Below are 57,671 nucleotides of genomic sequence, written 5' to 3'. Positions count from 1 at the left end.
TGGGTCGCAACTTCAATGGATCCACCATCCAGGGCGTAGGCTTCGACGAGGAGACGCTGGAGAAGGCGGGCGTCGACGAATGCGACGTCGTGGCGGCGGTGACGCAGTTGGACAACACCAACCTCATGTGCTGCGAGGTAGCAAGCCGCTTGTTCGGCGTTCCCCACGTCATCGCGCGCCTGTACAATCCCGACCATGAGCGTGCGTATATGCAGCTGGGCATCGATTACGTGTGCGGCACGTCGCTGGTGGCTGAAGACGTGTTCAGCAAGGTGGTTTCCGGGCACGGTGCGCATCTGGACACGTTCGGCGAGTTCGAGGTGCTGCGCTTCTCCCTTGACTTGAGCTGGTCCGAGCGAAACACCATCCGTGTGGCGGAGATGGAACGCGATCACGACATCCGCATCGTGGCGTTCGAGCGCGGCGACGGCAGCGCTAGCTCCATTCCTACGCGCGAGTCCATCCTGTACAACGGGGACTCGGTGCTGGCGTGCGTGCGTCATGAGCTCATCGAGCAATTCAGCAAGTACATTCAAGATTAAGGCGGTTTCCGCTTGCCCGATGGCGAAGCGGGGGAGGTTTGGCTGATGTACGTAGTGATCGCCGGCGGCGGCAAAATCGGCGAATATCTGGCGAACGTGCTGCTTGAGAGCGGCAACGACGTGACCATCATCGAGGAGGACCTGGAAACGGCCGATCGCTTGTCGGTGGTTTTGCAGGGTCGTTATCTGGTCATTCACGGCGACGGCTGCGATTCGAAGTACCAGGAGGATGCGGGAATCCGCCGCGCGGACGTGTTCGTGGCCACCACGGGCCAGGACGACGACAACCTGGTCTCGTGCGAGATCGCCCAGCGCGTGTTCAACGTGCCGCGCTGCATCGCCCGCGTGAACAGCCCGAAGAACCTGCGCATCTTCCACGAGGTGGGCATCGAGTGCGTGTCGTCTACCACGCTCATCGCCAACCTCATCGAGGAGGAGACGCTGCTGGGCAGCGTGAGCGTCGTGTCGTCGCTGACGCATGGCAACGTCATGCTGACCGAGGTGGTCGTCCCGCGCATGCGCCATCATTCCAACGATGCCGGCGTGCTGGCGAGCGCCATCCCTCTGCCCCCCGACAGCATCATCGCGGCGGTCGCGTCCAGCGACAACGTGGAGGTGGTAAATGAGGACACCGTGCTGTTCCCCGGTGATAAGGCCATCGTGGTGGCGGATAACCAAGTCATCGACGCCGTGCGCGCCGCATTCAAAGGTTTGTAGCAACGAAGCGGGGGCTTGCGCGAAACGAGCCCCCTGACGAAAGGCCCCGAAATGGATTTCATTTCGGGGCCTTTCGCGTTACGAGGATAGATTGAAGCGCAGGGGTGGAGCCGGCGAAGCCGCCGTGCTCGGTGCAGGCGCGCATCTGCATGCGTGCGGATAGGCTGGCTGGCGGGTTGGCTCGCGGGCGGTCTGGCTGTTGGCGGGCGCCCACCCGGCGGTTGGCGCCCGCGGCTTTAGCGCGGCGTGTTCGCCAGCTCGTCCAAGGCCTCCTGCGGCGTGTATTCGCACGTGCCGTTGCCCAGCTTCACCACGTCGATGCTGTCGCCGGCCTTGACCTTGCCGTCGGTGAGGGCGACGAAGAAGATTCCCTCGCGCGGGAAGATACAGTCACCGGCCAGGTAGAAGATCGCGCACTTCTTGTGGCACACCTTGCCCTGCTGCGACAGCTCCAGCAGCACGTCATCGCCGATCTTGAGCTGCGTGCCAAGCGGCAGCGCCATGAGGTTGATGCCCTCGGTGGTGATATTCTCGGCGAAATCGCCTTCCTTCACATCTAAGCCGCGCGCCCGGGCCTTCTCGATGGATTCCCAGGCCAGAAGCGAAACTTGGCGATGCCAGTCTCCGGCGTGCGCATCCTCGGCGACGCCGTGGTGCGCCTCGATGGTCACCGGGCCGTCCACCACGGTCTTGCGCGTGCCCTTGCGCTTGGACACGCATACGGCGCGCACGGTGCCGTGCGTGGTGCTGTCGGCGTCGGGTCCTTCCATGCGGCCCTTGTCGAACACGTTGAGCTCCTCGCCCGTCTTATGCGCGGCGGCTTCGGCGTTGCTTGCTTCAAGGGCGCCGTCTTGCCGGCCCTCTTCTTTCTCGATCGTCATGATCCCCCCAATAAACCTAGTAAATAGCTAGGCGCATCTTATCATATCTGAGGATGATTCGGTGAACGAACACGTTGAATCCGCGAAAGGCGGGGTGGGGCGCGGGCATACGTAAACCATCTGCAGAAACGCGTGCGGTGCCGGCGCGTCGCTTTCGCGCACGGTATCATGGGGCCATCAACTATCAACCGCGAAAGGGGTCGTTGTGATCAACCGCTACACGCGTCCTGCCATGGGCGCCATCTGGGAGCTTCAGAACAAGTTTTCCATCTGGAAGGAAATCGAGGTGCTGGCGTGCGAGGCTCAGGCCGAGCTCGGTCAAGCCGGCATCACGAAGGAGGAGGCGCAGTGGATCCGCGACCACGCCGACTTCACGGTTGAGCGCATCGACGAGATCGAGAAGGTCACGAACCACGACGTCATCGCCTTCACCACGTGCATGGCCGAGTACATCGATGCCGACGTCCCCGAGGGCCAGGAAAAGCCCAGCCGTTGGGTGCATTACGGCATGACCTCCTCCGACCTGGGCGACACCGCGCTGTCGTACCAGATCGTGCAGGCTATCGACATCATCCTGGATGACGTCAAGCAGCTGGGCGAGACGTGCAAGCGTCGCGCGTTCGAGTTCCAGAACACCCTGTGCGTCGGCCGCACGCACGGCATCCACGCCGAGCCCATGACGTTCGGCATGAAGTTCGGCAGCTGGGCTTGGGCGCTCAAGCGCGCGCAGACTCGCCTGGAGCAGGCTCGCGAGGTCGCCGCAACCGGCGCCATCTCCGGCGCGGTAGGCACGTACTCCAGCATCGACCCCTACGTCGAGAAGTACGTGTGCGAGAAGCTGGGCCTGACGCCCGACCCGCTGTCCACCCAGGTGCTGGCGCGCGACCGCCACGCCCAGGTCATGTGCGCGCTGGCTTGCGCCGCCGCAACGCTGGAGTCCATCGCCATGCAGGTGCGCCTGCTGCAGCAGACCGACGTCATCGAGGCGGAGGAGCCGTTCAAGAAGGGCCAGAAGGGCTCGTCGGCCATGCCTCACAAGCGCAACCCCATCACGGCAGAGCGCGTGTGCGGCCTTGCCCGCTGCGTGAAGGCGAACGCCCAGGTGGCGCTCGATAACGTGGCGCTGTGGTTCGAGCGCGACATCAGCCACTCCGGTACCGAGCGCGTGGCGCTGGCCGACAGCTTCACCGCTCTGGACTACATGTTCGGCAAGATGCAGTGGATCATGGACGGCCTGCAAACCTATCCGGCGAAGATGGAGCACAACGTGTGGCGCACCAAGGGCCTCATCTTCTCCAGCAAGGTGCTGCTGGCCCTGGTGAACACGGGCATCACCCGCGAGGAGGCGTACGTCATCGTGCAGCGCAACGCCATGGCCGTGTGGGAGGATATCCAGAACGCGGTGGATGGCCCCACGTATCGCGAGCGCCTGGAGAACGACCCCGAGGCCAAGCTGTCCAAGGAAACGCTCGACGAGATCTTCGATCCGTGGGACTTCCTGACCCGCAAGGACGAGGTGTTCAAGCGCCTGGAGGGCCTCGAGTTCTAAACGGCACCGTATGCGTTTCGGCGACCATCTTGCCGCCTGTCGGCGAAGGCGAGTTACCGTGTGGGTGCATCGTTGCTGTTGGAAGCTTGCATCATAGCCGGCAGGCTGCTTGAGCGTTTCCGACGGCGATGGGCGCGCGGGGTGCGTATGCAGCTTGCGACAAGCTAGCGAACAAAGAAGCGCCGCGACTTCAAGTCGCGGCGCTTCTTGCTGTTTATCGACTGTTTTCCGAGGTTGCGTGTGGTGGAAATCGCTTCCGCTTCCCGTTGCCCGTTATGCGCGCAGGAACGCCTCGTATCCGCGTTCGGCCTCGTAGATGTCGGCTTTGCTGGTGGCCTCCCAGGGGCTGTGCATGGAGAGGACCGCCACGCCGGAGTCGATGACGTCCATACCGTACTTGGCGGGAATGTACGCGATGGTCCCGCCGCCGCCGGCGTCGACCTTGCCCAGCTCGCAGGTTTGGAACTGCACGCCGGCGTCGTCCATGATCTTGCGGATGCGCGCCATGTACTCGGCGCGGGCATCGTTGCTGCCCGACTTGCCGCGAGCGCCCGTGTACTTGTTGAACACCAGGCCGTGGCCCAGATATGCGCTGTTCTTCGCCTCGAAGACGCCGGCGTAGGCGGGATCGAAGCCTGCGGAGACGTCGGAGGAGAGCATGGCGGAAGCGGCCAGCGCGCGGCGCAGCGGCAACATGCCGCCTTCGCCGGCAAGCTCCATGATCTCGGCGATAGTGTTCTCGAAGAACTGCGAGGCCATGCCCGTGGCACCCACGCTGCCGATCTCCTCCTTGTCCACGAGCACGCACACGGCGGCGCGGTCGAGCTCCTCGCCGGCAACGGCTAGCTGCGCCACCAGCGAGGTGTAGGCGCACACGCTGTCGTCTTGGCCGTAGCCCAGCACCATGCTGCGGTCGAAGCCCAGGTCGCGGGCGCGGCCGGCGGGCACGACCTCAAGCTCGGCGGACAGGAAGTCCTCTTCCTCGATGCCGTACTTGTCGGCAAGCAGCTTCAGGGCGAAGGCCTTCACGGGGTCCTTCTGCTCCTTTGCCTCGCCGTCCTCGTCGCGCACCACCAGGGGGCGGTTGCCGACCAGGATGTCGAGCGCCTCGCCTTCGACCACTTCGTTGGCCTTCTTGCCCATCTGCTGGTTCGCCAGGTGGATGAGCAGGTCGGAAATGCAGAAGACGGGATCGTCGGCGTCCTCGCCGATCTTCACGTCCACCACGCTGCCGTCCTTCTTGGCGATCACGCCGTGCAGCGCCAGCGGGACGGTGACCCATTGGTAGTGCTTGATGCCGCCGTAGTAGTGGGTGTCCATGAAGGCCAGCTCGCTGGATTCATACAGCGGGTTCTGCTTGACGTCCAGGCGCGGGCTGTCGATGTGCGCGCCAAGGATGTTCATGCCGTCGGTCAACGGGCGGGCACCCAGCTGCATCAGGATGACGGCCTTGTTGCGCATGGTCGCCCACACCTTGTCGCCGGGGACAAGCTTGCGGCCTGCGGAAATGGCGGCGTCAAGGCTCTCGTAGCCGGCGGCTTCTGCGCTGCGGATGGCGGCGGCGGAAAACTCGCGCTCGGTCTTGTTCTCGGAGATGAAGTCGATGTAGCCTGCGGCAAGCTGCTCGAGCTCGGCCAGCTGGTCCTCATCGTAGCGCTTCCACGCGGATTCGCGTTCCATATACGCTCCTTGCGTTCGGGGATCGTTGCTCGCTGACGATAGTACGCCAACCGGGGCGGGCACGCTAGGCGGGGAAGGGGCGCAACCGGGAGAGCCGACAACTGCGTCGGTGGCGTTCGCGGTTTGCGAAGAAGGTAACGGATTCCACGCAAACCGCGAAAACGGGGCGGATGGGGCGTGCGATAGCACAAACGGAAATCATCGAATATCGCTAACGATAGGCCTGGCGGCTCTATCAACAGCGAAAAGGTCAGATTGGGATTTCGGATGAGTCGCTGCGAGGACGCTATGAAATAAGCGGGATCCACTCGATGGAGCTGTCGGCAGGGTATTGCTGCTCGATGGCTTGATTCTCGGTTTGGAATTGCTCGGCGGTGATAGCCGTCTTGTTGCCTTGCGCATCAATCTTCACGTAGGTCCCGCTCTCCATACCGAGCTTCTCGACTACGTTGAGGTTGTCGGTGCGACCTTTGAAACCGTTCGTGTAGTCCGTCCAGGCGTCGCCGACGCCGGTCGGGTAGGCGCTCAGCGTGCTCACGGTGATCATCCAGTCTTGGAAGCCGCCGCTTCCGCGTTCGTAAAGATAGCCGCCGGCGCAGACACGCATGATCGAACGTTCCCATGAATAGGCAGCGCGAACGGGAGCGTTGTTGACGTAGGACCATATGTCGAACGCCTGCGTGTTCGCCTGCGCATCTTTGCAGCCGATGATCAGCTCGGGGACGTCATCGCCGTTCAAATCGGAAAAGGCGTAGCAAACGTTCGAGAAGCCGCTGTCCGCCCAATCCATAAGATAATTGGGAATGGCCATCGAATTCACGTAAGGATGTCTGGAAGCTAGGTCGTCCTTGCTGAGCTTGGCGGAATCGTCCGCAAGCGAGCGATAGTCGTCGATGACCGCTTGCAGGGCGGTTTGCGCCTCTGCGGCGGGATTGACGGGTGCGGGCGTGGGCTCTGGCTCGGGTGCGGCTTCGGGTGCCTGCTCTTGCTCTGGCGCTGCAGCAGCCGATGGCTGTTCCGGTTGCTTTATTTCCGGAGTCTCTTGCTCGGCTGACGTCTGTTCGTTTGCGGGTTTTGCCGGGCTGTTGATGGAGAGAGCGCCGAAAGCGACTCCGCCGACGATAAGCGCGAACGTCACGGCCGAAGCCGCGATCACGACGGGCTTCCCGATGGCTTTCCTGGGCGCATCCGCTTGGGAGCAGGATGTTGTGCCGGATGCGTTTGCCGAAACTTGGCTATCGGCGGCGGATTGTTCGCTGGCTGCGCTTCCGCAGGTTGGGCAAAACCGTGCATTTTCGGAAAGCTTCGCTCCGCAATGCTCGCAGCACATCGACGCCTCCTTCGCGGTTGCAGTTATGCCTGCAACCGATACCTGATGCTAAAGACTACGGCAATCCGTTCAGAGTGGTTGCCTTGCTTGTGGATTGAGTCAATTTGTGATGGCTTATAAGCTACGGCCGGGGGTGTCCGCATTTGGGGCAAAACGATCCGGCGTTGCCCGTCTTTCCGCATGGGCAGTCCCATGTGCTCGTTACGACGGGGTTGATGGGCACCGTCGGCTGTGCGGGCTGGGAGGGTTGGGCAACCGTCTGCTCGGCCTTGCTCGTCGGGGTATCGCTGGAACGACGTTTTGCAGCGAATATCCCGCTCAAGTCGATTGAATCATTGAATGCCGAATCGGTCGATCCGAGCATTTTGTTGCGGATGTCGTGCAGATCGACTGCGCCGCGGATGAACATCATGCTCCATTCGAAAAGCAGGCGGTTGACGACTTCGAGAATCACGAATGCGAAGACGGCAATGACGAGGCCTTTGAAGAAGGCTCCCGCTGCCATGATTCCTGATTCCGATGTGATAGACGTAGATGCGGCGGACATAAAGGGGTAGATGAGACAAAATGCCGCTATCCAGGTTGTTGAGAACGCGTACAGGAACTTCGTGATGCTTTCGATGAACAAGTGGTCGAAGCTGAAGAACTTGGTGAGCGGCTTTGTCTTATCCGCTTTCTTGCTTGCGAACTTGACGAACAGCACGATCGCCGCCGCAATGGCTCCAGCCCCTAATGCGGGCGCGATGATGCCCATGACCGCAGTCATTCCAAGAAACCCAGTTGAACCGTACATAACGATCCCTCCTTTTCGAACCCCTAAAGCGGCCTTCCCGCCGCAATGAAGATAGTATACCGGCAACGGCGCCCCGTGGCATTCATCGCAATCGCCTTGGCGGGAATCGTCCCGGAGGACGAGTTGCGGAGCCGGACGGAGGAGCGCCAGACGCTGATTCGCCTGTTATCTTTGCTTGTTGTTCGGCTACTATGGAGCCATCATGTTGCTGTCGTGGCAGATGCTGTTTGGTGGCTAGCGGTAGGGGGTGCGCTATGTTCTGCGCGAATTGCGGAAAGCCAATTGAGGATGATGCCAGGTTCTGCGAGTTCTGCGGGGCCCCGGTTCTTGATGAAGAGCCTGCGTCGAATGCTGGCGATGTCTCGGACTGGCAAGCGGGGGATACCGTCTCCGTGCAGGCATCGCCGTCGCAGGATGTTGGGGGGGGCAATCAGGGGTTTCGTCCGGCGATGGCGCAAGGAGCCGCCTCTCGGAGTAAAGGCATCTCCCCGCAGGTTGCGACCGTTGCGGCGGTATGCGCGGTTCTTGTCATCGCGGTAGCCGTGCTCGCCGTCCCTCGCATCATCGAAGCGACTGGTGGCTCGTCTAGTGAGACGGCAAGCCGGCAGCAGGCCGATCAACAGGCCCAGCAGCAATCCGACGGGGCGCAGGGATCAGCCACGGAAAACGCCGTCTCCCAGCAAGTGCAGGTGAAAAGCGGCATCTCCGAGTATTCGTGGGCTGACCTTTCGAATATCGCTGCCGAAATAGAGCGCACGGCGAAAAATCGCGACGATGCTGTGAAGATGGCGGCAAGCTACAACCTTGTGAAGCCGGACGGCTCGTTTACCGGCGAAGCGAAGACGTTGCAGACGTCCATGGGGAACGTGGACGTGTTCATCGTCGATGTGTTTAAAGACAAGGGCTCGAGCGGGCGAAACGCAGCGTTCACGTTCATGACTTCGGGGATTTTCGCCGAGCATCCTATGAATCCCACGGCTTCGAACTCCGGTGGCTGGAAGTCGTCGGGTATGCGCGCTTGGTTGAACGGGGAAGTGCTGCAGTCGTTTCCCGATGAAATGCGTTCTGGCGTGGTGGCGGTGAGCAAGCTGTCGAACAATGCCGGTAAGACCACTTCGCCCGCAAGCGTTACCGAGACGCAGGACAGCGTATGGCTGTTCTCTTGGGTGGAATGCCTTGGTCCCATTGCGTGGAACAAGGGATCGAATCAAAGCTATATCGATACGGTGGATAATAAGGAAGGGTCGCAATACGCTTGGTTCAAGCAGCAGGGCGTTGCCGGCGAGCAGGGCCATGTCTCGCTTGACCGCAGCGTTGCTGGATCGAGCAATCCCGGCGTTTGGTGGATGCGCTCGTCGGCTCCCAATGTCGCAACGTCGTTCGGGGATATGGGGCCGGAAGTAGATAACGGCGGCTATGCCTCCACCGCGGAGGGCGTCGTGTTCGGGTTCTGTTTGTGATGGGCGCGCCAGTGCGGGCGGCAGGCGCCTGGGCGGCGGCAATGGCGGTGTTGATCGTGCCGTGTTTGCTTGCCGGGTGTGCTTCCGGCCAGGAGAAACAAGGAGAGGCGACTGGTACCTCCGATGTTGAGGCACTTGTCGACTGCGTCAATGACGTTCAGGGCAGCGAAGCTTCGGTGTCTGCTTCGGCGCCCGAGGGCTTGCGGGATGCGCTGGAGCAGGCCGCAGGAGCCCATGCGGGGACTTATGCCGTCGCATGCGCATCGGCTGATGGATCGTGGTCGGTTGACGTGAACGGTGACAAACCCTTCGTTTCCGCCAGCATCATCAAACTGGCGATATTGGGGACTTTGCTCGATCAGGCTCAATCCGGGGTGCTGTCGCTTGATGATTCGACAACCGTGGGCCCGTCGGACATAGTGGGAGGCACGGGCGTTATCCAGGCGTCGGGCGCTGGGGGGTCGTATACGTATCGCCAGCTTGCCGCTTACATGATTCAAGATAGCGACAATGTCGCCACTAATCTGATTATCGACGCGGTCGGCATGCCGGCCGTGAACGAGTATGCGAGCGAAATCGGCCTCACGCAGACCACTCTCAACCGCCGTATGATGGATTTTGCTGCGGGTGATGAGAACTACACATCGGCGAACGATGTTGCGCATATGCTGCAGCTGATCTACCAAGGGAAGCTGGTGAGCCCGGATGCGAGCGAGTTCGCCCTTGACTTGCTGAAAGGTCAGCACGATGACGCTGGGCTGCTCGAAGGGTTGCCGGCGGGCAGCGTTTTCGCTCACAAGACGGGTACGCTCGATGGTGTATTCAACGATGGGGGCATTGTGCTCGACCGGAATCCCTATGTGATGGTGGTGCTTTCCGGCGATGCCGAAAAGTCGCAGGCTCAGGCTTGCATGGTCGATGTCGCACAAGCGGCAGACGCCGCGATCGAATAAATCGCGCGCCCGAAGGTAACGGATTCCACGCATTTCGCGAAAGCGGGGCGAACAGGGCGCGTGACGGGGGATAATCATAACGATTGTCTTCAAATTCGAAAGGCGGCTGCATGCTGCAACTGATAAACGTGTGCAAGTCCTACACCACTGCGGACTTCACGCAAACCGCGCTCGATCGTGTGTCGGTGGCCTTCCGCGACAACGAGTTCGTGGCGGTGCTGGGGCCTTCGGGCTCGGGCAAGACCACCATGCTCAACATCATCGGCGGCCTTGACCATTACGACGACGGAAACCTGCTCATCGACGGTGTGTCCACAAGCGAGTACAAGGACCGCGATTGGGACGCGTACCGCAACAACCGCATCGGCTTTGTGTTCCAGGCCTACAACCTTATCCCGCACCAGACCATTCTGGAAAACGTCGAGCTGGCCCTCACGCTTTCCGGCGTGTCTCGCGCCGAGCGTCGCCAGCGCGCCGTCGAGGCGCTCGGCCGCGTGGGGCTTGCCGAGCACGTGGGCAAAAAGCCCAGCCAGCTCTCCGGCGGCCAGATGCAGCGCGTCGCCATCGCTCGTGCGCTTATCAACGACCCCGAGATCTTGCTGGCCGACGAACCCACGGGCGCGCTCGACTCCAAGACCAGCGTGCAGATCATGGACCTGCTCACCGAGATCGCCGATGACCGCCTGGTCATCATGGTCACGCACAACCCCGAGCTGGCGCAGCGCTACGCCACGCGCATCGTCACCCTGGCCGACGGCGTCATCCGCGACGACACCCGCCCGTTCGACCCGGCGGCCGAGAACAGCCCGCGCCGCGCCGCCAAGCAGGCACGTCGCACCAGCATGTCGTTCCTCACGGCGCTCTCCCTGTCGTTTAAGAACCTGCTCACGAAGAAGGGCCGCACGCTCATGACGGCGTTCGCGGGCAGCATCGGCATCATCGGCATCGCCGCCATCTTGTCGCTGGCCAACGGCGTGAACAGCTATATCGCCAACGTGGAGGAGGAGACGCTTTCCGAATATCCGCTGCAAATCCAGGACCAGGGGTTCGACATGACCAGCATGATGGGGCTGGGCAGCGGCACGGAGGGTTCATCGGCGGAGAAAGCTCAGGACGACTCCTCCGATGGCGATTCGGACAAGCCCGTGCACGAATCGAAGATGATCGCGAGCACGTTCGACAGCATCGGCAGCAACGACCTGGCGTCGCTGAAGGAGTTTTTCGACTCGGGCGAATCGGGCGTGGAGCCGTACGTGAGCTCCATCGAGTACAGCTACAACGTCACGCCGCAGATCTTCAGCTCCGATACATCCGGCACCGTGCATCAGGTGAACCCGGACAAGTCGTTCGCCAGCATCGGTCTGGGCTCCTCTACAGCTTCGAACGGCATCATGTCGTCGATGATGAGCACCAACATCTTCTACAAGCTGCCCGACAATATGGGCATGGTCGAGGGTCAATACGACGTTATGGCAGGTCATTGGCCTGAAAGCTACAACGAGGTCGTGCTGGTGCTCACTCCGGGCGGCAGCGTGAGCGATTTCATGCTCTACTCCATGGGTCTGCGCGATCATGCCGAGCTCGAGAGCATGGTGCGCGCCTTCGCCAACGAGGAAGCCGTCAATGCGCCGAGCGATAGCCTGTCGTTTTCCTACGACGACCTGATGGGCGTCACTTTCAAGCTGGTGAACGCCGCCGATTTCTATCAGCGTGATGACGAGTACGGCGTGTGGAAGGACAAGTCCGGCGACGATGCCTACATGAGGAACCTGGTGGACAACGGGGAAACGCTGAGGATCGCGGGCGTCGTGAAGCCGAAGGAGGGCGCGAAGATCACCTCCTTGCAAACGGGGCTGTACTACCCCTCTAGCCTGGTGAACCATCTGATCGACCAGGCGGGGAACACCCAGATCGTGCAGGATCAGAAGGCGAACCCGGCAACGAACGTGATCACGGGCAAATCGTTCGCCGATGAGGAAAGCGACCAGAAAAACGGCAACGGCTTCGACATGTCCAGCCTGTTCACCATCGACGGGCAGAAGCTGCAGAGCGCCTTCACGTTCGATCAGAGCGCGCTGACCGCGGGACTGCAGGGCGCCGATCTGGGTGCTAGCATGGATTTATCGGGCATGAATCTGGATCTTTCCAGCTTGCCCGCCTTCGATGCGTCTTCTATCAGCATCGACCCGAGCGCCATCGATATGAGCAAGCTGAACCTCGACTTCAGCGGGTTGGACATCAGCTTCGACGGCGTGCAGCCCACCATCAAAACCGACGCGCTCACCGCCGGCGTCATGGGCATCGTGCAGGGATACCCCGCGTGGCTGGCGGCGCATCCGGAATATGCGGGCGGCGGCATCGATGCGGCGGTAGCGGCGTATCTGGCCGATCCCGCCACGCAAGCCGCCATGCAGCAAGTCATCGCCGGCTCTATCGATTTCAGCGGCATGTCGGGCCAGATCGAGCAGCAGCTGCGCGATCAGCTTTCGCAGCAGATCGGTCAGCAGATTCAGCAACAGCTGCTCCCGGCGTTGACGCAGGCGATCTCCTCGCAGCTGCAAACGCAGCTCGGCGCCGCTATGCAAACGTATATGCAAAGCGCTATGTCGCAGGTGATGACCCAGTTCGCAGGTGCGATGCAACAGCAGGTGTCCGCCGCGATGAACTCGTATATGACCAGGCTCGCCGGTAACATGTCAAGCGCTATGGGCATCGACCAGTCCGCGTTCGCCGACGCCTTCCAGATGAACATGGACGAGAACGAGCTTGCCGAGCTCATGGCAAGCCTCATGTCCACCGAGCAGTCCAGCTACGACAACAACATGAAGAAGCTGGGCTGGGCCGATTACGCCAAACCTGCCAGCATCGACATCTATCCGAAGGATTTCCCCAGCAAGCAAAACGTCATCGACATCCTCGACAGCTACAACGACCGCATGGAGTCGAACGGCGAAGAGGGCAAGGTTGTCAGCTACACCGATATCGTGGGCGCGCTGATGAGCTCGGTCACCACCATTGTGAACATGATCAGCTACGTGCTGGTGGCGTTCGTGGCCATCTCGTTGGTGGTCAGCTCCATCATGATCGGGGTGATCACCTATATCAGCGTGCTCGAGCGCAAGAAGGAGATCGGCATCCTGCGCTCCATCGGCGCCAGCAAGGGCGACATCAGCCGCGTGTTCAACGCCGAGACCATCATCGTGGGATTCACGGCCGGCGTCATCGGCATCGGACTGACCGCGCTTGCCTGCATACCTGCCAACGCCATCGTGTACTCGCTGTTCGACGTCCGCAATGTGGCCATCCTGCCCTGGCAGGCGGCGGTGGTGCTCGTGGGCATCAGCGTGCTCCTTACGTTCCTGGCGGGCCTGATCCCCTCAAGCGCCGCCAGCCGAAAGGACCCGGTCGAGGCCCTGCGGTCGGAATAAGGCGACCGCGTTCGGTAACGTTTCTGGCGGCAGACCCCTCTTTCCGCTACACTGCAAGGGTTGATTGTGAGCGCCCGGCGTATCGCTATGCCGGGCGCTTTCTGCGTTACGCGCGCCACGGCGCGCGGTTTGGAGGACGAATGGAACGCGAGAAGTTCGGAACCCGCCTTGGGTTCATCCTGGTGAGCGCGGGCTGCGCCATCGGCCTGGGCAACGTGTGGCGATTCCCCTATATCACGGGCGAGTACGGCGGCGCGGCGTTTGTGATCATGTACCTGGTGTTCCTGGCCATCTTCGCCCTTCCGGCCCTCATTATGGAGTTCGCCGCCGGTCGCGCAAGCCAGCGCTCCATTGCGCGTAGCTACGACGAGCTTGAGCCGGCGGGCACGAAATGGCATGCGTTCAAGTGGCTGGCGCTTGCCGGCAACTATCTGCTCATGATGTTCTACACCACCGTGGGCGGCTGGATGCTCGCCTTTGTGGTGAAAAGCGCCACGGGCGAGTTCGTGGGGCTGGAAAGTTCCCAGGTGGCGGACGTCTTCAACGGCCTGCTCGCCGATCCGGTGCAGCTTACCGTGTACATGCTCATCATCGTCGGCGTGGGCGTGGGCGTCACGCGCGCCGGCGTGCAGAAGGGCGTGGAACGCGTGACGAAGGTCATGATGATGGCCCTGTTCGTGGTGCTCGTGGCCCTGTGCGTGCGCGCGGTCACGCTGCCGGGCGCGGCCGAGGGCCTGCGTTTCTACCTGATGCCCGATTTCGGCAAGATGTTCGCCGGCGCTACGCTGGCCGAGCAGCTGGCAACCTTCGGCGATGCCGTGTACGCCGCCATGGGACAGGCGTTCTTCACCGTCTCGGTCGGCATGGGCGGCATGTCCATCTTCGGAAGCTACATCGGCAAGGACCACACGCTCACGGGCGAGGCGGTGCGCGTGGCCGGCCTTGATACGCTCGTGGCGCTGATGGCGGGCCTCGTCATCTTCCCGTCCTGCTTCGCGTTCGGCGTGGAGCCGGGTTCGGGCCCGGGCCTGGTGTTCATCACGCTGCCCAGCGTGTTCAACGAGATGCCGTTCGGTCAGCTGTGGGCGGTGCTATTCTTCGTGTTCATGACGTTCGCCGCGCTGTCAACCGTCATCGCCGTGTTCGAGAACATCATGAGCTTCACCATGGACCAGTGGGGGACGCCGCGCAAGAAGGCATGCCTGGTCAACGGCGTGTTGCTGGCGGTGCTCAGCATGCCCTGCGTCCTGGGCTTCAGCGTGCTGGCGGGCCTCACGGTCCCGGGCATCGGCGACATCCAGGCCATCGAGGACTTCCTGGTGTCGAACAACATTCTGCCGTGGGGCGGCCTGCTGCTGGTGCTGTTCTGCACGCGCAAAAACGGCTGGGGCTGGGAAGGCTTCCTGGCGGAGGCCGACACGGGCAGCGGCCTGAAGTTCCCGCGATGGGCGCGCGGCTACGTGACCTACGTCATCCCCGTGGGCATGCTCATTGTGTTCGCCATGGGTTACGCCCCCATCATCGCGAAATGGGCGGGGCTGGGCTGATAAGGCTGCAAAACCGCATATCGCACCTGGTAGGGCCGCTGGGGAACCGGCGGTCCTTTTCGTTGCCCGGGCGTTGTTCTCCGTGCGTTTCTCCACATTCTCCGCTATTTGCCGGCCCGCCCTCGCAATCGGGCCGTCGGCGTGACTATAATGGCTAGCAACGAAAATCCCGTTGCGAGAGAAGGAGCCGTCTCCCATGGCTTATTATTACGACGAGCCGTCACGTACGTTCAACGAGTATCTTCTGGTACCTGGTCATACGCCTGCTACGTGCGTTCCGGCGTCGGTGAGCCTGAAAACCCCGTTGGTCAAGTACCGCAAGGGCCAGGAAGAGTGCCCGCTTTCGCTCAACATCCCCATGGTCAGCGCCATCATGGCCGCCGTGTCCGACGACAACATGGCCGTCGCCTTGGCAACCGAGGGCGGTCTGAGCTTCATCTACGGCAACCAGACCATCGAGCAGGAAGCCGCCATGGTCGCCCGTGTGAAGAACTACAAGGCCGGCTTCGTCGAGTCCGACGCCAACCTTTCCCCTGATATGACGCTCAACCAGGTCGTGGCTCTGAAGGAGCAGACGGGCCACTCCACCATGCCCGTCACCGACGACGGCTCTGCCCATGGCAAGCTGCTCGGTGTCGTCACCGAGCGCGACTACCGCCTGTCCCGTATGACCGGCGAGGAGAAGGTCTCCGAGTTCATGACCCCGCTCGAGAAGCTGGTCACCGCCTCCGAGGACACCTCCCTCAAGGTTGCCAACGACATCATCTGGGACCACAAGCTGAACTCCCTGCCGCTGGTGGATGCCGAGGGTAATCTGGTCTACATGGTGTTCCGCAAGGACTACGACAGCCACAAGTCCAACCCCAACGAAATGCTGGACAGCCACAAGCGCTACATCGTGGGCGCGGGCATCAACTCCCGCGACTACGCCGAGCGCGTCCCCGCGCTGGTCGAGGCAGGCGCCGACGTGCTGTGCATCGACAGCTCCGAGGGCTATTCCGACTGGCAGAAGATGACCATCGAGTGGGTGCGCGAGCACTACGGCGACTCCGTGAAGATCGGTGCCGGCAACGTGGTCGACGGCGAGGGCTTCCGCTTCCTGGCAGAGGCTGGCGCCGACTTCGTCAAGATCGGCATCGGCGGCGGTTCCATCTGCATCACCCGTGAGACCAAGGGCATCGGCCGCGGCCAGGCCACGGCAACCATCGAGGTGGCCAAGGCCCGCGACGAGTACTTCAAGGAGACCGGCATCTACGTGCCCATCTGCTCCGACGGCGGCATCGTCTACGACCACCACATCTCCCTGGCCCTGGCCATGGGCGCCGACTTTGTCATGCTGGGCCGTTACTTCGCCCGCTTCGACGAGTCCCCGTCGGCCAAGGTCATGGTCAACGGCACCTACATGAAGGAATACTGGGGCGAGGGTTCTGCCCGCGCCCGCAACTGGGGTCGTTACGACCTGGGCGGCAAGAAGAGCCTGTCCTTCGAGGAAGGCGTCGACTCCTACGTGCCGTATGCCGGCCCGCTTAAGGACAACATCGCGGTCACGCTGCTGAAGATCAAGTCCACCATGTGCAACTGCGGTGCGCTCACCATCCCTGAGTTCCAGGATAAGGCCAAGCTCACCGTCATCAGCTCCACCTCCATCGTCGAGGGCGGCGCACACGACGTCGTGCTGAAGGACAAGGCTCCTTACGCCTCCAACGTGCGCTAAGCTTATCGCCTAGCTAAACGAAAGCCTCGCTCGGTTCGTGCCGGGCGAGGCTTTTTTGCTTGCGTGGCGTTTTGCGCACGCAGTTCCTGTGCGAGGCGAGGCTCTTGCGGGGCAGCTATCGAGCGGTCACGCCCTCGCTTTCCCCGATGATGCGGTGCAGCTCCTCGATGTAGCGGTCCAAAAGTTCCGAGGGCTTGCGTTCGTTGTGCATGATGTACCCCACGGTCATGCGCTCATCGGTGTCAAGCGGGATGCTGACGATGCCCGTATGCATCTCGCTTGAAAGCACCCCTGTGGAAAGCGTATAGCCGTTGTAGCTGGTCAGCAGGTTGGAAAGCGTGCCGCGGTCGGAGATGCGGATGTTGCGCGAGTGCTCGACGTAGCTGAGCGGCTCCTCGGAGTAATAGAACGAGTTCGCGGTGCCCTGTTCGAAGCTGTAGCGGGGCCATACGGTCAACTCCTCGGGCTTGATGATGTCTCGTCCGGCCAGCGGGTGGTTCTCGCCCACGAACACGTGCACGCCCGCGTCGAACAGCGGGTAGAACGACACGTCGGCATCGTCGAAGGCCTTCTGCATGACGCGCTGGTTGAACGCGTCCAGGTACAATATGCCCACTTCGCTGCGAAACGATCGCACGTCGTCGATGATCTCGGCGGTGGTGGTTTCCCGAAGGATGAAATCGAAGAAATCGCCCTCGCATTGCTCGACCACGTTCACGAAGGCCTCCACGCTGAAGGCGTAATGCTGGGTGGATACCGCCAGGCGCGCCTGGGGCTTTTCCTTATTGGCGTAGCGCGATTCAAGCATGTTCGCCTGCTCGATGACCTGGCGTGCGTAGCCGAGCAGCTCGGTGCCATCGTTGGTCAGCGTCACGCCGCGGTTGCTGCGCGTGAAGATGGAGATGCCGAGCTCCTGCTCAAGCTCCTTGATGGCCGTGGACAGGTTCGACTGCGACGCGTAAAGGTTCTGAGCGGCGGCGTTGATCGACCCGTATTCGGCAATAGCGATAAGGTAACGAAGCTGTTGAAGCGTCATGGTTGCGTCCTTCGCGAAAGATAGCGTTGCAACGAATTGTAAGGCTCGGAGGTTGCAATTGCGGCGGCAAGATGAATTCACCATTTTCTCGTTGACCGTTTCGTAGGGCACCGGTAAAATGAAAAGCCGCGCATATGCGAAGTGGGCCTTTAGCTCAGTCGGTAGAGCAGGGGACTTTTAATCCCAAGGTCGTGGGTTCGATCCCCACAGGGCCCACCACTTTTTGCGCAGGGCCGCCATGGCGGTTTGCATGCACTGGGCCATCGTCCAACGGCAGGACTCTGGTTTTTGGTACCAGCTACCTAGGTTCGAATCCTAGTGGCCCAGCCATTTAACGTTTCAGCCTCCCGATTGGGAGGTTTTTTATTGCCTGAGAAAAGTCGGAACGCATGATTTCTCCCGCGATACCCTTGACGCGTCGCGGTAAAAGGGTATAGTTGCAAGAATCTGAACGCGAATCTCATCTCAATCATTCTCACGCGTTAAGCCGACAAGGCGGCTGCGCAATGCGCGAATACCTGGCGGCCTCGCCCAATCTCAGCGGCGAAGGCTGCGCGGCATCTAGACCGCACGCCTGACATGCAGGTACCGAAAAGCCACGAGCTCCTCTGGTCTTGTGTGCTTTGTGTATTTTCCCCACACAACTCAATAAGTTTGGTATCATTCCGGATTGCTGCGAAAAGACGAGATTAGTTTGAAGGAGCACCGTTGACCAAGCAAGATGTTATCGAACTGGGTGGTAAGGTTCTCGAAGCCCTGCCGAACGCCATGTTCAAGGTGGAGCTGGAAAACGGCCACCAAATCCTGGCCCACATTTCCGGCAAGATGCGTATGCATTACATCAAGATCTTGCCCGGCGACAAGGTGACGGTCGAACTGTCCGTCTACGACTTGAACCGCGGGCGCATCACGTACCGTTTCAAGTAGTCTCAGCCCGCGCGCAAGCCGGCGCGCCAGTGTCCCCGAGAATAATCACCTGCGGCTGGGTGTGTACATATAGGACCGCATTAACCGAAAGGAAATTGAAATGAAGGTACGTCCTTCGGTCAAGAAAATGTGCGACAAGTGCAAGATCATTCGACGCCATGGCAAGGTCCTCGTCATCTGCGAGAACCCCCGTCATAAGCAGCGTCAAGGCTAGGAAGAAAGAGGAGATAAACCTATGGCACGTCTTGTTGGTGTCGACCTTCCTCGCGACAAGCGCATTGAAGTCGGCTTGACCTACATCTACGGCATTGGCCTGACCACGTCCAAGAAGATCTTGGCTGAGACGGGCATCAATCCGGACACGCGCACGAACGACCTCACCGAAGAGGATCTCGTCAAGCTGCGCGACTACATCCAGAACAACATCAAGGTGGAGGGCGACCTGCACCGCGAGGTGTCTCAGAACATCAAGCGCCTTATGGAAATCGGCTGCTACCGTGGCCTGCGTCATCGCAAGGGCCTGCCCGTTCGCGGTCAGCGCACCCACACGAATGCCCGTACCCGCAAGGGTCCCCGCAAGCAAATCGGCGGCAAGAAGAAGTAAGTAAGGGAGCTAAGAAGTGGCAACTAAGAAAAACGTGCGCACGCGCATCAAGCGCTCCGAGCGCAAGAACATTGCCGTTGGCGCTGCGCATATCAAGTCTACGTTCAACAACACCATCGTCAGCATCACCGATCCTCAGGGCAACGTGATCTCTTGGCAGTCCGCCGGTACCGTCGGCTTCAAGGGTTCCCGTAAGTCCACGCCGTTTGCCGCGCAGATGGCTGCTGAGGCTGCTGCCAAGACGGCTATGGAGCACGGCCTGAAGAAGGTCGCCGTGTACGTGAAGGGCCCCGGCTCTGGTCGCGAGACGGCTATCCGTTCGCTGCAGGCTACCGGTCTGGAAGTCGCCAGCATTCAGGACTGCACCCCCATTCCGCACAACGGCTGCCGCCCCAAGAAGCGTCGTCGCGTGTAACTGAAAGGATCTATTTACTATGGCTATCAATAGAACTCCGGTTCTTAAGCGCTGCCGCCAGCTGGGCCTGGATCCCGTCGTGCTGGGTTACAGCAGCTCCAAGACTTCCAAGCGCGAGCCCAAGCGTCGTCGTAAGGAATCCGAGTACGCGATGCAGCTTCGCGAGAAGCAGAAGGTCAAGTTCATCTACGGCGTGCTGGAGAAGCAGTTCCATGGCTACTTCAACAAGGCCAAGTCCATGCCGGGCATCACGGGTGACAACCTCATGATCATCCTGGAGTCCCGTCTGGACAGCGTGATCTTCCGTCTGGGCTTTGCCCGCACCCGTAAGGAAGCTCGTCAGATCGTGACCCACGGCCACATCACCGTCAACGGCCGCCGCGTGGACATCCCGTCCTACCGCGTCAAGGCCGGCGACAAGATCGCCGTTGCCGACAAGTCCAAGGAACTGCTGGTCATCAAGAGCGCTCTGGTTTCCAACGCCCGCTTCCAGGTTCCGGCTTGGCTTGAGGTTGACATCGAGAAGCTGCAGGGCAGCGTTCTGGCTCTTCCGACCCGCGATCAGATCGATCTCGACATCCGCGAACAGCTCATCGTCGAGCTCTACTCCAAGTAATCGCGCTAGTAAGGAGGCTTACCCAACATGACAGAGTTCATGAGGCCGACGGTAACAACGGAAGAAGTCAACGATACTGTTGCGCGTTTCATCGTGGAACCGCTGGAGCGTGGCTACGGCTATACGCTGGGTAACAGCATGCGTCGCGTTCTGCTGTCGTCTCTCGACGGCGCCAAGGCGACGGCCATCCAAATCGACGGTGTGCAGCACGAGTTCACCACGGCCGAAGGCGTTATCGAGGATATCACCGATATCGTCCTGAACGTCAAGGGCCTGGTCTTCTCGGCTCTCAATGACGACGTGGAAGAGGCCACGGCTCATGTTTCTGCCGAGGGCCCCTGCGTTGTGACCGGTGCGGACCTGCAGGTTCCCACCGAGTTCACGCTGATCAACCCCGAGCATGTTATCGCCACGGTTGCCGACGGCGGCCAGCTTGACATGACGGTGCGCATCGGTGTGGGCCGCGGTTACGTTTCCGCCGAGCGCAACAAGCGCACGGAGGATCCTATCGGCGTCATCCATGTCGACTCGCTGTTCTCCCCGGTTCGCCGTTGCACGATGAACGTGACCGACACCCGCGTGGGCCAGCGTACCGACTACGATAAGTTGGTTTTGGAGGTTGAGACGGACGGCTCCATCGAGCCTATCGATGCGGTCACCCGTGCTGCCAACATCATCAACCAGTACATGGGCGCGTTCCTCAGCCTGACCAGCACCCCCGAAGAGGAAGAGGGCGAAGTGCCGTCCATCTTCGCTCCGGAGGGTCAGGAGTCGAACGCCGAGCTGGACAAGCAGATCGAGGACCTGGACCTGTCCGTCCGCTCGTACAACTGCCTGAAGCGTGCCGGCATCCATTCGGTGCGCCAGCTGGTCGAGTTCTCCGAGAACGACCTGCTGAACATCAGGAACTTTGGTGCGAAGTCCATTGAGGAAGTGAAGGACAAGCTCATTTCCATGGACCTCAATTTGAAGCAATAGGAGAAACCTACCATGAGGCATAACTACAAGGGCCGCAAGCTGGGCACCGACTTTGCCCATACCAAGGCCATGAAGCGTAGTCTGGTGCAGGCGCTGTTCCTCAACGACCGCATCAAGACCATCGAGTCCCGCGCTAAGGAAATCCGCCCCGATGTCGACAAGATCATCACCTGGGCGAAGAAGGGCGACCTGCATAGCCGTCGTCTGGCCATCGCCGCGCTGGGCAACGACAAGGAACTGGTCCGCGAGATCTTCGAGAAGGTCGAGCAGGGCATGTTCGCCGATCGTCAGGGTGGCTACACCCGCATCATGAAGCTTGGCAACCGCAAGGGCGACAACGCTCCCATGGTCATCATGGAGCTCGTCACCGAGCCGGTGGCTAAGAAGGCTGAGAAGCCGGCTGCCAAGAAGGCTGCTCCGAAGAAGGTCGAGGCTGTCGAGGAGCCCAAGGCCGAGGAAGCTGCTGAGGCTGTCGAGGCTGCTGAGGAGAAGGCTGAATAAGCTTTTTGTCCCACATGCTATTTTGAAAGGACCCTTCGGGGTCCTTTCTTTTTGGGGCGATTTGCTTGTGGGCATGCGTTTGGCTTCATCTTCGACATGCTTTGCAACCTAAGCATTCTTGAATGCTGCGCTATACTTCACGCATGCAATTACGAATTAACACGTATATCGACGGCGATTCCTTTGTTCACACCTGCGATGCTCGTGTAAAGGTGCTGTTGCTGTGCGCATATACTGCAACCGTTTTCTGGGTTGAAACGTGGGCCGGGCAGTTCTTGCTCGTACTCCTGTGCCTGGTGCTTACTCTATCGGCCCGTGTCCCGCTTGGCCGTATGCTGGCCATGGGAATTCCCGTGTACATGATGGCGGCTCTCACCGTCTTGTTCGCGTCAATCAACGGCCAGGTGGGTTTTGCGTTGGGCTGCTTCTACGGCGTTCGGATGATCTTGCTTGTCCTTGGAAGCTTCATCGTGGTGCTCACCACCACGTCGACGGCGCTTACCGATGCGCTGCGGTCGTTCGTGTCCCCGTTGCGGGCCCTGCATGTGCCCGCAGATGACATCGCCATGGTGTTCAGCATGGCTATCCGCTTCATCCCCTTGATGGCTCAAGAGCTCTGCGCGATCCACGATGCTCAATTCTCGCGCGGCGCTTCGTTTCGCCGCGGCGGTCTGTGGCAACGCGTGTCGGCTTGGCCACCTGTGTTCATCCCGTTGTTTGTGGGCATGTTTCGAAGAGCCGATAAGCTGTCGGTTGCCATGGACGCCCGCTGCTATGGCATTCGGGGTGGCAGGCGAACCTCGCTGCGCGGATACCGTATGACACCCGCTTCGGTAGCCGCCCTAGCAGTCGGTCTAGGCCTTCTTGCTGTCATAGCGCTTTTGCTCTAGTCGTAGCGACGCTTCTCCAGCCGCCGCCTTTGCGCACAGACACGAATTCGGCCACGCTAAAGGCCGCTGCCATCGCCATTCTCCAGCCGCTGCCTTCGCACGTTATGCATATTCGGCCATGGGGAGCGTGGCGCCATCGCTGGTCTCTAGCGATCGCCTCCGCGCACAGACCCATTTCGCCGTCCGCCCGCTGGTTCGCACATGTCTGGGCGGGCATGGTATCATTTGCCCGTATGGCCTGGTGCAAGGCGCCGGGCGCAAAAGGAAACATCCTACGAGGAGGCATTCAATGAGCGTCATCATCGATGTGTTCGGGCGTGAAATCCTGGACTCTCGCGGCAACCCCACGGTCGAGGTGGAAGTTGTGCTGGAGGATGGTTCCTTCGGTCGTGCGGCCGTTCCCTCCGGCGCGTCCACGGGCGCGTTCGAGGCTGTTGAGCTGCGCGATTGCGACAAGGAGCGTTATCTGGGCAAGGGCACGCTGGATGCCGTTGGCCATGTGAACGATGAGATCGCCGACGCGCTCGTCAGCTTCGAGGCTGACGACCAGCGCGCAATCGACGACGTGATGCTGGAGCTGGACGGCACGGACAACAAGGGCGCTCTGGGCGCTAACGCCATTTTGGGCGTGTCCCTGGCTTGCGCCAAGGCTGCTGCCGAGTCCGCCGGTCTTCCGCTGTACAAGTACGTGGGCGGCGTGAACGGCCATATCCTGCCCACGCCCATGATGAACATCCTCAACGGCGGCGTGCATGCCGACAACAACGTCGACTTCCAGGAGTTCATGATCATGCCGGTGGGCGCCGAGTCGTTCGCCGAGGCGCTGCGCTGGTGCGCCGAGATCTATCACACCCTGAAGAAGGTCCTGCACGAGGCCGGCCTGGGCGGCGGCGTCGGCGACGAGGGCGGCTTCGCTCCCAACTTCACCACCAACGAAGAGCCCCTGCAGTACATCGTGAAGGCTTGCGAGGCGGCAGGTTACAAGCCCGGCGACGACATCATGTTCGCCATGGACCCGGCTTCCACCGAGTTCTACAACGCCGAAACCGGCAAATACGAGCTGAAGGGCGAGGGTCGCGAACTGACCAGCGCCGAGATGGTCGACTACTGGGCCGCGCTGGTCGAGAAGTACCCAATCATCTCCATCGAGGATGGCATGGCCGAGGAGGACTGGGACGGCTGGAAGCAGCTGACCGACCGCATCGGCGATAAGGTGCAGCTGGTGGGCGACGACCTGTTCGTCACGAACTCCAAGCGCCTGGCGAAGGGCATCGAGCTTGGTTGCGCCAACGCCATCCTCATCAAGGTCAACCAGATCGGCAGCCTGTCCGAGACGCTGGATGCCATCGAGATGGCCAAGCAGGCGGGCTACGCATGCGTTATGAGCCATCGCTCCGGCGAGACCGAGGACACCACCATCGCCGACCTGTCCGTGGCCTTGAACACCGGCCAGATCAAGACCGGCGCTCCGTGCCGTAGCGACCGCGTTGCCAAGTACAACCAGCTGCTGCGCATCGAGGAGGAACTCGACTCCCAGGCTCAGTACGCCGGCAAGAACGCTTTCTACAACATCAAGCGTTAACCGGGGCATCGCCGGTTCGACATCGGCAAACGCCGTAGAACATGCAAGCCGCTCAGGCGCGTCGTCCCGCTGTGGTTTGCGCGATCAGGGGTAAACCTTGGTCGCGCGCTGCAAGCGGGTTCGGGCTGCCTGGGCGGCTTGTTGTTTTCCGACATCGGGCACGCGATACCGGCGCAAAAACCGGATGAGGTTTCCCCAGGAGCCCGCTCGGCTTTCCTTGCCTGGGATGTTGCCGCTTTTTCCCCTCGTGAAAACGCGAGGCTGCTACAATGAACCCTATGTGTATTACCGCGTCAGCCAAGGAAGATGGACGATGAAACAGTACAACCCTCACGAGATCGAACCTCGTTGGCAGAAGGCTTGGGAAGATTCCGACCTGTACAAGGTCACGGAAGATCATGCCAAGCCCAAGAAGTACGTGCTCGAGATGTTCCCGTACCCGTCGGGCGACATCCATATGGGGCATGTGCGCAATTACACGATCGGCGACGTCATCGCCCGCTATTCCAAGATGCGCGGCTTCGACGTGCTGCATCCCATGGGTTGGGACGCGTTCGGCCTGCCGGCTGAGAATGCGGCCATCAAGCATCACAGCCATCCGGCGAAGTGGACCTACGCCAACATCGAGACGCAGAAGGCCAGCTTCAAGCGCATGGGCCTTTCCTACGATTGGGACCGCACCGTCGTGGCATGCGACCCCGAGTATTACCGCTGGGGTCAGTGGATCTTCCTGCAGTTCTGGAAGCGCGGCCTGGTCGAGCGCCGCAACTCGCCGGTGAACTGGTGCCCGAAGTGCCAGACGGTGCTTGCCAACGAGCAGGTCACCGAGGGCGAGTGCTGGCGTTGCCATAGCGCCGTCGAGAAGCGCGACCTGACGCAGTGGTACCTCAAGATCACCGATTACGCGCAGGAGCTTCTGGACGACCTGGATCAGCTGGACGGCTGGCCGGAGCGCGTCAAGCAGATGCAGGCGAACTGGATCGGCCGCTCCGAGGGCGCCGAAGTGAAGTTCACGCTGTGCGACAAGCAGGGCAACGCACCCGAGAGCCCCACGGAAGACGACCTGATCACCGTGTTCACCACGCGTGCCGACACCCTGTTCGGTTGCAGCTTCTTCCTGCTTGCCCCGGAAAGCCCCATCCTGAAGGGCCTGGTCGAGGGCACGGAGTACGAGGCTGCGGTCATGCAGGTGGTCGAGAACGCGAAGAAGATCACCGCCGTCGAGCGCGCGCAGGGCAACAAGGAGAAGCACGGCGCGTTCACCGGTCGTTATGTGGTGAACCCCATCAACGGCGAGAAGGTGCCCGTGTGGGTTGCCGACTACATCGTGGCTGATTACGGCACCGGCGCGGTTATGGCCGTGCCGTGCGGCGACCAGCGCGACTTCGAGTTCGCCAAGAAATACGACCTGCCCATCATCCCCATCATCCTGGGCGACGACGACCCGCTGTTTGAGCAGCTGAAAGACGAGCAGGGCCGTGTGGTAGCCAGCGTCGATTGGGATAGCGCCATGGAAGCCGAGGGTCGACTGGTCCAGTCCGGCAAGTACACCGGCCTTACGGGCGGCAAGCACTCCGAGGGCGAGGAGGCCATCGTCGCCGACCTGGAGGCTGCGGGCCGCGGCAAGCGCAAGGTGGAGTTCCGTCTGCGCGACTGGCTGATCTCCCGCCAGCGCTATTGGGGCAACCCCATCCCGATGATCTACTGCGACAAGTGCGGCCTGGTGCCGGTGCCGGAAGAGGACCTGCCGGTGCGCCTGCCCGAGGACATCGACCTTTCCGCTGGCGAAACCTTGGCAACGCATGAGGGCTTCGCCAAGTGCACGTGCCCGAAGTGCGGCGGCGAGGCTCGTCGCGAGACCGACACCATGGACACGTTCACGTGCTCGAGCTGGTACTACCTGCGCTACACCGACCCGCACAACACCGAGCTGCCTTTCGACAGCGCGAAAACCAACCGCTGGATGCCGGTCGACCAGTACATCGGCGGCATCGAGCACGCCATCCTGCACCTGCTGTACAGCCGCTTCTTCACGAAGGTGCTGCGCGATCTGGGCATGCTGGACTTTGACGAGCCGTTCAAGAACCTGCTGTGCCAGGGCATGGTGCTCGACGAGCACGGCGACGTCATGAGCAAGTCCAAGGGCAACGTCATCTCCCCTGAGGAGATGATCGCGGGCTACGGCTGCGACGCCGTGCGCGCCTATATCCTGTTCATGGCCCCGCCCGATAAGGAGCTGCAGTGGAACGAGGACGGCCTGGCCGGCATGCACAAGTTCCTCAACCGCGTGTGGCGCATGGTGTACGACCTGATGGGCAAGGCTGATGAGGACACGCTGTATCAGCCGGACGCATCCGATGCCGAGGCGGCAGCGGCTCGCAAGGTGCTGCTGCGCGAGCGTCATCGCGTTGCGGGCAAGGTTGTGGACGATTTCGATCGCAACAACTTCAACACCGCCATCGCCGCCATCATGGAGCTGGTGAACGCCATCGGCGATTATCTGCGCAAGGTCGGTCCGGAGCAGCGTGCCGCATCCGCCGATGAGCAGGCGCTTGCGACCGAGGTCGCCAACGTGCTGGTTAGGCTGCTGGCCCCCATCTGCCCGCATATGACCGATGAGCTGTGGCATGATGCGCTGGGCTGCGAGGGTTCGATCCATACGCAGGAGTGGCCTGAGTTCGACCCCGAGAAGGCCAAGGACGACGAGGTCGAGCTTGCCGTGCAGATCAACGGCAAGGTGAAGGCCCGCATCACGGTTGCCGCGGACGCCGATCAGGAGGCCGTGAAGGCGGTGGCGCTCGAGGCCGTGCAGGACGCGGTGGCGGGCAAGGACCTGAAGAAGGTCGTTGTGGTGCCCGGCCGTCTGGTGAACATCGTGGCGAAGTAGAACGCTGACATTGCAGTCGAAACGACCCGGAGGATGCTCCGGGTCGTTTTGTTTTCGGGGTTAGGTTTCGGTGGCGTTGTTGCGCCGTTCCGGCGAAACGCTTGCCGTGGGGTTTCGCCGTTTGCTATTGTCAGTCTCCTATGAGTAGCTCGAAGAAACAAAAGGGATGCCTGAGGCGGGTGCTTGATATGGTGCTGGCGGCGGTATTGGCCGTGGTGGCGGTGTTCGCCATTACGAACGTGGTGACCATCGTGGGCTCGAAAGGGTCCATCGTCACCCCCGAGAAGGCCAGTATCGGCAATGCCGATGCCATCGTGGTGCTCGGGGCATCGGTGCTGCCGGACGGAACGCCTTCGGGTATTCTGGCCGATCGCCTGGATGATGGCATCGCGCTATACTTCGCGGGCGTGGCGCCGAAGATCATCATGAGCGGTGACAACGGTACCGCCTCGTACAACGAGGTGAAGGCGATGAAGCAATATGCCATCGCGCAAGGCGTGCCGAGCCAGGACATCTTCTGCGATCATGCGGGCTTTTCCACGTATGAGAGCATGTATCGGGCGAAGTACGTGTTCGGGTGCGAGCGCATCGTGGTTGCCACGCAGACGTATCACCTGTATCGCGCGCTGTGGTCTGCGAAAAGCCTGGGAATGCAAGCCGAGGGCGTTCCCAGCGACTATCACGAGTACCAAAAACAGCTGCAGTATGATATCCGCGAGATTCCCGCGCGCACGAAGGACTTCTTCAAGGCGCTCTTCCGTGTGCCGTCAACGTATGTCGGCGAAGCGATCAGCCTTGATCAAAGCGGGGATGTGACGAACTGAAGCAAGATGGCCGCGCGGAACGCGCGGCCATCGTCCGTTCAGGGGGGCTAATCTTCCAGGTCTTTCGGATTGAACGTTTCCAGCAGGTCGACGAGCTCTTGTTTCTTATGGATGTCAAGCTTGGCGTAGATGCGCTTGCTGTGGGTTCGGATGGTGTTTTCCGAAACCACCAGCTGCTCGGCGATGCGCGCCACGGTGTTGCCTCGGGCGATAAGCTCCATGACCTCGGTTTCGCGTGCGGATAGGCGGTAATGCTGCCGAACCAGCGCTGCCTGCTTCGATAGGCGATCCTGATAGTTGGGTACATCGGAGCTGCGGGCGTGGTCGCGTTTCTCGAGTTTGGCGGCGTCCGTCGGGAAGGGGGCGTTGTCGGGCGCCATTGCGGGCTCTTCGACGGTCAGGGCTCCCTCGTTTTCCGCCCGTGCGATGACGATGGGCCTCATCTCGAACATGCCGGTATCGTGCATGTTGAAAGGACAGGGGCCCGCGCATCCGGCGTTTGCCGCCGGGGATGCCTCGCTTTCCGGTTCGGCCTCATCGAGGTCGGTTTGGCGCTCGTTGATATCGGCGATTTGCAAAGGCATGCCAGCGACGAGCTCGATATCCTCTGCTTGGCTTGCGGCCAATGCTCGCTTGAAGCCGCCCTGGCCGATGAAGAACATGAGACCGAGCAAATACACCGCCACCAGCGCGACGACGGCATCGGGCTGCATGCCGATGACGCGGATCTGCTCGGCGAACGTGCCGGCAAGGAACCCGACATCATGCAACGCGTATACGATGCCGGCGAAGAAGCCGTAGATGAACACGGGGTTGATGCCTCGGTCGCGCGATGCTTGTGCGCATTGGATCATCATAAGCGCGATGGCCACGCTGTATACCGCATACAGGATGGCGGCTTGCCATCGCGCATAACCGCCGCTGCAAAACGGAAGAACCAGGAACGAGGTGATGAGCAACGGGAAGGCGATGCGGTAGGCGTTGGCGACGTTCATTCTCACGTTCTTGAACTGCCAGAGCACCAAAACGCCGATGCCCGCAACCAGGCATCCCGTCATCGACAGCAGGTTCACAAGGCTGCCGACTCGCGGTTCGCCGATGGCAAGCGATCGTATGACGCCGGTGCAGAATGCGATGGCGCCGACGCACAAGGCGCTGCGCCAGTAATCGCGCAGCACACGCCTATACACGTTCGGGTGCTCGCGCGGAACATCCTCGAACATGGGCTGCTTCAAGTCGATGTGCCGGCTTTTCAGCACGATGGCGAGCGCGAACAGCGGCATGAACACCAGTGGGATGAGGAATGCGGTCACGGCTTGCGGGATGGCATACAGCGCGAAATATAGAAGGGCGCCATAGGCGGTGCCAAGGATCAGATCATGGTTGCCATGGTCTGCGTCGAAGCTGGCGAACAGGCGCTGCCACAGCATGTAGAAGCCAGCTGACCCAAGGCCTAGAAGCGAGCCGCCGGCGACCACCAATGCTTGAGCGATGCCATGCAGATAAATCGCTCCGATAAGGCAGCACCAGCCAAGCAGATATGGCGCGCTGGCAAGCATCACCATGAATCGGCGCGTGGGTCCGGGAAGGTAGTACACTCCGATGGCGCTAGCGAAATAGCACAGCGAGAACACGAGCGATTGCATCAAGAAGAACCAGAACATGACCTCCGGGGTTTGGAAGTTCATGGGCAGAAACGGGAACACGCCGCCCCATACGCCGGCTGCGTTGATGGCCAAAAAGAGCGCGTATCCAAGCGATGCGGTGTTGGGCTTGAACGTGTGGGCTATGTTGGAAATGCGTGTGCGTGCCACAGAGATCCTCGTCATCGGGCGCCGCCGTTCGCCTGCCTGAAAGTGCCGGCGGCGGACGATCGAGCGCTCTTCTCCCTTGCGCGATTTCGCCGCTGCATAGCAAGAATGCGAAATCGATTACTGAAAACAGTATAGCGCGCAATCGGGTTCAGGCTGTCACATACTGTAATGGGTGATAGCCTGTGAACTGGGCAAACGCGAAATTCGCACGTTTTATGTGACACGGTGGATCGGGTAAGGCGATAAGGTCTCATCACCAAATCCGCGCTTGGAGGGTAGACGAGCCCGAATCCAGCAAGCAAGGGTGGTACGCGGCGTTCATGCCGCGAAAGGAAGAAGCCGTGTCGCGGCGCGCGATAGCGCCGCCGTTTCGACAGAGGCGAAAAGGAAAGAATGAAGGGGGAGGCAATGCAAGACATGCCAAGCATGAACCGCCGCACGTTCGTCAAATCGACGGGTGCGCTGGGTGCTCTGGCCGCCGTCGGCGGCGCCGCTGCAACGGGCGCGAACCTGTTCGGCGCAACCGAGCCGGCGCTCGCGGAGTCCGAGGAGAAGATCACGTGGGGCCATTGCGCCATCAACTGCCCGGGCCGCTGCAGCCTGAAGTTCCATGTGAAGGACGATGAGGTTGTGTGGGTGGACACCTGCACGAGCAAGGACGCCGGGTTCGACGACCCGCAGCCCCGTGCGTGCCTGCGCGGCCGTACGTATCGTCGTTGGATGAACCATCCCGATCGCATCAACTACCCCATGAAGCGCGTCGGCAAGCGCGGCGAGGGCAAGTTCGAGCGCATCTCTTGGGATGAGGCTATCGATCTGGCGGCCACGAAGCTCAAAGAGGTTATCGAGAAGTACGGCAACGAGGCTGTGTACCTGCCGTATGCTACCGGCGTTTCCGCAACCACGGCTCGTCCGTTCAATCGACTGCTGAACATGCTGGGCGGCAGCCTGAATCGCTACGGCGATTATTCCACTGCCCAGATCACGGCCATCACCCCTTACATGTACGGCTCCAAGAACAATGGCGGTAGCTCCTTCAAGAACGCCGAGGATGCCAAGCTCATCCTCATGTTCGGCACCAGCCCCACCGAAACGCGCCAGGGCGGTCTGACCACTCATTACGATTGGGTCCAGCTGCGCGAGAAGACCGGTGCGAAGATCTATGTGATCGACCCTCGCATGAACGACTCCATCATGGGTCATTCCGACCAGTGGTTGCCCATCAATCCCGGCACCGACGCCGCGTTGGTCGCGGGTATCGCCCATTACCTGATTCAGCACGACATGTGCGATATGGACTTCCTGCACACCTACTGCGTGGGCTTTGACGAGCAGACCATGCCTGAGGCGTACCAGGGCAAGAACATGTCCTACTTCGATTACGTCATGGGCACGGGCTACGACAAGGTGGAGAAGACGCCGGCGTGGGCTGCCAAGGTCACCGGCATCCCCGAGAAGACGATCGAGGAGCTGGCTGAAGAGATCGGCACTACCAAGCCGCTGTTCGTCTGCCAGGGCTGGGGCCCGCAGCGCCGCAGCAACGGCGAGTGGACGTCCTGGTCCATCATGGCCCTGCCATGCCTGGTCGGCCAGGTTGGCTTGGCGGGAACCAACAACGGTTGCCGCGAGGCGCGCAACAGCCCGACGCTGCAGTCCCTGCCGGCGGGCACCAATCCGGTGAAAGCCTCCATCTCGTGCTTCGTGTGGACCGACGCCATCAAGCATGGCGCGGACATGACGGCCAAGAACTGGGGCGTGAAATACGTCGACAAGCTGAACACCGGTATCAAGTACATGATCAACTACGCGGGTAACTGCTTGACCAATCAGCATGGCGACATCAACTACGCGCACGACATCCTGGTGGACGAGTCGCTGTGCGAGTTCATCCTGGGCATCGACATCGTGATGACCGATTCCCTGAAGTACTCCGACGTCATCCTGCCCGACATGTTCCGCTTCGAGCAGAACTCGCAGATCGCCACGGGCTCGAACTGGGGCTATGTCATCACCGGCACCCCTGCTACGTCCGTAAAGTACGAGCGCAAGACCTGCTACGAAATGTGCGAGCTTATCGCCGACAAGTTCGGCATCAAAGACAAGTTCACCGAAGGCAAGACCGAGCTCGAGTGGATGAAGGAGCTGTACGAGAAGTCCCGCGAGAAGGACGAGGAGCTGCCCACGTGGGACGAGGCGGTGAAGATGGGCGTGTACACGCGTGAATACGCCCCCACCATCTCCATGAAGAAGTTCCGCGACGATCCCGAGGCCAACGCGCTGACCACGCCTTCCGGTAAGATCGAGATCTTCTCTGAGAAGCTGCTGAAAGATACCGAAGGCTGGGAGCTGACCGACGGCGATACGCTTGCATGCCTGAACACGCTGGCGCCGATTCCCGCGTACATCCCCGAATGGGATGGCGTGGAAACAACCACCGACGAGTATCCGCTGGCGTTGGGCGGCTTCCATTATCGCGGTCGTCTGCATTCCTCTTGGGGCGGTATCGAGGAGCTGAAGGAGGTCAACCCGCAGGAGGCTTGGATCAATCCGGCAGATGCGGAGCCTCGCGGCATCAAGCAGGGCGACACCGTCCATGTGAAGAACGAGTTCGGCACCATCGAGCTGCTGGCGAAGGTTACGCCGCGTGTTATCCCGGGCATGGTCGCCATTTCCCAGGGTGCTTGGCATAACGCGGATATGTCCTCTTCCGATCCCAAGGCCCGACTGGACAAGGGCGGTTGCATCAACACGCTGACCACGCATCGCCCGAGCCCGTTGGCCAAGGGCAATCCGCAGCATTCCAACATCTGCGAAGTCGTGAAGGCTTAAAGGCAGCGAGTACGAGAGGAGTAAGAGATGACTCGATATGCATTTCATTTCGACGGCACTCGCTGCACGGGTTGCAAAACCTGCGAGATGGCCTGCAAGGATTTCAAGGACCTGAGCGTCGGCACCGCGTTCCGCAAGGTGTACGAGGTGACGTTGGGCACGACCGAGCGCGATGCGAACGGCTGCGTCGTCAGCAGCTGCGTGAGCTATCCGCTGTCCATGTCGTGCAACCACTGCGATGACCCGGCGTGCACCAAGGTGTGCCCGACCACCGCAATGCACAAAGACCCCGAAACCGGTCTGGTGTCCGTGGACGCCGACAAGTGCATCGGCTGCGGCTACTGCCACATGGCCTGCCCGTACAACGCGCCGAAGGTCGATCGCGAAAAGGGCCACAGCGTGAAGTGCGACGGCTGCGCCGAGCGCGTCGCCGCAGGTGAGAAGCCGGTATGCGTGGAGGCGTGCCCGGCTCGCGCGCTGGACTTCGGCACGATCGAGGAAATGGCCAAGCTGGGCGAGCGCGGGAACATCGCGCCCCTGCCCGAGCCCACCTACACGAAACCGAATCTGTACATCAAGGCTTCCGCTGACGCCCTGCCTGCAGGCGCGGAGGACGGCAAAGTCGTGAATCCCCTGGAGGTGATGTAGCATGATGGCCGAGCTGCCTTTGGCTCTGTTCACCACGCTGGCGCCGATTGGCGCAGGTGCGTTCATCGCGCTGGCTGTGGCTTTCTTCACCACGAAGTTCTCCGATGAGCAGCTGAAGAAGATCGACCGCATGACCACCATCCCGGTCGTCGTGCTGGTGGCCGGCTTCGTCTGCGCGTTCTTCCACCTGGCCAGTCCCATGCACGCGTTCGGCGTGTTTGCCGGCCTGGGTGCAAGCCCGCTGTCCAACGAGCTGCTTGCCGGCGTCGTGTTCGCCGTGCTGGCTATCGTGTACTGGATCGTGGCGCTCGCCGGCAAGCTTGGCGAGGGTGCTCGCAAGGGCTTTGCCGCCGTGGTGGCCGTGATGGCTGTCGTGTTCGCGTGCTTCACGGGCGCTGCCTACATGATGGAGACCATCGCTTCCTGGAACACCCCCATGGTTCCGGTTGCCGTGCTGGGCTTCAGCCTGCTGGGCGGCATCTGCCTGGGCGTGCTCGTGCTCGCGCTGTCCGGTGCGCTTGAGGACGCTGCGAAGGGCGGCTTCAAGATGGCGGCTCTGGCGGTGCTGGTCGTCGGCCTGGTCCTTGGTGTTGTCGGCCTGTTGGTGCAGGTCATGAGCGTGTCCGGCATGGGCAATGCGCTGGTCGATGGCGCGGACCTGGTCGCCGCCGCCTCCGCTCCCATGTGGATCGGCGTGGTGTGCATGGTCGTTGCCGCAGCCGCCGCCTTCATGGCTCTGCGTAATTCGAAGTCCACGGCGCTTGCCGCTGCGGCTCCGGTGCTGGCGATCGTGGGCGTGTTCGCCGCCCGCCTGGCGTTCTATGCGGTGCAGCTGAGCGTTGGCCTGTACATCGGTTAACCGCTGAGGGTTGATGCTTTTCGGGGCGCGTCCGGTTTGCGGGCGCGCCCTTTGCCTTATGATGGATGCCTTAAGCGATAAGGAGAGGATCGCATGACGGATCTTGATGCTGCGACGTTTGAGGGCGTTGCGTTTTTGGGGAACACGCTGGCCCCGTTTTTCCTGCAGGACCCGCGTACGGGCGCTGCAGGCGCCGAGTTTGCGGCGGTCGCTGCGCTTGATGCACAGACTGCTGGCGCGGAATGGCCTTTCGTCGGCGAAGGGGAGGCCGCTCGCTGTTTGGGCATGATGGTTGAGGGCCTGGCCCCGAGCTGCTCTGCTGGAGAGGGCGGCGCCTTTGTCGCAGACGATGATCTGACGTGGGAGTATTGCCGTTTGTTCATCGGCCCGGGCGTAAAACCGGCGCCGCCGTGGGGCTCGGTATACACCGATCGCGAGTGCGTGGTGTTCGGCGCGACCACCCTTGAGCTGCGCGCATGGATGCGCGAACATGGCGTTGCGCGAACCGCTGACGAGAAAACGCCGGAGGATCATATCGGGCTCATGCTCGCCCTTATGGCGTGGCTTGCTCAGAATCGGCCCGCCGACCTGGACGAGTTCCTAAGCCTTCACTTCCTGACGTGGGCGGGACATTTCCTGGACGAGTTTGCCGATGCCGCCGAGCATCCTTTCTATGAAGGGCTTGCTCGTTTGACGCGCGCAAGCTTGGACGGCGTTCAGGAGATGTTGGGGCTGGAGGTCGTTGTGCCTCGCTTCTATCGTTAAAATACTAGGGAATCGTTTGGTCCGGTGCATCGCTGCAGGCTGACGCGCCGGACCATGCGGGTGTTATGCGCGTTTCGCGTCGAGCAGTGCTGCAAAGAGGGGGAGCTGATGATTTCCGGGTTCGATACCGCGTTAAGCGAGGTGACGTTGGTGCTGTTCACCACGCTTGCCCCCTCGGGCGCCATCGCCCTTGTTCTGGTTGCGGCGGTGTTGTTGTTTTCGAAACTCGAATCGACGATGCGGGCGCGCATCAGCACGTTCATGTGCATCCCTCTTGTGGTCACCATGGTGGGGCTCGTCGCGTCGGCTACGCATCTCGGGAACCCGGCCAATGCGCTGTACGTGTTTTTGCATTTCGGCTCCAGCCCTCTTTCGAACGAAGTCGTCAGCGCGGTGGGATTGTTGGCGTGCAGCGGCCTGTATTGGCTGTACTCGTTTTCGGTCAAGCCTTTTGCATGGCTGCAGCGGCTGCTGTTGGCGATGATCGCGGCAACGGGCATCGTGTTTGTGGCGATGGTGTCCCTTGCATATTCCGTTGACACCATCATCACTTGGAGCCTGCCTACGGTTCCGATTTCGTTATGGCTGAATGCCCTGATGGGAGGCCCTTTGCTGGCGGCGATCACGCTGTATGCCGCCCAATGGCGCGCGCTTGCGGGGCGTTTCGGCCTGCTGCTGATGACGGTGCCCTTCATTGCGCTTGCGGCGAATGCGGCTGTGTATATCGTGCAGGGTCGGTTATTGGGCGGCGTTACGAATTCGGTGGTCGCGGCAGCCGATCTTGTGCCGCATTACCACACGATGCTGCTGGCGTTCGCGTTGATGTGCTTTGCCGGTTGCGTGCTTGCCGCCTTCACGATGCATGTCGTGTCGAGGGAGGCGGCGGCGCACGGCGGGGGTGAGCTTGCATTCTCCAAGCGCGTACTTGTTCGCCTGCTTATCTCGTGTCTGTTGGTGTTCGCCGGTGTTTTCGTCATGCGTTTCGCGTTCTACATGATGCACTTGACGGTCGGCCTTGCCGTATAGGTCATATAGGCCTAGGTTGCAAAAACTCCCGCTACCGCAAATTGAATTGCGCGGTAGCGGGAGTTTTGCGTTCAGGGGGGCGCTCGCCGAGCCCCTCGGCCTTATATCTCTAAAGCGGGTTTTCGTTCTGCGTCCAGGCGGCTGTTGCCGACCGTCGCTTCGCGGGGGATTGCGTCCCTGCGCGCCCTACGCTCCGCGCTCCTCCAGGTATTTCTCCATGCTGAAGTGCGTGATGTCGCTACGGTTGATGACGCCCACGATCACGCCGTCTTCGAGCACGGGCACCTTCTTCAAGTGGTTCTCGCCGAGCACGCGGCAGACCTCGGGCAGGTCGGCGTGCACGCTGACGCCGATGATCCCCTTCGCGCCGATATCGGAGGCTTTCATGCCCATCAGGTGCTCCAGCTTGTGGGCGTAATCCTTGTGGTCGGAGTATGCGTCCACGGTTTGCACGATCATCACCACAGGGTCCATGATCATCTGGCCGCGCTTGGATAGGTAGCGCATGATGTCGCCGTCGGAGATGAAGCCGGTCGGCTTGCCGGCGGCATCGACGAGCGGCGCGGCGCTGATGTGGTTGTTCACCAGCAGCTGCATGGCTTCGAGCACGGTGGCGTTTTCGGGCAGCGTGTACACGTCGCGCTTCATGATCTGCTCGATGAGGGAGCGGTGCGCGTTGCCCTCGTCGGCGGCCGCCTCGTCGCCGGGCTTGTTGCGCACGAGCGCTACGGTCAGCACGAAGCCCAGCACGCATAGGGCCGTGGCCACGGCGAACGCCGCATGGATGCCGAACACGCCGGCGGTCACGGCATCGGTCGAACCGGAAACCATGTTGGTGGCAACGGTGGACGCGGACACGATGACGGCGGTTCCCAGCGAGCCCGCCACCTGGCGGAACGTGTTCTGCACTGAGGTTCCGTGGTTCACCAGCTTGTCGGGCAGCGCATTCATGCCCCAAGTGGAGATGGGCATGTTCACGAGCGACAGGCTGAACAGGCGCACCGTGTAGATGACCGTGAGCGTGATCAGCCCCATACCCGGTCCCATGAACATGAACGTGGCGGTGGTCAGCGCCAACACGCCGGTGCCGATGACGGCCAGCACGCGCGGGCCGTGCTTGTCGAACAGGCGGCCGGCGACCGGGCCCATGGCACCCATGACGATGGCGCCGGGCAGCAGCACAAGGCCCGACGTGGTGGCGGAGAAGCCCATGTAGGACTGCAGCAAGATGGGGATGAGGATGCCGCCGGCAAGCAGCGCGCCTTGCACGAGCATCACGATGATGGTGGCGATGAGGAACTTACGGTTCGTCAGCACGCGCACCTGCAGCATAGGCTGCTCCATGCGCAGCTGGCGGCGGAAGAAGAACGCGAGCGCAACCGCGCCGATAACGACGCCGCCCGCCGAATCGGCCGTCACGCCGTAGCTGCCGATGGCGGACAGGCCGTACAGCAAGCCGCCGAACCCGAGCGTTGACAGGATGACGGAGGCGACATCGAGCTTCACGTCCTTGTTCGTTTCGCCGCCACGTTCAAGCGCGAAGGCGGCGAACACGATGACGGCTGCGCACAGCACGGCGATGATCCAGAACATGACGTGCCAGTTCGCCTGGTCGATGATGATGCCGGCGACGGTGGGGCCGGCGGCGGGGGCGAACGCGATGACGATGCCGAACACGCCCATGGCGGTGCCGCGACGGTCGATGGGGAACGTCCACATGAGCACCGTCATCACGAGCGGCATGAGGATGCCGGCGCCGGCGGCTTGGATCAAGCGGCCGGCAAGCAGCACGGGGAAGTTCGGGCCCCAGGCCGCCAGCATTGTGCCGGCGGTGAACAGGACCATGGACGCAAGGAACAGCCGGCGCGTGGTGAAGCGGTCGGTCAGAAACGCGGTGATGGGTACCATGATGGCGTTGACCAGGGTGAATCCGGTTGTCAGCCATTGCGCGACGGCGGCGTCGACGCTCATCTCGCTCATGATCGACGGCAATGCCGGTGCCACGACCGTCTGGTTCAGAACGGTGACGAAGGTGCCGAACACCAGCACGATCAGCATGACGATTTGCTTGCGGGTAAGCCCCCAATCAGCCATAGCGGCTCCTTTCCGCGCACGTCCTTCTCCCGTAAGGGCGCGCGGGTCGGCCGACGAGCGCACGGGGCTAAGGCGGCTTTTGGGCTCGCTTAACGCGTTGCGTTGTCGGATTCGGATAGAGAAAGCGTCAGGCGAAAAGAACGTCCCCGAAGCGCGAATGCGCAACGGGGACGTCGCGGATGACGCCATTGTGTTGTCGACAATCATAACGCGCGGAAGCTTGCTCGGTGCGAGTTGCTGGCGGCAGACCATACAATCCTTGCGCGCGTGTCAAATCTTGCTCACAAATGCCGGTGACGTTTCTCCAACTGTTTGCCGGCGATATTTCGCGGCTGTTAATTCGCGAAAAATAGGGGTTGCGCATCTTGGCGGCATCCCCTATAGTTCGTGCCACAACTTAATACCTTGAAACCGTTGAGGCGAAAGTCAAGCCATCATAAGCGCTCACAGAGAGCGGGTGTTGCTGGGAATCCCGTAGAAATGCTGGGTGGTAAATGGTTCGCCGAGGGAAAGGGGAAAGGTTGACGGTTGCTGCGTTACCACGTGGCGGTCGGCAGCTGAGTATCTGGACCGTGAGCCTGCGTTAAGGGCAGAACATGTGTTGGCATGTTCGTGAGAGGGCTCCTTCGGGGGTCAAGTAAAGGTGGCACCGCAGATGTTACGTCTGTCCTTTATCTCAAAGGACAGACGTTTTTTATTTTGTGGGTTATTCGGGCCGCGGGGTGTGGTGAGTCGCCATAGCTGCAAACCGGCCTTTGCTTGAAACCCGTAAGCCGATGATTCCTCATTCGCGTTCGTTGCCGGCAGACCGAAAGCCCGGGGACGGGTAATGACCGGCGGAAACCCCGCCAAGAAAGGAATGAGGATCATGACTCAAAACGTTGCAGCCCAGAAGCGTACGGTGGCAACCTCCGCGAAGAAGGAGGGCTTGCCCGTACAAGATCTTATCCTGGTGGCAGTGCTCATCGCTGCCGGCGCCGTCCTTAAGCTGACCGTTTCCAGCTTCCTCAGCTTTGCGGGCATGAAGCCCAATTTCATGATCGCCATGTACTGCCTGGCAATCATCCTCACGCGTCCGAAAGTGTATCAATCTGTGGTGATCGGCTTGTTGGTGGGCCTGGTCAGCCAGCTGCCCATGTTGAACGCCACGCCGTTGGTGAACATCCCTTCCGAGATGCTGGGCGCTTTGGCGTGCGGTCTGCTGGTTACCGCGCTTGCGAAGGTGGCCGCCGACAACAAGGGCTTTCAGGACGTCGTCGCTCCCGTGATCATCACGTTCCTGTCCACCATCGTCTCCGGTTACACGTTCGCCATGATCGTGGGCGTCGCCGTTGCGCATCTTGAGCCGTTGGCCGTGTTCGGCGTATATGCCGTCATGGTGCTGGGCACGGCAACCATGAACGCCGTGCTGGCGGCCATCCTGACCCCGGTCCTGCGCGCCGTCCTGAAGCGCTAGTTGTTTCGTTTGCCTGCCGGCAAACGAATCGGCTCGACGCTGTGGCCGCCTGTGGCACCTTGCCTTCGGCTTCATCTGCGCGGGCATGGCCCGAAGGCCAATGCCCGCTAGATTCAGTCGAATTCAAGGCACCACAGGCGCCCTCGCTGACTTTGCTTGACCTATGGTTTGAGATTTTACTTGCGAGTTCCCGCTTCCCACCTGTTCGCTTTCTGCTTGAAAGGGTTTCCCATGATCGAGGTTTCGAACTTGTCGTTTCGCTATCGAGAGGGGGCCGAGCCTATCCTGCACGGCATCGACCTTGCCATCCCCGACGGCTCGTTCGTGGGAATCACCGGCGCTGCGGGCAGCGGGAAATCGACGCTCACGTACGCGTTCAACGGCATCATCCCGCACTGCTATCCCGGTGATTTCTACGGCAGCGTGACCATTGACGGGCTGGACACGTGCGAGGCGTCCCTGACCGATATCAGCCGTCTGGTCGGCAGCGTGTGCCAGGACATCGACTCGCAGATGGTGTCGTCGGTGGTCGAGGACGAGGTGTTGTACGGCCTTGAGAACTTCGGCGTGCCGAAAGACCAGGTGGAAGGGCGTATCGCCGAGGCGCTGGAGGCTATGGGCATCTCAAACCTGCGTCATCGCGGCATCGCCGAGCTTTCCGGAGGGCAGAAGCAGAAGGTTGCGGTGGCATCGGTCATCGCGCTGAAGCCGCGCGTGCTGGTGCTTGACGAGCCGACGGCAGAGCTGGACCCGGCATCGTCGCTTGCCGTGTTCGAGCTGCTGGCGCGCTACGCCCGGGAAAACGGCACCACGGTCATCGTGGTGGAGCAGAAGATCGCGCTGCTGTCCGATTTCGCCGACATGCTGCTTATCGTGGACGGCGGCAAGATCCGCTTCCGGGGAACGCCCGCCGAGGTGCTCGAGCATTCCGACGAGCTGCTGGAGATCGGCGTGAACTGCCCGCGCTCCACCAGCTTGGTGAACCGGTTGCGTGCACGGGGTCTGGTGGATGCGCCGGCGGCGCGCAACGTGGACGAGGCCGTAAAGGTGTGCAAGCGGGTTTTAAGCGGGGAAGGGGCTTCGGCATGATCGAGCTCGAGAACGTGAGCGCATCGTACGATGGCGAGCTGCCCATCCTGCGCGATGTGAGCTTCCGTATCCCCGACGGCGATTTCGTCGCGTTCGTGGGCACGAACGGTGCGGGCAAATCCACCACGATGCGCCTGGTCAACGGCTTGTTGAAGCCGTCTTCTGGCCAGGTCCTCATCGATGGCGTGCCCACCACGCAGCTGCGCACCAGCCAACTTGCCGCGAAGGTGGGCTTCCTATTCCAAAACCCCGATCGCCAGATCTGCTGCTCCACCGTGCGCGAGGAGCTGCTGTTCGGTTTCCGCGCGCAAGGGCGCGCCGACGCCGAGGCCGAGGCGAAGGTGGATGCGATGATCGAGCGATTCGGCTTCGACGGCGACGCCGAGCCGTTCCTGCTCAATCGTGGCACCCGCCAGCTGCTGGCGCTGGCATCGATTATCGTGATGGAGCCGCCCGTGGTGGTGCTCGACGAGCCGACCGCCGGCCTTGATTTCCGCGAGTGCGCCAAGGTGATGGACGTCATCGCCGAGCTGAACGCTCGCGGCACCACGGTGGTCATGGTGTGCCACGACATGGAGGTGGTGGCCGACTACGCAAAGCGGGTAATCGCTATGACCGCAGGTCAGGTGGTTGCCGATGGCGAAACGTTCGCCGTGCTGCGCGACCGCGACGTGCTGGCGCGCACGCATCTGCTGCCGCCGCAGATGGTGGACGTGTCGCTGCGCTTGGCCGAGGACGGCGCCGTGGCGGCGGCATCGCCGGTGGCGCTGGCGGATACGCTTGACGAGATGACCGATGCGCTTGCCGCTGCGGCGGGCGCTTGCGAAAGGACGGGTGCGCGATGAAGGGCTTCCTGGAATACGTGCCGGGCGACAGCCTGCTGCACCGTATGAACCCGGTGGCGAAACTGGCGGCGGCGTTCCTGCTGGTGATCGCTTGCTTCGCCACCAGCAACCTTGTGCTGCTGGCGTTGGTGATCGTGCTTGATGCAGTGCTCGCCGTGCAATGCAAGATGGTTCCGCAAACGCTGGGCCTGGCGAAGGCCGTGGCGCTGTTCTCGCTGGTGTTGGCGCTGATCGCGCTGCTGTTCACGCCGCAAGGCGATGTGCTGGCTCAGCTGCCGTGGGGCTACATCGGCACGGGGAGCGTGGCCGCGGCCGTGCTCATCGTGGTGCGGCTGGTGGCCTGCGCGGTGCCGCTGTTCCTGGTGTTCTACGTAACCAAGCTCACCGATATGGCGAATGCGCTGGTCAAGGTGCTGCACGTGCCGTATAAGTATGCGTTCACGTTCATGTCCACCGTGCATTTCATCCCCGTGTTCATGAACGATATGGCGGGCATCATGGAGGCGCAGACCGCGCGCGGCGTGGAGTTCGACGGCGGCGTCTTGAAGAAGGCCCGCCTGATGATGCCGCCGTGCGTTCCGCTGCTGGTGTCGTCGGTGCGCAAGACCAATAGCGCCGCCATTGCCGCCGAGGTGCGAGGCTTCAATCTGCGAAGCCGGGAAAGCGGCTTCAAGGAGTACCCGTTCGCGCGCATCGACTTCGCGGCGCTTGCCGTGGCAGTTGCGATCGCGGCGGCGGCTGTTGCGTTGAGCGTGCTGCTATAGCCTCGATTCGCGGGGCGTGGGAACGATTTCGGCATATCGTGTCCGAGATTGCGAGTTTTCCGAATTTGAGAAGGGCCTTCTGTTGAAATAGTCGCTCTATGAAGCGGAGAAATGTACCGAACGCAACAATATATGTAGCGAACGAAGGCCTTGGGGTTGTTCCCGGGGCCTTACTTTCGGACAACAGCCGTTTTGGGGCACGATTGCCCCAAAACCTTCCCAGCATCGTTGAGGCAGGACGGGCAGAGCGAGGGCCTACTCCTCCGTGTCGCTCGCGGGCTTCTCGTCTTCGCCGAGGATCGCGCGGTAGAGGTTCTCGTCCTGCTCGGTGTACACGTCGAAGATGACGTGCATGTCGGCGCCGGGCTCGTCGGCGGCGCGGGAGTCTAGCCATGCCTTCACCGCTTGCACGGCGATCCGCGCGCCCTCCTGCTGCGGGAACCCGAACACACCGGTGGAGATGCAGCAGAACGCCACCGACTTCGCCTTCGCCGCACATGCCGCATCCAGACAGCTGATATAGCATTGCGTCAGCTGTTTGCGCTGTTCAAGCGTCGGTTTTCCTTTCGTCATGGGGCCGACCGTGTGGATGATGTTATGCGAGGGGAGGTTATAGGCGGGCGTGACCTTCGCGCGGCCGACCGGCTCCTCGTAGCCTTGCTCCTGCATGATCTGCGCGCACTTCAGGCGCAGCTGCACGCCGGCGAAGGTGTGGATGGCGTTGTCGATGCACAGATGCCCGGGAATCCAGCAGCCCAGAAGCGCGCTGTTCGCGGCGTTGACGATGGCATCGCACTGCAGGGCCGTGATGTCCCCGCGCCAGATGCTCAGGCGCGGGTCGGAGGCGGTGCGCGCAAGCTCGTCGGCTTCGGTGATGCCCGGTTCGGCAACCATGAGCTGGAGCACGCGGTCCTGCACCTTCAGAAACTCCGGCGAAGCGGGTTTCGGCTCGCGCGTGTTCACCAGCGCGCGGAACTGCTCCCATTGCTCCATGAACCAGCGCGGGTCCTCTTGCGGTTCAACGCGCTTACTCCCCGCGCCCCGTTCGTCCATCAGGTGATTTACCAGGAAGGCCATATCCTTTACCAATTGCATCATGGGGTTCGCATCTCCTTGTCCGCGTCGCCGTCTTGTCGGGCGGGCCGCTGGCGGCGCGCCCGGGCGCTTCGCCGTCCGCCGTCTGGGCATATCGATTCTTGCTGGATAGAATAGCGCAAGGTTCGGAATGCCGCGTGCGCGCGTCGACGCTTCGGCGTGTTCGGCGCGGATGCGGTTTACAGAGGGTAATAGCGCGAAAGGGGGCGGGTGTGGCAGCCATGGGAAAGACCGAGGTGCTGCAATACCTCGATGATCAGGGGGTTTCCTATCGAAAGGTCGAGCACGAGCCTGTGTTCACCATGGAGGGGATGGAGCAGCTTAACCTGCCGTTCGCTGCGGAAGTGGTGAAGAACCTGTTTCTGCGCGACGACAAGAAGCGAGCCTATTATTTGGTAGTGATGCCCGAGGATAAGCCGGCGAACTTGAAGGCGCTGCGCGCGACGCTGGAAAGCCGCCCGTTGCGCTTCGCCTCCGGCGACGACCTTGAGGCCATCCTGGGGCTGCGTGCCGGCGCCGTGTCGCCGCTGGGCGTGCTCAACGATGACGAGCATCGCGTGCAGGTGGTGCTCGATGAGGAGCTGCGCGGCTACGAGGGGCTGGGCATCCATCCCAACGAGAACACGGCTACGCTGCATGTGCCGCTTGCCGACGTGCTGGCCTTGTTCGATGCGCACGGCATGCCATATCGCTTCGTTCCCATGGAGCGCCCCGAGGCGTAGCGCGCCACGGCTGCGGTAGCGTTGCCCCCTGTGGGCGAAACGGGCGAGGGCGCGTTTCGCCGGCTGCTTCGCTCTGAAGCTGTCGGCCCGGTTCCCGGCTGCGTTTCGGGTGGCAAGCGGCGCCGGCTCCGGACGTTTGCGTCGCTTTTCCGGGCGCGTTTTTTCAACTTGCTTTCAGCTAAGGGCCGCTGATGCGGCCCTTAGGCGTTTTGCATGGGGCTAACCGTACACCAAGGGATGTAATTCAGTGACGTGCGGGTGACGAAACGGTGCAAGCGCCGTCGAGGAGGGCCGTGGCGTGGTAAGGTTGCCCTGTCAAACAAAACGCAGGGCGATAAGGGCCCTGCGCCTCCGATAGCAAGGAGAACGCCATGACCGATCAGTTCAACAACCAAAACGGCTACGGCCAGCCCGGTCGGCAGCCTGGGCAGCCGATCCCGCCCGCGCAGGGTTACCAGCAGCCCGGCTATCAGCACTCCTATACGCAGCCGGTGGTCGATGCTCAAAATCCTCGCAAAACCTCTTCCGGCCGCACGTTCGGCACCGCGTTCGCCGGTGCGGCGCTTGCCTGCGTTATCGCGTTCGGCGGCTTCACCGTGTATCAGAATGTGACGGGGACCCCCTCCGGCGGCAACGTTACGCTGGGCGCGTCCACGAACACCGAGATCCAGGCCCAGTCCACCGATGACACGCTTCCCGAGGCCGTGGCGCAGAAGTGCCTGCCCTCCGTGGCCGCCATCGATGTGTACACGGCGCAGGCCTCCACCGACATGTTCGGCCGCAGCACGTCCAGCTCGGGAACGCTCACCGAAAGCTCCCTGGGCAGCGGCGTGGTGCTTTCCGAGGACGGCTACATCATCACGAACAACCACGTGGTCGCAGGCGCCGATGCCTTGAAGGTCACCGTGGGCGGCGAGGAGTATGACGCCGACGTGGTAGGTACCGACGAGTCCAGCGACATCGCCGTCATCAAGCTGCGCAATGCCAGCGGCCTGACCCCCGTCGAGATCGGCGATTCCGACAATCTGACCATCGGCGAATGGGTCATGTCCATCGGCAGCCCGTTCGGCCTCGAGCAGTCCGTGGCAACCGGCATCGTGTCGGCCACCAGCCGTTCGCAGATCATGAGCAACTCCGAAAGCAGCGGCAGCGACGGCTATGGGTACGGTTACGGCGGGTCGTCTTCCCAGTCGAGCGGCTACACCATCTACCCGAACATGATCCAGACCGATGCGGCAATCAACCCGGGCAACTCCGGCGGCGCGCTGGTGGATTCCAACGGCAAGCTCATCGGCATCAACACGCTGATCACCTCGTATTCCGGCAACTACTCGGGCGTCGGCTTCGCCATCCCGGTAAACTACGCGGTCAACATCGCGCAGCAGATCATCGAGGGCAAAACCCCCACACACGCGCAGCTGGGCGTGTCCCTTTCCACGGTTAACTCCCAGAACGCGAAGCGCTATGGCCTGAAGGTTGATAGCGGCGCCTACATCTCCGCCGTCAACAGCGGTTCCGGGGCGGCAGAGGCCGGCCTTGAGGAAGGCGATATCGTCACGAAGTTCGATGGCAACTCCGTCAGCTCCGCCAGCGACCTGATGCTCGATGTGCGCTCGAAGAACCCCGGCGACAAGGTCACGCTGGAGGTCAACCGAAACGGCGAGACGAAGCAGATCGAGGTCACGCTGGGCTCCGACGAATCGTCCCAATCCGCGGCCACGCAGCAAAACTCCAGCAGCAGCTCCAGCGAGATGCTCAACCGCCTGCTGAACAACAGCGGGTCCTCCAGCAAGAACGACGCGGCCTAGCAGCTGCGGTCTTGACGGGCCGCTCGGGCAAATGCCGAGCGGCCCCACGCGAGGCGAGCGATCCGCGCGCCTCGCGTGGGGCCGAAAGCCCCTTTTCCTTTCCTTTTCCCTTTTCCCGCGGGAACGGCCCCTGTTTTGGGGCCGTTCCCATTTTTTCGGACATTTGCATCCGTCGTGGCCGGTTACCATTCATGAGCGGGCAGGCGAATCCGCTGTCTTCCATTGGACGGGTCGCTCCGCATGCGGTTTGACCGATAGCCGGCTGCCTGAAAATATCGTAGTAAGCCCATTGCACTACTAGGTAAAGTAGGCGCATAATTAACGACACGCTGTAAGCAGGAGCTGCGACGGGCGGGCGAGTGCTCCCGGGTGCGTTTCCCGGTGGCTCGCCCGCCCGTCGCATCGCTTCGAAACGGAAAAGGGAGACGAGAGACATGTCGTTCGACGTATTGGGGCCGGTGCTCGCCGTGCTGGTCATCTTCGCGGCGCTCATCGCGGTGCTGCGTTATCTGAAGGCGAAGGATAAAAGCTTCACGTTCCGCGTGTTCACGGCCTTGGGGCTGGGTATCGTGCTGGGCGCGGGCATCCAGTTGGCGCTGGGCCGCGGCAGCGAAGCCGCCACCACCGCGCTTGACTGGATGTCGCTGGTGGGAACCGGCTACATCGACCTTTTGCGCATGCTGGTCATGCCGCTGGTGTTCGTGGCCATCGTCGGCGCGTTCACGCGCACGAAGGCCGTTGACAACCTGGGCAAGATCGGCGGATCGGTGCTCGCCGTCCTTTTGATCACGGTGGCCATCGCGGCGCTGTTCGGCTGGGCGACCATTGCCCTGTCGGGCCTTGCCGGGGCGGACTTCACGCAGGGCAGCGTCGACGCAACCAAGCTGGACGCCCTGCAGACGCGTCAGGACAAGGTCGCCGATACCACCATCCCGCAGACCATCCTGTCCATGATCCCCGTCAACGTGTTCGCCGACCTTGCCGGCACGCGCTCCACGTCCACCATCGCCGTGGTCATATTCTCCGCCATCGTGGGCCTGGCCTACCTGAAGCTGCGCGACCGCGATTCCGAGCAGGCGCAGTTTTTCAGCAGCCTCATCGACAGCCTGTACGGCATCGTCATGTGCATCGTGAAAATGGTCGTGGGCCTTACCCCCTACGGCGTGCTCGCCCTTATCGCCAACGTCACGGCTACCAGCGACTACGCCGCCATCCTCGACCTGGGCAAGTTCATCATCTTCAGCTATGTGGCCATCATCGCCATGTTCCTGGTGCACCTGCTCATCCTGGCCGGCAACCGCGTCAACCCCGTGATGTACCTTAAGAAGGCCTTCCCCGTGCTGTCGTTCGCGTTCGTGTCGCGCACCAGCGCCGGCGCCCTTCCCATGAACATCGAGACGCAGTCCAAGGCGCTCGGCGTCGATCCGGCGACGGCGAATTTCGCGGCAAGCTTCGGCATGTCCATCGGCCAGAACGGCTGCGCGGGCATCTACCCGGCCATGATGGCAACGCTCATCGCTCCTACCGTCGGCATCAACGTGTTCGACCCCACGTGGGTCATCGGCCTGATCGCCGTCATCGTCATCAGCTCGTTCGGCGTTGCCGGCGTGGGCGGCGGCGCCACCTTCGCCAGCCTCATCGTGCTGGGCACCATGGGCCTGCCCATCGAGATCGTGGGCCTGATGGCCTCCGTCGAGCCGCTCATCGACATGGGCCGTACCGCTCTCAACGTCAGCGACTCCATGGTGGCAGGCGTCACGTCGTCCAACTTCACCGGCGGCCTCGATCGCGATATGTACAACGATCCCGCCGCGGTCATCAACGCCGACGGTATCGAGAAGGCCTAGCTGCTCGTCTGTCCTTTGCGTGAAAAGCCTGGAAACGGCCGCCCCGATGGGCGGCCGTTTCCGTTTTCGGGTAAGATAGGGAAGCTTAAAACGCTTTACGATTTAACCGGGAGGTTGCATATGGCCGAGGAATACCGATACAAGCGCGTGCTGCTGAAGTTGTCCGGCGAGGCGCTGGCAGGCGACCTTGGCTACGGCATCGATCCGAAGGTGGTCGATTCCCTGGCCGACGAGATCGCCGACGTGGTGCATGATGGCGTCCAGCTTGCCATCGTGGTGGGCGGCGGCAACATCTTCCGCGGCGTCTCCGGCGCAACCGACGGCATGGACCGCGCTCAGGCGGACTACATCGGCATGCTGGCCACGGTCATGAACGCGCTGGCGCTGCAGGACGCCTTCGAGCGCCACGGCATCTTCAGCCGCGTGCAGAGCGCCATCAACATGCAGGAAGTGTCCGAGCCCTACATCCGTCGCCGCGCCATCCGCCACATGGAGAAGGGCCGCGTGGTCATCCTGGCCGCCGGCACGGGCAACCCCTACTTCACCACCGACACCACCGCGGCGCTGCGCGCCTGCGAGCTGGACGTCGACGTGCTCATGAAGGCCACGAAGGTCGACGGCGTCTACGATTCCGACCCCGTGAAGAACCCCGATGCGAAGCGCTACGACCGCATCAGCTACATGGAGGTTCTCTCGCAGGGTCTCAACGTCATGGACTCCACGGCCACCAGCCTGTGCATGGACAACAAGGTCCCCATGATCGTGTTCGACCTGACGGTGCAGGGAAACATCGCCCGTGCGCTGAAGGGCGAGGACGTGGGCACCACCGTAGAGTAGTAACGTCTTCCGCGTCGCCCGGGCAGGGCGGGCGCTCAAGGGAAAGGAACCGAAATGATCGACGAGATCATGCTTGAAACCGAGGAGAAGATGCAGCGCGCCGTGAACGGCCTGCACAACGCGTTCGGCACCGTCCGCACGGGCCGCGCCAACGCCATGGTGCTCGACCGCATCAAGGTGGACTACTACGGCGTTCCCACGCCCATCAACCAGATGGCCGGCGTGAAAACGCCCGACGCTCATATGCTGGTCATCGAGCCTTGGGACAAGGGCGTCCTGGGCGCCATCGAGCACGCCATCATGGAAAGCGACCTGGGCGTCACGCCGAACAACGACGGCTCGGTCATCCGCCTGCCGTTCCCTGCGCTCACCGAGGATCGCCGCCGCGAGCTGGTGAAGCAGTGCAAGGAGTACGCCGAGGAGGCCCGCGTGGCCATCCGCAACGCCCGTCGCGACGGTAACAGCCATGTCGCCAAGTCCGTCAAGGAAGACAACCTTCCCGAGGACGAGCAGCGTCGCGCCGAGGCCGAGATCCAGAAGCTCACCGACAAGTACGTCGCCGAAGTCGACGCGGTGTTCAAGAAGAAGGAAGCCGAGGTCATGGAGATCTAGAAGCGGCGTTCGCCTGCCGGCGAATCCGTTGCTCGGAGCTGCGGGCGCCCCGGTGCGTCGCGTGCTCATGGCTTGCATGGGTGCGGCTGGCTGCCGCCTGTCTGCGCAGCCGGGCCGACGGTGGGGGAGCGGCCCCTGCTTTCGCCCAGCGCATTTCCGATCTCCGCGCAACCTTGGTTCGCAACCGGGTTGCGTCATCCGGCTCTTATGAGCGTTTCCCTAGTGCCAGCCGGCGGTTTTCCCGCCGGTTGGCTTTTCCCTTATGTAAGAGGCTGCCCATGAACAAGACGCTTGATTACATATTCCCGAATCCGCCCAAGGGCCTGGACCCTGCTGCCCTTGATCCGCGGGCGATCCCCGAGCATGTCGCCGTCATCATGGACGGCAACGGCCGTTGGGCGAAGAAGCGCGCGCTGAATCGCCTGAAGGGCCACAAGGCCGGCATCGAGGCGGTGCGTGAGACCATTCGTTGCGCCTCCGACCTGGGCGTTCGTTATCTGACCATCTATTCGTTCTCCACGGAGAACTGGAAGCGTCCTCAGGAAGAGGTCGTTGGCCTGATGGACCTGTTCGCCAAGACCATGCTGGCGGAGGTCGATGGCCTGCACGAGGAGAACGTGCGCGTGCGCACCATCGGCGACCTTTCCGCCCTGCCCGCCGAAACGCGCGAGGCCTTCGAGGAGGCATGGCTGAAAACGCGCGACAACACGGGCATGACCTTGGTCGTTGCGGTGAACTACGGCTCGCGGCAGGAGATTTTGCATGCCGCCGAGGCGTGCGTGCGCCGCGCGCTGGCAACGGCGGCCGAGGGCGGCGACCCTACCGCGCCGCTGACGGAGGCCGAGTTCGCCCAGGGGCTCTACACGGCCGACATCCCCGACCCCGAGGTGGTCATCCGCACGTCCGGCGAGATGCGCCTATCGAACTACCTGCTGTGGCAGGTCGCCTATTCCGAGTTCGTGGCCACCGACGTGCTCTGGCCTGATTTCAATCGTTACGAGTTTTTGCGCTGCCTGCTGGAGTTCCAATCCCGAGATAGGCGTTTCGGGGCGGTGAAATAAATGTCCGGGAACCCGCAAGGCGGCGAGCAGCAGCGCGCGGATGAGCGCTCGCGCGGCGAGCGCTTGAAGGATTTCGCGTACCGGAAAACGCCGCAGAAGTTCAAGAACGCTTCCGACCTGCAGGTTCGCTTCCGCACGGGGTTCATCTACGTTACCGTCTCCGTGCTGTGCATCCTTGCGAGCGAATGGACCACGCTGGCCTTGCTGTCCGCCACCGCCGCGGTTTGCGCCGGGGAGTTCTATTACATGCTGCGCGCCGACGCGAAGCTGCCCAACGAGATGCTCGGCATCGTGGCGGCGGCGCTCTATCCGCTCAGCGTGCATTTCTTCGGGCTGTCGGGTGCGCTCATGGTCAGCCTTGTGCTGCTGCTGGCGCTCATCGTGTGGTATGTGTTCTGGATGCGCGCCCGCATCCCCGATGTGGGCGTCAGCTTCTTCGGTGCGGCATACTGCGGCATGCTTCTTTCCGGCCTGGTGGTGGTTCGCCAGGCGCTGCCGCACCCGTGGGGCGGCGTGTTGGTGCTCGGCATCTTCTTCAGCGTGTGGGCCAACGACTCCTTCGCATACCTGATCGGTAGCAAGTTCGGCAAGCATAAGCTGGCGCCGCGCGTTTCGCCGAAGAAAAGCTGGGAAGGCTTTTTCGCGGGTTTGGTGGGATCGGCGTTGTTCTGGTGCCTGTTCACGCTTATCCCCGGGTTGAACTTGAGCATCCCCATGGCAATGGCGTTCGGCGTGATCAGCGGCTTATGCGGCGTGCTGGGCGACCTGGCCGAAAGCCGTATCAAGCGCAACGTGGGCTTCAAGGATTCCGGCAAGCTTCTGCCGGGCCACGGCGGCCTGCTCGACCGTTGCGACAGCCTGTTTCTGGTGGCGGTCGCCTCTGCCATCCTGCTGGTGGCAGGCGGGTGCATCCCCTTTAGCTGGTAAATCGGACGAGCCAACGTTCTAGCGGCGTTGGCTCGAGTTGTTTTCGCAGATGATTCGGAGGGTTTCATGAAACGCATCGTTGTTCTCGGGTCCACGGGCTCCATCGGAACGCAAACGGTCGACGTGGTTCGGCAGCATTCCGACGAGCTGGAGATTGTCGGCTTGGCGGTGAACTCGCGCGTGGGCGACATGCTCGAACAGGCGCGCGCCCATAACGTGCGCAACCTTGCCGTGGGCGATGAGCGCTTGGCCGACCAGGCCATCGCGTCCGAGGTGCGCGAACAGGCCGGTGCCCAGGGTGTATGGGGCTTCGGCATGGATGCCGTGGTCGACCTGGTGCGCCTGCCCGAGGCGGATGTGGTCGTCAACGCGCTGGTGGGCGCCGCCGGCTTGCGCGCAAGCTATGAAACGCTGCGCGCGGGCAAGGTCCTTGCGCTGGCGAACAAGGAGAGCTTGGTGGTGGGCGGCGATTTGATCATGCCGCTGGCGGCGCAGGTCGATGCACAGCGTCGCGCGGCCGGCACGGCCCCGGCGGTGGGCCCGGCCGGTGCCCTCATGCCCATCGATTCCGAGCATGGCGCCATCTACCAATGCCTGCTCGGTGAGTCGGAACGAGAAGTCTCCCGCTTGTGGGTAACGGCCTCCGGCGGCCCGTTCCGCGGTAGGAAGCGCGCCGATCTTGAGGGTATCACCCCTGCTCAGGCGCTGAACCATCCCACGTGGAGCATGGGCGCGAAGATTTCGATCGACTCCTCTACGCTTATGAACAAGGGCTTGGAGGTCATCGAGGCGCATCATCTGTTCAACATGCCCTACGACAAGATCAGCGTGGTGGTTCAGCCGCAAAGCGCCATCCATTCCATGGTGGAGTTCACCGATGGCAGCGTGAAGGCGCATCTGGGCACCACCGATATGCGCATCCCCATCCAGTTCGCGCTCAGCTATCCGCAGCGCTGGGAAGCGCCCGTCGAGCCCTTGGATTTCACCAAGTTGGGAAGCCTGGAGTTCGCCCCGGCCGACACCGAGACGTTCCGTTGCCTGGAGCTTGCCCGCCACGCCGGCGGCGTTGGTGGAACGCTGCCGTGCGTCATGAACGCCGCTAATGAGGTGGCGGTGGCGGCGTTTTTGGCGGAGCAGGGCAGCTACCTGGGCATCGCCGAGTGCGTGGAGGCCGTCATGGACGCGCACGAGCGCGAGGGCGTGCAGAAGGTGGAAAGCCTTGAGCAGTTGCAGGCCTTTGACGCCTGGGCTCGCGAAACCGCTCGCAAGTCCGTGCGCTAAGGTTCGCAAACTGTTAATCGCGTGCATCGTGTGGTTATGGTTCCGCTTCGGTAACGGGGCGGAACCTCTTTTTATAATGAGACGGATTCCAACGCGCGGGGCCGTCAAGCGAAACCCCGCTTCGTCGCGTGTCCGCAGCTAAGGCAAGGAGCCCGTTTTTGAACGTCATCCTCATGATTTTGTATTGCACCATCGTGCTGGGCATCTTGGTGGTCATCCACGAAGGCGGCCACTATCTGGCGTCGCGTGCCTTCGGCGTGCGCGTCACCGAGTTCATGCTGGGCATGCCGGGCCCGAGCATCGGCTTCAAGAAATGGGGCACGAAGTTCGGTGTCACGCCCATTTTGCTGGGCGGTTATGCGCGCGTGTGCGGCATGGAGCCGGGCGAGATGAGCCCGCATCTGGAGCCGGCGCTGGCGGCGCTGTACCGTCGGGGCACGGCGAACATGGAGGATATCGCGCGCGATTGCGGCATTTCCGACGAGGATGCGCTCAAGGCGCTCGATGAGCTGGTGGACTGGGGAAGCTGCACCGGTCCCACAAAGAAGGACGAGTACAACACGTATCGCGCCGCAGAGGTCATCCCCTCCAAGAAGCAGATCCGCGCGGCGGCGCAAGCCGGCAAGCCCGCGCCGGAGCGCTACGCTGAGGGCCAGGCGCGCCCGGTCGAGGACGCCCAAGCGTTGTTCGAAAGCGAATATCGGCAGCAATATCGCAGCCTGCCGTTTTGGAAGCGCTCGGTCATCCTGCTGGCGGGGATCGCGGTCAACCTGCTGTTCGCCATGCTGATGTTCGTGGTGCTGTTCAGCGTCATCGGATTCGATGTGCGGATGCAATCGGGCGAGGTGACGCATATGACGGTGGATCCGGGCCGCGCGATCGTGGCGGGCTTCACCTATATCGGCATGGTCGTACAAGCCGTCGCAGGCCTGTTCAACCCGGCAACGGCGGCGCAGACGGTGTCCGATTCGTCTTCGGTCGTGGGCATTGCCGTGATGTCGAAGCAGTTCGCCGATGCGGGTTTGGTGCCGTTCATGCAGTTTATGGCCATGATCTCGGTATCGCTGGGCATCATGAACCTACTGCCCATCCCGCCGCTTGACGGTGGCCGTTTCGTCATCGAGGTGTTCCAGAAGCTGTCGAAAAAGGTGATCTCCATGCGCGCCATGAACGCCATGAGCGCCGCCGGCATGGCCTTGTTCCTCATGTTTTTCCTGGTCATGGTCAATCAAGATGTGCAGCGTATTATCTCGGGCACGTTCTTCGGCCAATAGGGCGCCCCGTTTTCATCCCGTATATCGCATAAGCCGGCAGGGGCGTAGCGCCCTGCCGGCTTTTTCTTCGCCTGTTGCTTGTATACGTTTCGCCAACGAGGGGCGCTACGCTGGTAGAATAGCCGCTATGGAAACTAACGAGAACATGGGCAACGCGTGCGCCGCGGCTCCTTCGGGGGCCGCGGCCTGCCCGTTGCCGCAGGACGCTATGCGTCCCAATCAGAAAACGCACCAGGTGCACGTGGGCAACGTGGCGCTTGGCGGCGGCGCTCCCGTGGTGGTGCAGTCCATGCTCAACGCCCCGGCCGATGATGCGCAGGCCAACCTTGCGCAGATCAAGCAGCTGGCCGATGCCGGCTGCGAGGTCGTGCGCATGGCCATCCCGCGCCGCAGCTGCCTGGACACGTTCCAGGCCGTGTGCGAGGAATCGCCCTTGCCCGTCGTGGCCGACGTGCACTTCGACGCAACCATCGCCATCGAGGCGGCGCGCCGCGGCGCGGCGAAGCTGCGCATCAACCCCGGCAACATCGGCGGCTTGGCGAAAACCGACGCTGTGCTCGATGCCGCCGGGCAGGCGGGCATCCCCATCCGTATCGGCGTGAACGCCGGCTCGCTCGACCAGGCCTTGGCCGAGCGTGACGACCTTTCGCTTCCCGAGAAGCTGGCTGCCTCCGCACGCCAGTACGTGGAATACTGCGAAGGCCGCGGCTTCCACGACCTGGTGGTCAGCGCGAAGGCCCACGACGTCATGACCACGGTGCGCACGTACCGCCAGCTGGCGCGCGATATCCCGCATATCCCGTTGCACATCGGCGTCACCGAGGCGGGCACTACGTTCCAGGGCGTCATCAAAAGCGCCTCCGGCCTGGGCATCCTGCTTGAGCAGGGCATCGGCGACACCATGCGCATCTCGCTCACCGACGACCCGGTCACGGAAATGCGCGCCTGCTGGGCGCTGCTCGGCGCGCTCGACCTGCGCCGCCGCAACCCCGAGCTGATCAGCTGCCCCACGTGCGGAAGGTGCCAGGTCGACCTGATCGGGCTGGCGCAGGAGGTGGAGCGGCGCATCGCCTGTCTGGATAAGCCGTTGAAAGTGGCCGTCATGGGCTGCGTCGTCAACGGGCCGGGCGAGGCCGCCGACGCCGACATCGGCGTGGCCTGCGGCAAGGGCGTGGGCGTGGTGTTCCGCCACGGCCAAACCGTTCGAAAAGTGGAAGAAGGCGCCATCGTCGACGCTTTACTGGAAGAGATAAAGGACCTGTAAATGAACAACGCCAACATCACGCGCATGAGCTCCCTATATGCTCCCACGCTGAAGGAAGACCCCACCGATGCCGAGATCGCCAGCCATAAGCTGCTGCTGCGCGCCGGTTTCATCCGCAAGACCGCTGCCGGCATCTACACGTTTTTGCCCCTGGGCAAGCGCGTGCTGACCAAGATCGAGAACATCGTGCGCGAGGAGATGGATGCGTGCGGCGCCCAGGAGATCCGCATGCCCATGCTCCAGCCCGAGGAGCTGTGGCAGGAGTCCGGCCGCGCCGACGCGTACGGTCCCGAGCGCATGCGCCTCAACGATCGCCACGATCACGAGTTCTGCCTCGGCCCCACCCATGAGGAGCTCATCACCGCGCTCGTGCGCGCCGAGCTGCGCTCCTACAAGCAGCTGCCGCTGAACATGTATCAGATCCAGACGAAGTTCCGCGACGAGATCCGCCCGCGCTTCGGCCTGCTGCGCAGCCGCGAGTTCGTCATGAAGGACGGCTATAGCTTCCACGACACGCAGGAGTCGCTGCAGGAGGAATACGACAGGATGTACGCGGCCTACGAGCGCATCTGCGCGCGTTGCGGCCTTGAGTTCCGCCCCGTGCAGGCAGATGCCGGCCAGATCGGCGGCGCGGTCACCTGCGAGTTCCATGCGCTTGCCGAGGCCGGCGAGTCCGCGCTCGTGTACTGCGATTGCGGTTACGCAGCAAGCGACGAGGTGGGCGAGGGCCTGGCGCGCCCCACGGTCTACGACGTGCCCGAGATGGAGAAGGTGGCCACGCCCGGCGTGCACACCATCGCCGAGCTCGCCGAGTTCCTGGACATCCCGGAATCCTCCACGGTGAAGGCGCTCTCCGGCAAGAACGACGAGGGCAAGCTCGTCGTGCTGTTCGTTCCCGGCGATCATGAGGTGAACGAGGAGAAGGCGGCCCGCGCCGCCGGCGGCTTCACCATCCTCACCGACGAGGACATGGAGGCCTACGGCCTGCACAAGGGTTCCATGGGCCCGGTCGGCCTGCCCGAGGATGCGTTCGTCATCGCGGCAAATAGCCTGAAGGCGGTGCCGAAGTGGGTCGTCGGCGCCAACGAGGATGGCTATCACTACGTGGGCGCGCAGCTTGGCAAGGACTTCAAGGTCGACCAGTGGGCCGATATCATCACCGTCAAGCCCGGCGACTGCTGCCCGAAGTGCGGCATGGAGCTCAAGGGTGCGCGCGGTATCGAGGTCGCGCAGGTGTTCCAGCTTGGCGACAAGTACTCCCGCGCCATGAACGCCACCTTCATGAACAAGGACGGCAAGGAGCAGCCGTTCATCATGGGCTGCTACGGCGTGGGCGTGTCCCGCACCCTGGCCGCCATCATCGAGCAGCACAACGATGAGAACGGCATGATCTGGCCGATGTCCGTGGCTCCGGCGCACGTATGCATCCTGCCGCTCGCCACCGGCGACGACCTGGTGCAGCCTGCTGCCGAGAAGCTGGCGGAAGAGCTGGCGGGCCTGGGCCTGGAAGTGGTCATCGACGATCGCAAGGAGCGCGCGGGCGTGAAGTTCGCCGAAGCCGACCTGATGGGCTGGCCGCTGCAGATCGTCATGGGCAAGCGCGGCCTTGCCGAGGGCAAGGTCGAGATCAAGCGCCGCGCCACGGGCGAGCGCCGCGATATCTCGCTGGAGGCGCTGTCCGAGGCACTGACCTTCGCCAAGGGCGCGCAGCGTCGTTGGGGCAACAACCTGAACGCCTTCGCCGGCCTGTTCGTCGAGAAGGCCGAATAGCGCTTACGTGAACGCGTATTCCTTACGGGCCCGGCATGTGCCGGGCCCGTTTTGATTTCAAGGCGGCTTGCGTTCGACTGGCTGCGGCCCGCGGTTGTTCGTGGCGGCTTGCGTTCGGCGGGTTGCCGCGTCCGTGGGCGTTCAGAGACGGTTCGCGGCTGGGCGGGTCGCCTCCTTGCCCTCATCGTTGCTCGTAGCGCTGCCTCACCCATGTGCGCACGGTCTGTACGAACGCCCGCGTGGCGGCCGAGGCGGTGTCCGCAGATCGCATGGCGATGGATATCTCCCGGCGCATCTTCAGTTGCGGCGGAAGCACGGTCAAAGGGAGCGTGGCGTCTTCGAGCAGCAATCCCGGCAGTATGCTGAAACCCAGCCCTTTGCTCACCATGTTCATGACGCTGTAGTCGCTATAAACGGCGAAACGCACGTGCGGTTTCACCCCGCTGTTGCGCAGCAGCGCTTCCGCTTCCTGCATCGATCTGCTTCGCGGTTGGATGAAAGGCTCCTCGGCAAGCGTTCGCGCGGGGGCGTGGTCGGCATGTGCGAGCGCATGGTCGGGAGGCAGCAGCACCATGATAGGATCGTCGTGCAAGGGGATGGCTTTCAGCGCCCGTTTCGCGGGCGCGACCAAAAACCCGCAATCGGCATCCCCGTGCCATAAGGCGCGTTCGAGCTCCGCTTCGTCGTCGATGCACATCAGATGCAGCTCCACGCCGGGGCATTTCCGCTCAAAAGCTTTCACCATGCCGGGAAACCAATGGGTCGAGACGCTGGTGGGCGCGGCGACGCGCACCACGCCGCGCTCCAGGCGCCTCAGCTCGGCTATCCGGCTCGCCAGCTGCCGCTCGCCGTTGCAGACGTTGGAGATCCACGGCAGCAGGTCCTCGCCTTCGGCTGACAGGTGGGCTTCCCTGTAATCACGTACGACCAATTGCACGCCCATTTCCTTTTCCAGGGAAGATATCATGCCGCTGATACCCGATTGCGAGTAGCCAAGATCGTTCGCCGCTTGCGTGAAGCTGCCGGTCTCGGCAACGCGCAGCAGGGCCTTATATTTCGGGTTCACCATATGATGCTCCTATCTTTTAGTTGTTGCATTTGGGAGCCGAATATCGAATGCTTTCAGGTGC

48 protein-coding genes, 2 tRNA genes and 2 pseudogenes (1 of these 52 running past the window's edge) are annotated in these 57,671 nt (G+C 62.1%); 42 read left to right on the top strand and 10 right to left on the bottom strand.

The window, feature by feature from the left end; all coding sequences use genetic code 11:
* On the top strand, positions 1-542 hold the 3' portion of the coding sequence (locus RDW26_RS04025) for a TrkA family potassium uptake protein (RefSeq protein WP_042436957.1). It extends 118 nt beyond the left edge of the window; only the last 542 of its 660 coding nucleotides appear in the window; its start codon lies off the left edge, out of view; it ends in the stop codon at positions 540-542.
* Between the two features lie 45 nt (positions 543-587).
* On the top strand, positions 588-1,259 hold the full coding sequence (locus tag RDW26_RS04020; protein ID WP_294361391.1) for a TrkA family potassium uptake protein: 672 nt from the start codon (positions 588-590) through the stop codon (positions 1,257-1,259).
* Between the two features lie 236 nt (positions 1,260-1,495).
* On the opposite strand, the gene RDW26_RS04015 is transcribed toward RDW26_RS04020, so the two are convergent.
* Positions 1,496-2,140 (bottom strand): MOSC domain-containing protein, encoded by a 645-nt coding sequence (locus RDW26_RS04015; protein ID WP_307982619.1) that lies wholly within the window; start codon positions 2,138-2,140, stop codon positions 1,496-1,498.
* 205 nt (positions 2,141-2,345) lie between these two features.
* On the opposite strand from RDW26_RS04015, the gene purB reads away from it, so the two are divergent.
* Positions 2,346-3,689 (top strand): adenylosuccinate lyase, encoded by a 1,344-nt coding sequence (gene purB / locus RDW26_RS04010; RefSeq protein WP_307982618.1) that lies wholly within the window; start codon positions 2,346-2,348, stop codon positions 3,687-3,689.
* A 273-nt stretch (positions 3,690-3,962) separates the two neighbouring features.
* Here purB and RDW26_RS04005 read toward each other — a convergent pair whose 3' ends face one another.
* The 4 genes and pseudogenes from RDW26_RS04005 to RDW26_RS03995 form a co-directional block, all read right to left on the bottom strand.
* On the bottom strand, positions 3,963-5,369 hold the full coding sequence (locus RDW26_RS04005; RefSeq protein WP_307982617.1) for an aminopeptidase: 1,407 nt from the start codon (positions 5,367-5,369) through the stop codon (positions 3,963-3,965).
* A gap of 286 nt (positions 5,370-5,655) precedes the next feature.
* On the bottom strand, positions 5,656-6,525 hold the full coding sequence (locus RDW26_RS04000) for a hypothetical protein (RefSeq protein WP_307982616.1): 870 nt from the start codon (positions 6,523-6,525) through the stop codon (positions 5,656-5,658).
* 111 nt (positions 6,526-6,636) lie between these two features.
* Positions 6,637-6,699 (bottom strand): annotated as a pseudogene (locus tag RDW26_RS09125) (zinc-ribbon domain-containing protein); the annotation flags it as partial.
* 121 nt (positions 6,700-6,820) lie between these two features.
* A complete protein-coding gene (locus RDW26_RS03995) occupies positions 6,821-7,492 on the bottom strand; it encodes a DUF4282 domain-containing protein (protein ID WP_307982615.1) in 672 nt (223 codons plus the stop codon).
* Positions 7,493-7,683: 191 nt separating this feature from the next.
* On the opposite strand from RDW26_RS03995, the pseudogene RDW26_RS09120 reads away from it, so the two are divergent.
* The 6 genes and pseudogenes from RDW26_RS09120 to RDW26_RS03970 form a co-directional block, all read left to right on the top strand.
* Positions 7,684-7,812 (top strand): annotated as a pseudogene (locus RDW26_RS09120) (zinc-ribbon domain-containing protein); the annotation flags it as partial.
* Between the two features lie 129 nt (positions 7,813-7,941).
* On the top strand, positions 7,942-8,952 hold the full coding sequence (locus RDW26_RS03990) for a DUF6273 domain-containing protein (protein WP_307982614.1): 1,011 nt from the start codon (positions 7,942-7,944) through the stop codon (positions 8,950-8,952).
* Between the two features lie 41 nt (positions 8,953-8,993).
* Positions 8,994-9,905: a serine hydrolase gene (locus tag RDW26_RS03985; RefSeq protein WP_307982613.1), complete on the top strand. Its 912-nt coding sequence runs from the start codon at positions 8,994-8,996 to the stop codon at positions 9,903-9,905.
* A gap of 110 nt (positions 9,906-10,015) precedes the next feature.
* On the top strand, positions 10,016-13,333 hold the full coding sequence (locus RDW26_RS03980) for an ABC transporter ATP-binding protein/permease (RefSeq protein WP_307982612.1): 3,318 nt from the start codon (positions 10,016-10,018) through the stop codon (positions 13,331-13,333).
* Between the two features lie 140 nt (positions 13,334-13,473).
* Positions 13,474-14,880, top strand: a complete 1,407-nt coding sequence (locus RDW26_RS03975; protein WP_307982611.1) for a sodium-dependent transporter — start codon at positions 13,474-13,476, stop codon at positions 14,878-14,880.
* Positions 14,881-15,076: 196 nt separating this feature from the next.
* Positions 15,077-16,594 (top strand): IMP dehydrogenase, encoded by a 1,518-nt coding sequence (locus tag RDW26_RS03970; protein ID WP_307982610.1) that lies wholly within the window; start codon positions 15,077-15,079, stop codon positions 16,592-16,594.
* Between the two features lie 115 nt (positions 16,595-16,709).
* Here RDW26_RS03970 and RDW26_RS03965 read toward each other — a convergent pair whose 3' ends face one another.
* A complete protein-coding gene (locus tag RDW26_RS03965; RefSeq protein ID WP_042436936.1) occupies positions 16,710-17,630 on the bottom strand; it encodes a LysR family transcriptional regulator in 921 nt (306 codons plus the stop codon).
* 143 nt (positions 17,631-17,773) lie between these two features.
* Here RDW26_RS03965 and RDW26_RS03960 point away from each other — a divergent pair.
* From RDW26_RS03960 to RDW26_RS03900, 13 genes are all read left to right on the top strand, one after another.
* A tRNA-Lys gene (locus RDW26_RS03960) sits at positions 17,774-17,849 on the top strand.
* 37 nt (positions 17,850-17,886) lie between these two features.
* Positions 17,887-17,960, top strand: a tRNA-Gln gene (locus RDW26_RS03955).
* Positions 17,961-18,338: 378 nt separating this feature from the next.
* The gene (gene infA / locus RDW26_RS03950) at positions 18,339-18,557 is read left to right on the top strand and encodes a translation initiation factor IF-1 (protein WP_042436934.1); all 219 of its coding nucleotides are present in this window, start codon (positions 18,339-18,341) and stop codon (positions 18,555-18,557) included.
* Between the two features lie 100 nt (positions 18,558-18,657).
* Positions 18,658-18,771: a 50S ribosomal protein L36 gene (rpmJ, locus tag RDW26_RS03945; protein WP_006363204.1), complete on the top strand. Its 114-nt coding sequence runs from the start codon at positions 18,658-18,660 to the stop codon at positions 18,769-18,771.
* 21 nt (positions 18,772-18,792) lie between these two features.
* Positions 18,793-19,161: a 30S ribosomal protein S13 gene (gene rpsM, locus RDW26_RS03940; protein WP_042436929.1), complete on the top strand. Its 369-nt coding sequence runs from the start codon at positions 18,793-18,795 to the stop codon at positions 19,159-19,161.
* Positions 19,162-19,177: 16 nt separating this feature from the next.
* On the top strand, positions 19,178-19,576 hold the full coding sequence (rpsK, locus tag RDW26_RS03935) for a 30S ribosomal protein S11 (protein WP_042436927.1): 399 nt from the start codon (positions 19,178-19,180) through the stop codon (positions 19,574-19,576).
* A 19-nt stretch (positions 19,577-19,595) separates the two neighbouring features.
* On the top strand, positions 19,596-20,192 hold the full coding sequence (gene rpsD / locus RDW26_RS03930) for a 30S ribosomal protein S4 (protein ID WP_042436924.1): 597 nt from the start codon (positions 19,596-19,598) through the stop codon (positions 20,190-20,192).
* 27 nt (positions 20,193-20,219) lie between these two features.
* Positions 20,220-21,170, top strand: coding sequence for a DNA-directed RNA polymerase subunit alpha (locus RDW26_RS03925; protein WP_042436921.1), 951 nt, complete (start codon positions 20,220-20,222; stop codon positions 21,168-21,170).
* Between the two features lie 12 nt (positions 21,171-21,182).
* Complete coding sequence (rplQ, locus tag RDW26_RS03920) at positions 21,183-21,671, top strand: 50S ribosomal protein L17 (protein ID WP_042436918.1); 489 nt, start codon at positions 21,183-21,185, stop codon at positions 21,669-21,671.
* Positions 21,672-21,793: 122 nt separating this feature from the next.
* On the top strand, positions 21,794-22,561 hold the full coding sequence (locus RDW26_RS03915; protein WP_307982609.1) for an energy-coupling factor transporter transmembrane component T: 768 nt from the start codon (positions 21,794-21,796) through the stop codon (positions 22,559-22,561).
* 289 nt (positions 22,562-22,850) lie between these two features.
* Entirely contained in the window at positions 22,851-24,143 is a 1,293-nt protein-coding gene (gene eno / locus RDW26_RS03910; protein WP_307982608.1) for a phosphopyruvate hydratase, read from the top strand.
* A gap of 313 nt (positions 24,144-24,456) precedes the next feature.
* Complete coding sequence (leuS, locus tag RDW26_RS03905) at positions 24,457-27,030, top strand: leucine--tRNA ligase (protein WP_307982607.1); 2,574 nt, start codon at positions 24,457-24,459, stop codon at positions 27,028-27,030.
* A 188-nt stretch (positions 27,031-27,218) separates the two neighbouring features.
* Positions 27,219-27,854, top strand: coding sequence for an ElyC/SanA/YdcF family protein (locus RDW26_RS03900; protein WP_307981288.1), 636 nt, complete (start codon positions 27,219-27,221; stop codon positions 27,852-27,854).
* Between the two features lie 47 nt (positions 27,855-27,901).
* Here the strand turns inward: RDW26_RS03900 and RDW26_RS03895 are convergent, their stop codons facing one another.
* Positions 27,902-29,683: a helix-turn-helix transcriptional regulator gene (locus RDW26_RS03895; protein ID WP_307982606.1), complete on the bottom strand. Its 1,782-nt coding sequence runs from the start codon at positions 29,681-29,683 to the stop codon at positions 27,902-27,904.
* 393 nt (positions 29,684-30,076) lie between these two features.
* Between RDW26_RS03895 and RDW26_RS03890 the strand changes: the two genes are divergently transcribed.
* The 5 genes from RDW26_RS03890 (at position 30,077) to RDW26_RS03870 (ending at position 35,795) form a co-directional block, all read left to right on the top strand.
* Positions 30,077-32,497 (top strand): DMSO/selenate family reductase complex A subunit, encoded by a 2,421-nt coding sequence (locus RDW26_RS03890; protein WP_307982605.1) that lies wholly within the window; start codon positions 30,077-30,079, stop codon positions 32,495-32,497.
* 27 nt (positions 32,498-32,524) lie between these two features.
* Positions 32,525-33,145 carry a 4Fe-4S dicluster domain-containing protein gene (locus RDW26_RS03885; protein ID WP_294415711.1) on the top strand — a complete coding sequence of 207 codons (621 nt, stop codon included), beginning with the start codon at positions 32,525-32,527 and terminating at the stop codon, positions 33,143-33,145.
* A 1-nt stretch (position 33,146) separates the two neighbouring features.
* Positions 33,147-34,004 carry a DmsC/YnfH family molybdoenzyme membrane anchor subunit gene (locus RDW26_RS03880; protein WP_307982604.1) on the top strand — a complete coding sequence of 286 codons (858 nt, stop codon included), beginning with the start codon at positions 33,147-33,149 and terminating at the stop codon, positions 34,002-34,004.
* 93 nt (positions 34,005-34,097) lie between these two features.
* Positions 34,098-34,769: a Tat proofreading chaperone DmsD gene (gene dmsD, locus RDW26_RS03875; protein WP_307982603.1), complete on the top strand. Its 672-nt coding sequence runs from the start codon at positions 34,098-34,100 to the stop codon at positions 34,767-34,769.
* Positions 34,770-34,877: 108 nt separating this feature from the next.
* Positions 34,878-35,795 (top strand): DmsC/YnfH family molybdoenzyme membrane anchor subunit, encoded by a 918-nt coding sequence (locus RDW26_RS03870; protein WP_307982602.1) that lies wholly within the window; start codon positions 34,878-34,880, stop codon positions 35,793-35,795.
* Positions 35,796-35,981: 186 nt separating this feature from the next.
* Here RDW26_RS03870 and RDW26_RS03865 read toward each other — a convergent pair whose 3' ends face one another.
* Complete coding sequence (locus RDW26_RS03865) at positions 35,982-37,889, bottom strand: MDR family MFS transporter (RefSeq protein ID WP_307982601.1); 1,908 nt, start codon at positions 37,887-37,889, stop codon at positions 35,982-35,984.
* An 868-nt stretch (positions 37,890-38,757) separates the two neighbouring features.
* Between RDW26_RS03865 and RDW26_RS03860 the strand changes: the two genes are divergently transcribed.
* The 4 genes from RDW26_RS03860 (at position 38,758) to RDW26_RS03845 (ending at position 42,043) form a co-directional block, all read left to right on the top strand.
* Positions 38,758-39,345 carry a tryptophan transporter gene (locus RDW26_RS03860; protein WP_307982600.1) on the top strand — a complete coding sequence of 196 codons (588 nt, stop codon included), beginning with the start codon at positions 38,758-38,760 and terminating at the stop codon, positions 39,343-39,345.
* 231 nt (positions 39,346-39,576) lie between these two features.
* Positions 39,577-40,434, top strand: a complete 858-nt coding sequence (locus RDW26_RS03855) for an ATP-binding cassette domain-containing protein (protein WP_307982599.1) — start codon at positions 39,577-39,579, stop codon at positions 40,432-40,434.
* A complete protein-coding gene (locus tag RDW26_RS03850) occupies positions 40,431-41,279 on the top strand; it encodes an ABC transporter ATP-binding protein (RefSeq protein WP_307982598.1) in 849 nt (282 codons plus the stop codon). The genes RDW26_RS03855 and RDW26_RS03850 overlap by 4 nt, the downstream gene beginning before the upstream one ends.
* Positions 41,276-42,043: an energy-coupling factor transporter transmembrane component T gene (locus tag RDW26_RS03845; RefSeq protein ID WP_307982597.1), complete on the top strand. Its 768-nt coding sequence runs from the start codon at positions 41,276-41,278 to the stop codon at positions 42,041-42,043. Before RDW26_RS03850 ends, RDW26_RS03845 begins: the two co-directional genes overlap by 4 nt.
* Positions 42,044-42,298: 255 nt before the next feature.
* Here RDW26_RS03845 and RDW26_RS03840 read toward each other — a convergent pair whose 3' ends face one another.
* Positions 42,299-43,141, bottom strand: coding sequence for a protein-ADP-ribose hydrolase (locus tag RDW26_RS03840; RefSeq protein WP_307982596.1), 843 nt, complete (start codon positions 43,139-43,141; stop codon positions 42,299-42,301).
* Between the two features lie 218 nt (positions 43,142-43,359).
* Here RDW26_RS03840 and RDW26_RS03835 point away from each other — a divergent pair, with 218 nt between their 5' ends.
* The 11 genes from RDW26_RS03835 to RDW26_RS03785 all read left to right on the top strand — a co-directional run bounded on the left by RDW26_RS03835 (position 43,360) and on the right by RDW26_RS03785 (position 56,541).
* Positions 43,360-43,860: a prolyl-tRNA synthetase associated domain-containing protein gene (locus RDW26_RS03835; protein ID WP_307982632.1), complete on the top strand. Its 501-nt coding sequence runs from the start codon at positions 43,360-43,362 to the stop codon at positions 43,858-43,860.
* Positions 43,861-44,231: 371 nt separating this feature from the next.
* Positions 44,232-45,668: a trypsin-like peptidase domain-containing protein gene (locus RDW26_RS03830; RefSeq protein WP_307982595.1), complete on the top strand. Its 1,437-nt coding sequence runs from the start codon at positions 44,232-44,234 to the stop codon at positions 45,666-45,668.
* 434 nt (positions 45,669-46,102) lie between these two features.
* A complete protein-coding gene (locus RDW26_RS03825; RefSeq protein ID WP_307982594.1) occupies positions 46,103-47,515 on the top strand; it encodes a cation:dicarboxylate symporter family transporter in 1,413 nt (470 codons plus the stop codon).
* Between the two features lie 120 nt (positions 47,516-47,635).
* On the top strand, positions 47,636-48,352 hold the full coding sequence (pyrH, locus tag RDW26_RS03820) for a UMP kinase (RefSeq protein ID WP_042436881.1): 717 nt from the start codon (positions 47,636-47,638) through the stop codon (positions 48,350-48,352).
* A 69-nt stretch (positions 48,353-48,421) separates the two neighbouring features.
* On the top strand, positions 48,422-48,964 hold the full coding sequence (frr, locus tag RDW26_RS03815) for a ribosome recycling factor (protein ID WP_220241214.1): 543 nt from the start codon (positions 48,422-48,424) through the stop codon (positions 48,962-48,964).
* A gap of 278 nt (positions 48,965-49,242) precedes the next feature.
* Positions 49,243-50,025 carry an isoprenyl transferase gene (locus RDW26_RS03810; protein ID WP_307981020.1) on the top strand — a complete coding sequence of 261 codons (783 nt, stop codon included), beginning with the start codon at positions 49,243-49,245 and terminating at the stop codon, positions 50,023-50,025.
* Complete coding sequence (locus RDW26_RS03805) at positions 50,026-50,952, top strand: phosphatidate cytidylyltransferase (RefSeq protein ID WP_307982593.1); 927 nt, start codon at positions 50,026-50,028, stop codon at positions 50,950-50,952.
* A 66-nt stretch (positions 50,953-51,018) separates the two neighbouring features.
* Entirely contained in the window at positions 51,019-52,233 is a 1,215-nt protein-coding gene (gene dxr / locus RDW26_RS03800) for a 1-deoxy-D-xylulose-5-phosphate reductoisomerase (protein WP_307982592.1), read from the top strand.
* 158 nt (positions 52,234-52,391) lie between these two features.
* Positions 52,392-53,507, top strand: coding sequence for a site-2 protease family protein (locus tag RDW26_RS03795; protein ID WP_307982591.1), 1,116 nt, complete (start codon positions 52,392-52,394; stop codon positions 53,505-53,507).
* Positions 53,508-53,715: 208 nt separating this feature from the next.
* Entirely contained in the window at positions 53,716-54,771 is a 1,056-nt protein-coding gene (gene ispG / locus RDW26_RS03790; protein WP_307982631.1) for a flavodoxin-dependent (E)-4-hydroxy-3-methylbut-2-enyl-diphosphate synthase, read from the top strand.
* The gene (locus tag RDW26_RS03785) at positions 54,772-56,541 is read left to right on the top strand and encodes a proline--tRNA ligase (RefSeq protein ID WP_307981013.1); all 1,770 of its coding nucleotides are present in this window, start codon (positions 54,772-54,774) and stop codon (positions 56,539-56,541) included.
* A 181-nt stretch (positions 56,542-56,722) separates the two neighbouring features.
* Here RDW26_RS03785 and RDW26_RS03780 read toward each other — a convergent pair whose 3' ends face one another.
* On the bottom strand, positions 56,723-57,610 hold the full coding sequence (locus RDW26_RS03780) for a LysR family transcriptional regulator (protein ID WP_307982590.1): 888 nt from the start codon (positions 57,608-57,610) through the stop codon (positions 56,723-56,725).
* Positions 57,611-57,671 lie beyond the last annotated feature (61 nt).

This window comes from uncultured Senegalimassilia sp., from assembly GCF_902464545.1.
Lineage (GTDB): Bacteria > Actinomycetota > Coriobacteriia > Coriobacteriales > Eggerthellaceae > Senegalimassilia.
This window is presented reverse-complemented; position numbering and strand designations above follow the sequence as displayed.

Coding starts and splice junctions, on each gene's coding strand:
- RDW26_RS04020 (WP_294361391.1), top strand. CDS start 588: ATGTACGTAGTGATCGCCGGCGGCGGCAAAATCGGCGAATATCTGGCG.
- RDW26_RS04015 (WP_307982619.1), bottom strand. CDS start 2,140: ATGACGATCGAGAAAGAAGAGGGCCGGCAAGACGGCGCCCTTGAAGCA.
- RDW26_RS04005 (WP_307982617.1), bottom strand. CDS start 5,369: ATGGAACGCGAATCCGCGTGGAAGCGCTACGATGAGGACCAGCTGGCC.
- RDW26_RS03995 (WP_307982615.1), bottom strand. CDS start 7,492: ATGTACGGTTCAACTGGGTTTCTTGGAATGACTGCGGTCATGGGCATC.
- RDW26_RS03990 (WP_307982614.1), top strand. CDS start 7,942: ATGGCGCAAGGAGCCGCCTCTCGGAGTAAAGGCATCTCCCCGCAGGTT.
- RDW26_RS03985 (WP_307982613.1), top strand. CDS start 8,994: ATGGCGGTGTTGATCGTGCCGTGTTTGCTTGCCGGGTGTGCTTCCGGC.
- RDW26_RS03980 (WP_307982612.1), top strand. CDS start 10,016: ATGCTGCAACTGATAAACGTGTGCAAGTCCTACACCACTGCGGACTTC.
- RDW26_RS03975 (WP_307982611.1), top strand. CDS start 13,474: ATGGAACGCGAGAAGTTCGGAACCCGCCTTGGGTTCATCCTGGTGAGC.
- RDW26_RS03970 (WP_307982610.1), top strand. CDS start 15,077: ATGGCTTATTATTACGACGAGCCGTCACGTACGTTCAACGAGTATCTT.
- RDW26_RS03965 (WP_042436936.1), bottom strand. CDS start 17,630: ATGACGCTTCAACAGCTTCGTTACCTTATCGCTATTGCCGAATACGGG.
- rpmJ (WP_006363204.1), top strand. CDS start 18,658: ATGAAGGTACGTCCTTCGGTCAAGAAAATGTGCGACAAGTGCAAGATC.
- rpsM (WP_042436929.1), top strand. CDS start 18,793: ATGGCACGTCTTGTTGGTGTCGACCTTCCTCGCGACAAGCGCATTGAA.
- rpsD (WP_042436924.1), top strand. CDS start 19,596: ATGGCTATCAATAGAACTCCGGTTCTTAAGCGCTGCCGCCAGCTGGGC.
- RDW26_RS03925 (WP_042436921.1), top strand. CDS start 20,220: ATGACAGAGTTCATGAGGCCGACGGTAACAACGGAAGAAGTCAACGAT.
- rplQ (WP_042436918.1), top strand. CDS start 21,183: ATGAGGCATAACTACAAGGGCCGCAAGCTGGGCACCGACTTTGCCCAT.
- RDW26_RS03915 (WP_307982609.1), top strand. CDS start 21,794: ATGCTGCGCTATACTTCACGCATGCAATTACGAATTAACACGTATATC.
- eno (WP_307982608.1), top strand. CDS start 22,851: ATGAGCGTCATCATCGATGTGTTCGGGCGTGAAATCCTGGACTCTCGC.
- leuS (WP_307982607.1), top strand. CDS start 24,457: ATGAAACAGTACAACCCTCACGAGATCGAACCTCGTTGGCAGAAGGCT.
- RDW26_RS03900 (WP_307981288.1), top strand. CDS start 27,219: ATGGTGCTGGCGGCGGTATTGGCCGTGGTGGCGGTGTTCGCCATTACG.
- RDW26_RS03895 (WP_307982606.1), bottom strand. CDS start 29,683: ATGACGAGGATCTCTGTGGCACGCACACGCATTTCCAACATAGCCCAC.
- RDW26_RS03890 (WP_307982605.1), top strand. CDS start 30,077: ATGCAAGACATGCCAAGCATGAACCGCCGCACGTTCGTCAAATCGACG.
- RDW26_RS03885 (WP_294415711.1), top strand. CDS start 32,525: ATGACTCGATATGCATTTCATTTCGACGGCACTCGCTGCACGGGTTGC.
- RDW26_RS03880 (WP_307982604.1), top strand. CDS start 33,147: ATGATGGCCGAGCTGCCTTTGGCTCTGTTCACCACGCTGGCGCCGATT.
- dmsD (WP_307982603.1), top strand. CDS start 34,098: ATGACGGATCTTGATGCTGCGACGTTTGAGGGCGTTGCGTTTTTGGGG.
- RDW26_RS03870 (WP_307982602.1), top strand. CDS start 34,878: ATGATTTCCGGGTTCGATACCGCGTTAAGCGAGGTGACGTTGGTGCTG.
- RDW26_RS03865 (WP_307982601.1), bottom strand. CDS start 37,889: ATGGCTGATTGGGGGCTTACCCGCAAGCAAATCGTCATGCTGATCGTG.
- RDW26_RS03860 (WP_307982600.1), top strand. CDS start 38,758: ATGACTCAAAACGTTGCAGCCCAGAAGCGTACGGTGGCAACCTCCGCG.
- RDW26_RS03855 (WP_307982599.1), top strand. CDS start 39,577: ATGATCGAGGTTTCGAACTTGTCGTTTCGCTATCGAGAGGGGGCCGAG.
- RDW26_RS03850 (WP_307982598.1), top strand. CDS start 40,431: ATGATCGAGCTCGAGAACGTGAGCGCATCGTACGATGGCGAGCTGCCC.
- RDW26_RS03845 (WP_307982597.1), top strand. CDS start 41,276: ATGAAGGGCTTCCTGGAATACGTGCCGGGCGACAGCCTGCTGCACCGT.
- RDW26_RS03840 (WP_307982596.1), bottom strand. CDS start 43,141: ATGATGCAATTGGTAAAGGATATGGCCTTCCTGGTAAATCACCTGATG.
- RDW26_RS03835 (WP_307982632.1), top strand. CDS start 43,360: ATGGGAAAGACCGAGGTGCTGCAATACCTCGATGATCAGGGGGTTTCC.
- RDW26_RS03830 (WP_307982595.1), top strand. CDS start 44,232: ATGACCGATCAGTTCAACAACCAAAACGGCTACGGCCAGCCCGGTCGG.
- RDW26_RS03825 (WP_307982594.1), top strand. CDS start 46,103: ATGTCGTTCGACGTATTGGGGCCGGTGCTCGCCGTGCTGGTCATCTTC.
- pyrH (WP_042436881.1), top strand. CDS start 47,636: ATGGCCGAGGAATACCGATACAAGCGCGTGCTGCTGAAGTTGTCCGGC.
- frr (WP_220241214.1), top strand. CDS start 48,422: ATGCTTGAAACCGAGGAGAAGATGCAGCGCGCCGTGAACGGCCTGCAC.
- RDW26_RS03810 (WP_307981020.1), top strand. CDS start 49,243: ATGAACAAGACGCTTGATTACATATTCCCGAATCCGCCCAAGGGCCTG.
- RDW26_RS03805 (WP_307982593.1), top strand. CDS start 50,026: ATGTCCGGGAACCCGCAAGGCGGCGAGCAGCAGCGCGCGGATGAGCGC.
- dxr (WP_307982592.1), top strand. CDS start 51,019: ATGAAACGCATCGTTGTTCTCGGGTCCACGGGCTCCATCGGAACGCAA.
- ispG (WP_307982631.1), top strand. CDS start 53,716: ATGCGTCCCAATCAGAAAACGCACCAGGTGCACGTGGGCAACGTGGCG.
- RDW26_RS03785 (WP_307981013.1), top strand. CDS start 54,772: ATGAACAACGCCAACATCACGCGCATGAGCTCCCTATATGCTCCCACG.
- RDW26_RS03780 (WP_307982590.1), bottom strand. CDS start 57,610: ATGGTGAACCCGAAATATAAGGCCCTGCTGCGCGTTGCCGAGACCGGC.